This is a genomic window from Olleya sp. KJ81-1, assembly GCF_055808135.1.
This window is the reverse complement of record NZ_CM147854.1, coordinates 57672-115342: the sequence shown is the minus strand read 5'-3', so window position 1 is coordinate 115342 and position 57671 is coordinate 57672. Positions and strand designations below refer to the sequence as shown.

Below are 57671 nucleotides of genomic sequence, written 5' to 3'. Positions count from 1 at the left end.
AAACCATTATCGCATTAATTATTGGTACTATAGCTGCATTTTACATTACTAGTTTACCATCTTTAGCTAGTAATACCAACTCCTATTTTTTATTTATTGCTGGAGCCTTAGCGATTTGCGCTATGATTTTACCAGGTATTTCTGGTAGTTTTATATTAGTAATTTTAGGAGCATATAAAACATTAAGTGATGCTTTTCATGACTTTGATTTAAAAAAAATAGCACTATTTGCAACTGGAGCAATTGTTGGTTTGCTTAGTTTTAGCCACGTATTAAAATGGCTATTCAAAAATTACCATAATACAACTCTAGCCATTCTAACCGGTTTTATTCTAGGTTCGTTAAATAAAGTTTGGCCTTATAAAAAAACCATTTCGGTAATGGATGACGCTTCAGGATCTGTAGTTGATTTTATTGGACTTTCAGACTACCAAACGTTAAGTGTGTTTCAAAAAAACAGCTTAGATTTTGATAGCTACAAAACCGTTTTAGAGCAAAGTGTACTGCCATCAACCTATTCTCAAATTAACGCTAATACAGACGCTCAATTAGTTTTAGCAATTGGATTGATGATTGCAGGTTTTTTAACTATTTTTATTCTTGAAAAAGTAGGTAATAAAGCAAGCTAAATGCAAAACACACGCACATTTAAAGATAAACTATTCCTAATCTTAAAAGGTTTAGGCATGGGAGCAGCTAATAAAGTTCCTGGTGTATCTGGTGGTGTCGTGGCATTTGTTGCAGGTTTTTATGAAGAGTTTATACACTCCTTACAAAAGGTAAATGGGACCGCTTTTAAATTACTTTTAAAAGGACGCTTTAAAGCGTTTTATCATTATATAAATGGACGTTTTTTAAGCTTACTATTTTTTGGAATGATAGTAAGCTATTTTAGTATTTCAAAAATCCTAGACTACCTTATTACGCACTACCAACTCTATGTTTGGAGTGTCTTTTTCGGGATGATTATAGGTTCGATTTATTACATAAGTAAGGATTTTAAAGATTGGAAAACCACAACATATTTAGCTTTAATTATTGGTGCTGTTTTAGGAATAGGTATTAGTTTTCTAGATCCTGCTACAGAAAATGATAACCTGATATTTGTTTTTTTCTGTGGAATAATTAGTGTTTCAGGAATGACATTACCTGGCTTTTCAGGATCATTTATCTTAATATTATTAGGCAATTACGTCTTACTATTAGTGGACTCTGTGAATGCTTTATTTGATACTTTTTCTGAGGTAATAATTGGTGATTTTAGCTTTACTGCAAATATAGAACGTCTTAGGATGTTAAAAGTACTAGCAGTCTTTACATTAGGCTCTGTAGTTGGTTTGGTAACTTTTTCTCATGTATTAAATTACATTTTAAAACATTATAAAAATGTCACGTTAGCATCTATTATAGGTTTTATAATAGGATCTTTAGGTGTTGTATGGCCATTTAAACATACCATATTTAAAACAAAATCTACAGGCGAATTTTTAGTAGATTCTAGAGGTCAAAAAATAATTGAAAACTACGAACGTTACTTACCAGAACTTAATACCGAAACTATAATCGCATTATGCTATACTATAGTAGGAATAGCAATCGTATTAGCATTAGAAATATATGGACAAAAAACAAAGCAATCACATGCGTAACTATGGATTAATTGGTAAAGATATCTCCTACTCTTTCTCTCAAAACTATTTTTCAATAAAATTTAAAGACGAAAATATTACTGATGCTAAATACCAAAATTTTGACATTCAAAATATTGAGAATTTTAAATCAAACATACTAACAACCAAAGGATTATCTGGTCTTAATGTTACCATCCCTTATAAAGAAAGTATTATTCCCTTTTTAGATTCATTAGATAAAAAAGCAAAAAAAATTGGTGCAGTAAATACTATTAAATTCACTAAAAAAGGACATCTTAAAGGCTACAATACAGATATTTATGGTTTCAAAAAAAGCATCAAACCACACATAAAAAAACATCATAAAAAAGCTTTAATTTTAGGTACAGGTGGAGCCAGCAAAGCAATTGCTTATGTTTTAAAACAACTAAACATTCAATTTCATTTTGTATCAAGACAGCAGTCAAAAGCAGTTAGTTATACCTATGACACGTTAACGGAAGCTATTATTAATGACCATCAAATCATTATAAATTGCTCGCCTGTTGGGACGTTTCCTGATGTAAATGAAGCACCAAATATTCCATATGGTGGACTTTCTAAAAAACATATTTTATTCGACTTAATTTATAATCCATCACAAACGGTTTTTTTAAAACATGGCAAAAACCATGGTGCTACTACTATAAATGGCTATGACATGTTAGTGTTTCAGGCAGAAAAATCTTGGAAAATCTGGAATAAAAATCTTTAAACTAAGAGTTAATCAACAAATTATTGGTAGTTTTTCAACTTGTCACTATCTTTAAAAGCTAAATACATAAATATCAACTAAAAACATTTTAAAAATGTCAGAGCTAGATAACCTGCAAAATGCAGATGGAACGAAAGAAAACACTGAAAACGTACAACCAGAAACACCACAAGAAGTAACTTCTAAAGTAGAAGATAACGATGATGTTTTAAATGAAATTGAAGATTCTAATGCAGAAGATGCTGAAGATGAAGGTAACGTTGACAGGCACAACATTGAAGATAAAGATTACGAATCGCTTAATTTAGAGCAATTGGTTATCGAACTTGAGCGTTTGGTTAAAAACGAAAAAGTACAAGCTATTAAAAAACATGTAGATGCCATCAAAACAGAATTTGACAAGCAGTTTCATGAGCTTTTAGACGAGAAAAAAGAAGAGTTTTTAAGTAATGGTGGTAATGAGATTGACTTTAGATATCACACACCTATCCAACAAAGCTTTAAAGATAACTATAAAGATTACAGACAACGCTTAAGTGGTCACTACAAAAATATTGAACAAAACCACAAGCAAAATCTTACTAATCGATTAGACATCATAGAAGGTATTAAAGCATTAACAGAAGATGCTGAAGACTCTATGAACACTAAATACAAAAAGTTTAAAGAGTTACAAGACCAATGGAAAACTGCTGGTCCAATACCAAGAGATAAATATAACAACGCTTGGAATAGCTACCATTTTAATGTAGAACGTTTTTACGACCTACTACATTTAGACAGAGATTTGCGTGATAAAGATTTTGAACATAATTTAGAGCTTAAAACTAAAATTATCGAGCAAGCTGAAGCATTAGCTAATGATGAAAATACCAACAGAGCCTTTAGAGAACTTCAAAATTTACATAAGATTTGGAAAGAAGAACTTGGACCTGTAGCCAGAGAACATAGAGAACCAATTTGGGAACGCTTTAAAGAAGCGACTAAAAAAATTAACGCTAAGCGTCAAGATTACTTTAAAAATCTGGACACTGTTTATGAGCAAAACTTATTAAATAAACAGGCGATAATCACGCTTATTGAAGAAAAAGCAAGTGAAAAAATCACGAATCATAGTGGTTGGCAAAATAAAATTAAAGAAATTGAAGCCTTAAGAGAAGAGTTTTTTAAAGCAGGTAAAGTACCTGTTAAAGTTAACGAAGCAACTTGGGCTAAATTTAAAGAAGCTGTAAGAGGTTTTAACAGACGTAAAAACGAATTTTATAAAAGTTTAAAGAAAGACCAATACGATAATCTAGAGAAAAAACTAGAATTAATTAAAATTGCTGAAGACAATAAAGACAGTGAAGATTTTCAGGCAACAACGCAGTTGATGAAAAAAATTCAAGGCGATTGGAAACGTATTGGACATGTACCTAGAAAAGATAGTGATAAAATATGGAAGCAATTTAAAAGTGCTTGTAACCACTATTTTGATCGCATTAAAGAACAACGTAATGCAGCTAGTGCTGAAGAGGAAGAGGCTTTTACACAAAAAGAAGCCTTACTATCTGAAGTTAAAAACTTGACACTTTCTGGAGATCAAAAAACGGACTTAGCAACTATAAAAACACAAATTAATAGCTGGAAAACTTTAGGTCGCGTGCCACGTAATAAGAAACAAATAGAAAACGACTTTAATGATACACTTGATGGATTATTTAAATCTTTGGACTTAAATAAAACGGAAGCCGAGTTGATAAAATTTGAAAACAAGTTAGATCAATTATCTTCTGGTGATGACAGTCGCGCTATTGACAATGAGCGTTTTTACATCCAGAAAAAAGTAGATGAAATTAAAAGTGAAATTATTCAACTTGAAAATAATTTACAATTTTTCTCAAATGTAAAATCAGATAATCCATTAGTTAAAGAAGTGCATAAAAACATTAAAAAGCATAAGGATGATTTACAATTATGGGATACAAAACTTAAAAAAATTAAAGGATTGTACAATTAATAAAATCTAACTAATTTTAAAATTAAAGTTGCTATAAATATTACACATGTAATAGATTTAGCAACTTTTTTTGCTTTAGTTACACTTGCAAAAACTAAATAGAGTTTTATAAATAATAACCTTGTACGTACTAAAGTATATGGTTTTAAATTAGTAAATTACTATTATGAAAATAAACCTATTATCCTGCGACGCAATTAGACCTGATAAAAAAGGAATTGCTAATTGTATCGAAGCTATTGCAATAGATATTAATGCAGCAAAAGCCTTTCAATTTACAGAAATCTTATTAGAAGGAGATCCTATAGATTTTGATGTAGATGACAAAAACTCAGGATCTGCTTTAAGAGCCTTGCGCAAACTGGATATAGATTATCAAATATTAGAATAAAAACATTAGTAATAAAGTATACCAATTATGACCTACGGTATTAACGCTAAATCCTTTGCCAATAAGGACGCTTCAATCACTATAAAAGAGACTTCAATACAATTTGGTACTACACCACAATCTAACAATACACTTGCTAGTCCTGCTGATTTATTTTTAAGTGCTTTTGCTGCTTGTATTTTAAAAAATATACAACGTTTTTCTGTTTTAATGAAATTTGAATACACTTCCGCAGACATTACAGTACAAGGCGTACGTCTAGACAAACCACCAAGAATGGATCAAATAGACTATCAATTAATAATCGAGACTACAGATAAAAATCTAAACGTGAACTTGCTGAAAAAAATATTGAAAAATTTGGAACCATTTATAATACCGTTAAATTAAGCTGCGATATAAACGGAACCGTTACCACAAAAGCATAAATCCATTAACAGACAACAATTCTAAGATTAACTTTATGTAAACTAATACATAATTGATATATAATTTATTTGAATGTTTAAATATTAATCGTAACATTGCAATGAATTAATCAATAATAGAATTAATTTAAATATCAAAAAATATATTGTCATATAATACAAACTGTTTTTTAAAATCAACTTACAATGAAGTCTAATACACAGCCTATGCTATTTGAAGACATAGAAAAAACAATTAAGCAATTAAGACCTGATACCATTTCTGAAGCACGAAAAGAAGTATTACAACCTTTGGCAGATTATATACAATCAAAGGTGAATAATAACCAAGACATCCGTATTAATTTTATTTGTACACATAATTCTAGACGCAGTCATTTATCGCAAATTTGGGCACAAACAATAGCCAGCTACTTTGCTATTAAAAACGTATTTTGTTACTCTGGTGGTACGGAAGCAACAGCAGTTTACCCAATGGTTATTAAAACATTAAACCTATCTGGGTTTAAAATAAAGGCTCTATCAAACGATAAAAATCCAATTTATTCAATCAAATATTCTAATAACGAACATCCAATTATTGGTTTTTCAAAAACATTAGATGACGATTTTAATCCGCAATCACAATTTGCTGCAATTATGACTTGTAGTCAAGCAGATGGTGGTTGTCCATTTATTGCTGGTGCTGAGCAACGTATACCTATTACTTTTGAAGATCCAAAAGCATTTGATAACACACCACAACAAGAAGAAAAATACAACGAAAGAAGTTTGCAAATAGCAACTGAAATGTTTTTTGTTTTCTCTCAAATAAAATCATAAAAATGGCTACAAAAAAATTAAGTTTTCTAGATAAAAATCTAACGCTATGGATATTTGTAGCAATGATAATTGGTGTTGGACTTGGGTATTTTATACCAACCTTTCCAGATATTATAAATTCCTTTAGTAGTGGATCTACAAATTACCCAATTGCAATTGGTTTAATCTTAATGATGTATCCACCATTAGCAAAAGTTAATTACGCTTTATTACCAAAGGTTTTTAGAAACACTAAAATATTGTCAATTTCGCTTATTCTAAATTGGATTATTGGACCTGTTTTAATGTTTATTTTGGCTATTACGTTTTTAAAAGACTATCCAGAATATATGGTTGGGTTAATTTTAATTGGTTTAGCACGTTGTATTGCAATGGTATTGGTTTGGAATGATCTTGCAGAAGGCAGTAGCGAGTATGGAGCAGGTTTAGTCGCTTTAAATAGCATTTTTCAAGTATTTGCTTATAGTTTTTACGCTTGGCTTTTTATAACCATATTACCTCCTTATTTTGGATTTGAAGGTGCTATCGTAGATATTTCAATAGGTACCATTGCAGAAAGTGTCGCTATATATTTAGGAATCCCTTTTCTTTTAGGGATTTTAAGTAGACAAATTTTAGTAAAATTAAAAGGTGAAGATTGGTATACTAATACATTTATACCAACAATATCTCCTATGACTTTAATTGCACTATTATTTACAATAGTCATTATGTTTTCGCTAAAAGGTGAGTTAATTGTACAAATACCAATGGATGTTTTAATTATTGCAGTACCATTACTTATCTATTTTTTACTAATGTTTATTATCGGATTTTTCTTTACAAAAGCTTCTGGTGCAGAATATGATAAAACCGCTTCTGTTGCTTTTACTGCTGCTGGTAATAATTTTGAACTAGCTATTGCTGTTGCTATTGCTGTTTTTGGACTTAATTCTGGACAAGCTTTTGCTGGTGTTATTGGTCCTTTAGTTGAAGTTCCTGCGCTGATTTTATTAGTTAGAGTCTCTTTCTGGCTACGAAAAAAATATTATGGACACGCTACTTTGTAAAAAGACGTATAACGCAGTAAATAAATAATTACTTAACAGATAATTACAAGTAATAAAATAAAAAAGCACAATCTAAAGATTGTGCTTTTTCTATTTTATATAATACTACTTAATAAGATTACTTTTTAGGAATCTCCTTTAAAATCTCCAATACAAAATTCCAGTATTTTTTTAGCAAACACTATATGCGTGTATTAATCAAACTTACATTAACCTTTATTATGATACTGCATTAATTGCAAATTTGACTTTATCATTTTTTTCAACTAACTTCGTTTAACTTCGAATATAATTCATTGAAACGGAATCATATTCGCTATACTTTAGCCACAAACTAAAAAACACGAATAACAGATAATGAACTATTTACAACCTACATATTATTTTGATTTTGAAAATAATTCAGTTCAGAACCTTATATCAGAATTTAAAACAACACAATTAAATAATAAGGAAAAAGCAATCGGAATCTATAACAAAGTGCGCGATAAATGGAAATATGATCCATATAGCATAAGTCTTTTAAGAGAGAAATATAAGTCGAGCCTAATTGCCGAAAAACAATCGGGAAACTGTGTTGAGAAATCAATAATCTTAATTTCTTGCCTTCGTGCTTTGGGAATACCAGCAAGATTACATTTAGGAAAAGTTAAAAATCACATTGCTGTCGAAAGATTAACGGAAAAGTTTGGCTCAAATGAATTGACACCACACGGAATGGTTAACGTTTACCTCAATAATAAATGGCTAAAAATGTCACCTGCTTTTAACAAATCATTGTGTGAAAAATTAAATGTTGAACCGTTAGATTTTGACGGAGAAAACAATTCATTTTTACAACAATTTAATAGCGAAGGAAATAGGTTTATGGAATATATAGATGATTATGGTTATTTTGATGATGTTCCTGTTGATTTTATGATAAAAAATGTAAAAGAGCACTATCCTCATATATTTAACACCAATGAAAATACAACTGAATTTAAACTGTAAAAAAGTCTGTAGCTAATACCGCATATAGCTCATAGTTGAGTAGTTACTTAAATGAAGTTAACTCGTTTTTGGAAAGTCGCCAAATTTTTAAATTGGACAATTTTCAATAAATAGATAAATGGTAAAATTAAAAATCTGGCTTGTGCTAAATCCGAAAATAGTCGCTTATTTACACACAACTACTCATAGCCTAGAGCGTTTAACGAAGATGAAAAAAGCACAATCTAAGATTGTGCTTTTTCTATTTTATATAATACTACTTAATACGATTACTTTTTAGGAATCTCTTTTAAAATCTCTAATACAAAGTTCCAGTATTTTTTAGCAAACACTATTTGTGTGTATTAATCAACTTTATCTCAACCTTTACTCTGATACTGCATTAATTACAAATTTGACTTTGTCCTTTTTTTCAACTAACTTCGTTTAACTTCGAATATAATTCATTGAAACGGAATCATATTCGCTATACTTTGTGCCATACACGAAGAACATTAAGTAACAAAATGTCTGAAAGAAAAATAACATTCGAATTTATTACTGTCAAGTCTAACGAAGAAAAGCAGGATAAGAATGAAAAAATAATTCACCATAAAAATTCTCGAAAGAATAGAGTGAAATTCAGAAAAGAGAAGTATGAAGAAAAAGAGCTTATTTGGACTTTAAAAAAATATATAGGAGAAAGAGCAGATGACGGAATGAATTGGCAATATCAATCATCAGCAGATAAATTAAATGACGAATTGACCGCAGAAAAAATTGTCGGAATCATAAATTTGGGAATAGAATTTGACTTTGAATATATTCCAAAAGAAAATGATTTTTTGGTTTTGAGATTTGAATACACCAATCCAGAATTAAAAAACAAAAGGAGACCATTCATTAATTATTATACTTCGTTTTTATATAATAATGGAAAATGGAATATTAACGAAGACTTTGACCATATCCATTATGATTTTATAGAATTTAAAAGCGGAATTATAAAATATGTGCCACAAAACCGTATATAATTTATTGCTAGTTCTAGCCTACTTACGAAAATCCTCGCGGACTTTCTATTTGTGTTTTATTTGCTAGCTTTAATGCTTAAAATACGCAACAAAACATATACACAAACGTTTAAACGAACTTGAATAAATCACATAAAAAAGCACAATCTAAGATTGTGCTTTTTCTATTTTATATAATACTACTTATTACGATTACTTTTTAGGAATCTCTTTTAAAATCTCTAATACAAAGTTCCAGTATTTTTTAGCAGACGATATTTGCGCACGCTCGTCAGGACTATGTGCGCCTTTAATGTTTGGTCCAAAACTAATCATTTCCATATCTGGATAATTTTGACCTAAAATACCACATTCTAAACCAGCGTGACAAGCCGCAATATGTGCTTTTTCGCCATTTAATTTTTGGTATAAATTATCTAAAACTTTTAATATCGAGCTATCCATGTTTGGTGTCCATCCTGGATAATCTCCGGAAAGCTCAACCTCACAACCTGTAAGCTCAAATGCAGCACGCAACGTATTTGCTAAGTCCATTTTACTACTTTCTACAGAGCTACGTGTTAAACATCCTATTTTTACGTGACCATCCTTAACAATTACACGTGCAATATTATTTGATGTTTCTACCAATTCAGGAATATCTGCACTCATACGATACACACCATTTACTGCTGCATATATAGCACGTGTTAATCCTTCTTGTACACCAAGGTCCATAATTAATTCTGGAGTTTCTGTTTTAGAGACTTCAATCACCAAATCAGGCTCCATAGTTTTAAGTTCGGTTTTAATAGTGTTACCTAACTCTTCCATTTCGTTAATAAAAGCAGCTTCATGTATCGCATCTATTGCTACTACTGCTCTACTTTCTCTTGGAATAGCGTTACGTAAACTTCCACCATCAATTTCTGATATACGTAAACCAAAGTTTTCAAAACCATCAAATAATAAACGGTTCATTAATTTATTAGCATTACCTAAACCTTCGTGTATTTGCATACCTGAATGTCCACCTTGTAAGCCTTTTACTTTTACTTCAAATCCTATTTTAAATTCTGGAGTTTCTTCTTGCTCGTAAGTTCTTGTTGCAGTCACATCAATACCTCCTGCACAACCAACACCAATCTCGTCATCTTCTTCCGTATCTAGGTTTAATAAGATTCCGCCAGTTAATAAACCACCTTTTAATCCCATTGCTCCTGTCATACCAGTTTCTTCATCAATAGTAAATAACGCTTCAATTGCTGGATGTGGTATATCTGTACTTTCAAGAAGTGCCATAATTGTAGCTACTCCTAAACCGTTATCTGCACCAAGTGTTGTTCCTTTTGCTTTTACCCAGTCACCTTCCACTACCATTTGGATCCCTTGTGTATCAAAATCAAAATCGGTATCTGCATTTTTTTGGTGTACCATATCTAAATGCGATTGCATTACAATAGTCACACGATCTTCCATACCTGCAGTTGCTGGTTTTTTAATAATCACATTTCCAACCTCATCCTCTATAACTTCTAAACCTAAATTGGTACCAAAGTCTTTCATGAATTTAATCACACGCTCCTCCTTTTTTGAAGGTCTTGGTACTGCGTTTAAATCTGCGAATTTATTCCATAATGCTTTTGGCTCTAAAGCTCTAACGTCTTGACTCATTTGTATAGTTTTTATTGAATTACAAAAGTACAAATTGCAGATGCATTTAGAAACCTTTTTAAGTTAGAAATAACATTAGGTAGTATAACTGAATTAATAAAGCGAATTGTATTAACTCATAAAACTTGTAACCATATACATTACGAAACTTAGAAACATCAATACCAATAAAAGCAATATAAATAGGTTGATATTTTTAAGATAAAACAATACTTTTTTTGAAAGTTTGAATCTGTATTTAACTCATTTGTGAATAGCAATTCTGCATTTTTGTCCAAAGCCTGTTTTACGTCTTCATTAGCTTTATTATAAACACTCATGTTTCGAAAATAAAACGTTTTATTTTCTGGAAGTAAAAGCGTTAATTCTTTCATTTTTTCTAAATATGTGCTCATTGGTTTTGGTTTTAAATAGATTGAGGTATAAGGTCATCATCACTATAAGCAACAATTTTTTTACGCATTAATTGATTACTATTGAAATGACGAGAGATATCCATAGCATAAGCATCTTATCCTATTGGATTAATTTGGTTTTGAAACAGTAACTTTAATAACAATCTATTTATTTATACAATAAATGTATTGATATAATTTGGTTCCACTTTACGGTTTCCCTCAATAATAACTGATTTTCAGTTTTTTAAAACGTTTCTTATTCCTTTATAAAACAAAAAACAACCTCAGTCGCTACTCCTGATGGTAGTGGCATCCTTTTTTGCAAAAAAAGATATAACGGACAGCAGGTAGAAACCTTTTAAATAAACCTAAGTGATTGGTCCTAATTTTTAATTATTTTTGAGTCATGCTAAAAAACAAAAAACTGTGGATTGCGCTACTGATTATACCTATGTATATATTGGTGAAAGTTGTGGCTAAATTTCCGGACACAATCGAGGTTGTGTATAGTAATGGTTTATATCCTTTTATTTCTAAATTATTTAGGTATACTTTGGGTTGGTTACCTTTTAGTTTTGGCGATTTTTTATATGCTTTTAGTATTATTTTTATTTTCCGTTGGCTAATTTTAAATGTAAAACGCATCTGGAAAGATACTGTCCATTGGCTAATTGATGTGTTTGCTGCTGTAAGTATTATTTTTATAGCGTTTCATTTATTTTGGGGTTTTAATTATTACCGAAATCCTTTGCATAAAAATTTAAATTTAGAGGATGATTACACCACTGAGCAATTAGTTACTGTGACTAAAAACTTGATTGAAAAATCAAATTACATACATCTAAAGATTACTAAAAACGATAGTTTGAAGGTCGATTTACCATTTACTAAATCCGAAATTTTAGCATTAACGCCTAAAAGTAATGAAGCTTTAAAAACTGATTTTCCGCATTTGGAATACCATCCTAAAAGTTTAAAAAAGTCGTTATTTAGTTATCCTTTAACGTACATGGGTTTTAGTGGTTACCTTAATCCAATAACCAATGAGGCTCAGGTGGATGATATGATTCCTGTATACAAATTCCCAACCACTGCTGCGCATGAAGTAGCCCACCAATTGGGTTACGCCAAAGAAAACGAGGCTAATTTTATTGGCTTTTTAGCCACTATTAGCAATGATAATATATACTTTAAATATTCGGGATACACCTTTGGTTTAAGACATTGTCTTGGTGAAATTTTTAGACGTGATCCTGATTTATATTATAAATTATTACCTACTATTAACATAGGTATTATAAAAAACTATCAAGAGGTTAGAGATTTTTGGAATGATTACAAAAACCCGTTGGAACCAATTTTTAGATCTACTTACACGTCTTACCTAAAAGCTAACAACCAAGCCAAAGGTATGGATAGCTATAGCTATGTGGTGGCTTTATTGGTTAATTATTTGGAAGATAAAATCTTATAAAAACGTTAAAATCCTAATTGGGTGTTGTTTGGCATATTGGCTAATGCGTATCTTTAGTGTTTATCAACCTTAAACTATCAACCAATGATTAAAAAATGGGCAGCATTAAGCCTGCTGTTGTGCAGTTATTTTTCTTTTGCGCAAGAGTATGTTCCTAAAAACGATGGTGTAAAAACCAACACGTCTAATTACACAGCATTAACAAACGCTAAAATTTACGTCACTCCTAATCAAGTTATTGAAAACGGAACCTTACTTATTAAAGAGGGTAAAGTTGTCTCTTCTGGAGCTGCTGTTACTATCCCAAAAAACGCTGTTGTTATTGATGTAACAGGAAAATCTATTTACCCATCCTTTATAGATATTTATACAGATTTTGGTGTAAAAACACCTAGTAGCGCTTCTGGAAATAACAGAAGTCCGCAATATGACGCTAGTCGCGAAGGTTTTTATTGGAATGACCATATTAGACCTGACCAAAATGCAATAGACCATTTTGAATTTGATAGCAAAAAAGCTGAAGAATTACGTAAAGCTGGTTTTGGTGTTGTAACCTCACATATTGATGATGGTATAATCCAAGGTACTGGTGTTTTAGTAACACTAGCTAATTCTGGTAGTGATGCTACTAGATTATTGGATGACAAAGTTGGACAATTTTCTGGAACATCAAAAAGCAAAACTTCTAGACAGGCTTATCCAACATCATTAATGGGAACTATGGCGTTATTACGACAAGTAAACCATGATGCAGATTGGTATGCTAAAGGAAATATTAAAGAAAGAGATCGTGCTTTAGAAGCTTACATTGCTAACAAAAATCTGGTTCAGTTTTTTGATGCTGGCAAAAAAATAAATGCGCTACGTTTTGACAAACTAGGTGACCAATTTGGTATCCAATATGTATTTGTTGGAGGTGGTGATGAGTATGAGCTTATTAATGACATTAAAAACACCAATGCTAAATTTATTTTACCATTAGACTTTCCGGATGCATATGATATGGAAGATCCACTATTGGCACAATCTGTTAGTCTTGAAGATTTAAAAGCATGGAACCAAAGTCCTGCTAATCCTAAAATTTTAGCCGAAAACAATATTCAGTTTGCATTAACCACACATAAATTAAAAGAGGCTAAATCATTAATGCCTAATATTTTAAAGGCTATTGAATATGGTTTAGATAAAACAAAAGCTTTAGAAGCTTTAACAACTGTGCCTGCCGGAATTATTGGCAAATCAACAGAGCTTGGACATTTAAAATCAGGTGCTTATGCTAACTTTTTAATTACTTCTGGTGACGTTTTTGATAAAGAAACGACTATTTATGAAAACTGGGTAACTGGAATTAAAGATGAATTAGTAGCGATGAATACTACAGATTTACGTGGTAGTTATACCTTTAATTTTGATAATACGGATTACGAGTTAGAAATTTCTGGCGAAATTGAAAAACTAAAATCTAAGGTTAAAACCGAAACTAAAGACTATGGTTCAAAAATAAGCTTTAGCGATAATTGGATGCAATTAACCTTTGCTGCTGCAGATAGTACAAAAAAAGAATTTGTTAGAGTGGTAACAAACGTAACCAACCCAAACATGTTAAGCGGTAAATTATATTACCCTAATGGTAACGAAGGGACTTTTTTAGCCAATAAAAAAGTTAAAGAAGATGACAAAAAAGACAAGGATAAAACGGATGATAATAATGAAGTAACTCCTAAAATTTATCCTGTAACGTATCCAAATATGGCTTATGGTATGGAAAGTTTACCTAAGCAAGAAACATTATTATTTAAAAATGTAACGGTTTGGACTAATGAGGAAGATGGTATTGTTAAAAATACGGACGTTTTAATTAAAAACGGAAAAATTGCAAAAATTGGTACTGATTTAAGTGCTGGTAACGCAACTGTTATTGACGGAACTAATAAACATTTAACGTCTGGAATTATTGACGAGCACTCGCATATTGCAACAGAAAGTGTTAACGAAGCAGGACACAACAGTACTGCCGAAGTAACTATTGAAGATGTATTGGATGCTGAAGATGTAGACATTTACCGTAATCTTGCTGGAGGTGTTACTAGTATCCAGATTTTACATGGATCTGCCAATCCGATTGGAGGACGATCAGCAATCATTAAATTAAAATGGGGAGAAAAAGCCGATAATTTAGTCTACCAAAACAGTCCTAAATTTATCAAATTTGCTTTGGGAGAAAATGTAAAACAAGCTAATTGGGGAGACAATGCAAGAACCCGTTTTCCGCAAACCAGAATGGGTGTTGAGCAGGTATTTACAGACTACTTCCAACGTGCACAAGAGTATGATGCTTTAAAGAAAAGCGGTAAACCTTACCGTAAAGATTTAGAGCTAGAGACTATTGCCGAAATTTTAAACAAAGAGCGTTTTATATCATGTCACTCTTACGTGCAAAGTGAGATTAATATGCTAATGAAGGTTGCTGAAAAATTCAACTTCAGAATCAACACATTCACACATATTTTAGAAGGTTATAAAGTAGCCGACAAAATGGTAGAACATGGTGTTGGAGGATCAACATTCTCTGACTGGTGGGCTTACAAGTACGAGGTCAATGATGCTATCCCTTTTAACGCACCAATTATGCATAACGCTGGTGTTTTAGTAGCTATAAATAGTGATGATGCAGAGATGTCTAGACGTTTAAATCAAGAGGCTGCTAAATCTGTGAAATATGGAGATATTAGCGAGGAAGACGCTTGGAAATTTGTAACCTTAAATCCTGCTAAATTATTACATATCGACGATCGCGTTGGTAGTATTAAAGTTGGAAAAGATGCAGATGTTGTGCTATGGAGTGATAATCCGTTGTCTATTTACGCTAAAGCGGAAAAAACAATCATTGAAGGAAAAGTTTATTTTGATTTAGAGCGTGATGCTAAACTTAGAGAGACTATAAAAAAGGAGAAAAATGAACTAACAATGCTAATGCTTCAAGCTAAAAACAAAGGGTTAAAAACAAAACCTATTGAGAAAAAAGAAAAAGAGCTATTACATTGCGATTCTATTGACCACCAACACTAGTCAATACCTAAAGTAAAATATAAAATATACACTCATAAATTTTTCGCTTAAGCGGAAATAAAACGATAATAAATCATGAGAAAATTTAAAATATTAATCCTAACGTTATGTGTTTCGGTAATTAGTTTTGCCCAACAAACGCCTGGAGATAAACAAACTACAGCCATTACTATTGAAGGTGCAACTGCACATTTAGGAAATGGTGACGTTATTGAAAATGCTTTAATAATGTTTGAAAACGGTACACTTACTTTTGTTGGTAGTGCTAACACAAAAATTGCAAGAAAAGGAACAATCATTGATGCTAAAGGTAAGCATGTCTATCCTGGTTTTATTGCACCAAACTCAACTTTAGGTTTGGTCGAAGTAGACGCTGTACGTGCTACCAACGACGATGACGAAGTTGGTGCAATGAATCCACACATACGTAGTCTTATTGCTTATAATACCGAATCTAAAGTAGTAGAATCTATGCGACCAAATGGTGTTTTAATGGCTCAAATTACACCTCGTGGTGGACGCATTTCTGGAACATCAAGTGTTGTACAATTAGATGCTTGGAACTGGGAAGACGCAGCCATCAAAACTGATGATGGTATACATTTAAATTGGCCAAGCACCTACTCTAGAGGTCGCTGGTGGTTAGGAGAACCAAATGTTTTAAAAGAAAACAAAAATTACGCAAAAGAGATAGAAGAGCTAACCAATTACTTTGCCCAAAGTAAAGCCTATAATGCTAATAAAACATCTCCAAAAGATTTACCTTTTGAAGCTTTAGAAGGGTTAATGGATGGTAGCAAAAAACTTTTTGTACATGTCGATAACGAGAAAGGAATTACAGACGCTATTAATTTTGCTAAAGCAGAAAACATAAAACACTTAGTTATTGTTGGTGGATATGAAGCAAATAATGTTGTTGATTTATTAAAACAAAACAACATACCTGTATTAGTACAACGTACGCACTCTAGACCAAATGGAGATGATCATGATTATGACTTACCATACAAATTAGCATCGCAATTAGTAAATGCTGGTATTTTAGTTGGATTAGAAAATGCAGGAGATATGGAACGTATGAACACTAGAAACTTACCTTTTTTAGCAGGAACTACTGTTGCCTATGGCTTATCTAAAGCACAAGCTTTAAGTTTAATTACATTAAACACAGCAAAAATATTGGGAGTTGATGATAAAGTAGGCTCATTAGAGGTTGGAAAAGATGCTACATTATTTATTAGCCAAGGTGATGCTTTGGATATGAGAACAAACAAATTGGACCAAGCCTTTATCCAAGGTCGTAACATCAGTTTAGAAACACACCAAACAGAATTGTACAAGCGTTATTCTGAGAAGTATAAGAAATAAATAGAATTTAATAAAAAAAAGGCTTCGACTACGCTCTGTTTATCAACAATATTAGTAATTATCATTTTAGTACTAATGTCAGGCTGAGCGCAGTCGAAGACCTCTAAAATAAAAACCATAAAATTAAATAAGCACTTCGACTGCGCTCAGTGTGATAGTTTAATTAATAAACATAATTCTATCAACAATGTCAGGCTGAGCGCAGTCGAAGACCTTGCAAAACAAGAAACATAATACTAAATAAGCACTTCGACTGTGCTCAGTGTGACAGTTAAAGTACTAAACATAATTCTATCAACAATGTCAGGCTGAGCGCAGTCGAAGACCTTGCAAAACAAAAACCATAATACTAAATAAGCACTTCGACTGCGCTCAGTGTGACAGTTAAAGTACTAAACATAATTCTATCAACAATGTCAGGCTGAGCGCAGTCGAAGACCTTGTAAAACAAGAAACATAATACTAAATAAGCACTTCGACTGCGCTCATTGTGATAGTTTAATTAATAAACATAATTCTATCACCAATGTCAGGCTGAGCGCAGTCGAAGAACTTAAAACTAAACAAACACAAATGTATTTCTATTACGTTTACATCTTAAAATGTTCTGACAATTCGTTCTACACAGGCATTACAAATAACCTAGAAAAGCGACTTAAAGAACACCAATCAGGTAAAAACAGAAATAGTTATACATACAAAAGAAGACCAATCATTTGTCAATTTCACCAAGAATTTAATGATGTAGTCCAAGCCATTTATTTTGAAAAGAAAATTAAAGGTTGGACAAGATCTAAAAAAGAAGCTCTAATTAATAAGGACTTTGATTTACTTAAAATTTTATCTGAATGTAGAAATGCAACACATTATAAATATAGTGGAATATAAGTCAATAAACTAAGCACTTTGACTGCGATCAATGTAACAACAACACTAATTATTATTTTACCACCAATGTCAGGCTGAGCGCAGTCGAAGACCTTGCAAAACAAAAACCATAAAATTAAATAAGCACTTCGACTGCGCTCAGTGTGATAGTTTAATTAATAAACATAATTCTATCAACAATGTCAGGCTGAGCGCAGTCGAAGAACTTAAAACTAAACAAACACAAATGTATTTCTATTACGTTTACATCTTAAAATGTTCTGACAATTCGTTCTACACAGGAATTACAAATAACCTAGAAAAACGACTTAAAGAACACCAATCAGGTAAAAACAGAAATAGTTATACATACAAAAGAAGACCAATCATTTGTCAATTTCACCAAGAATTTAATGATGTAATCCAAGCCATTTATTTTGAAAAGAAAATTAAAGGTTGGACAAGATCTAAAAAAGAAGCTCTAATTAATAAGGACTTTGATTTACTTAAAATTTTATCTGAATGTAGAAATGCAACACATTATAAATATAGTGGAATATAAGTCAATAAACTAAGCACTTTGACTGCGATCAATGTAACAACAACACTAATTATTATTTTATCACCAATGTCAGGCTGAGCGCAGTCGAAGACCTTGTAAAACAAAAACCATAATACTAAATAAGCACTTCGACTGCGCTCAGTGTGACAGTTTAATTAACAAAATAACCATAAACAAAAAAGGCGACCCAAAGGGTCGCCTTTTTTGTTTTATAAAATTGTAAATACTACTCCACTACAACAGCAGTTTCTGGCTTTGCAAATGAACTTGCAGCTAATGATTGCTTAGATAAAGTAACATTTGTAAATTGTAAATCGTTTCGTTTTTTAACTGGTAAATTATCTTCAACAATATACCATGTTAAAATCTCTGGTAATACTATGCCTTCAATAGTATGCCAATCACTGTACTTGATAAACGACCATTGTTCGCTTTTAGCTTTACTATTAAATGTAACAGTGTAAGCTAACCATTCCATTTTAAATGTAGTCGGATTATAATATAATACATACTCATCGTCAGAAGATGCTCCTACACCATTATCATAACTAATTTTTATTCCTGGATATTCCACTCCTTCAAAGCTTAATGGTTTAGCTACTTCATAATTAATCCCATTATCAGCTAACACAAATGGCATTGTATGAAAATAAAACATCAAGTTATAATAAAACTTAGGGTTACCTTGATACTCCTCTTTATTTTTTGAATCCAACCACACGTCTTTACCATCAAAACCTAGCGTGTGATTTGGGGTAGTAATTACAGATTCTCTAGATTTTAAATTAACTGTGGTCACTTCTTTACCTGTTGGCTTTGTCATGGTAAAAGCTAAAGATTGCATTTGATTCCAGTTATCTAAACCTCCATGAGCTTCAAAAACTTTAGATATATTTTCTGGATAGATTGAAGTCGTTACATCCAATGTTTCTTTAGAATAATCAGTTTCAGATATAGTTTCTTTTTTAACTTCACTTTTACAAGAAAAAAGCATTAATCCTAAAAATAAGGTATACAGTAATTGTTTCATTTATAATATATTTTATTTATGAGTAGAAAGTTAAGTCGTAAATTATTACATTCTTTACAAAAAAAGCCTCAGTATTATACTGAAGCTTTTTAATATAATATATAACTTAAATTAGTCTACAAAATTAGCTTGTTCTGGCTTAACAAACATTGCTGCATCTGGTGCTGTTGTAGACAACTTTACATCTGTAAAAACATTAGGAGCTTTAGGTGTTGTTGGCCTATCATCTTTAAAACCATAACCTGTAATTGTATTTGGTAAAAGTAAACCGTTTACTTCTTGCCAATCACCATAACGTCTAAAATGTAACTCTTTAGTATCAATTCCTGGCACAAAGTTTACTGTGTAACCTAACCATTCCATTTTAAAAGTCTCGGCATTATAATATAGTATGTAAATATCTTCTGGTGTTGCGCCTACACCATTATCATAAGATATTTTAATTCCAGGATAAGTTATACCTTCAAAAGTAAGTGCTTCTGCTTCAGAAAATTTAATTCCGTCGTCAGACAAAATAAAAGGCATAGTATAAAAATAGAACATTAAGTTATAGCCAAATTTAGGATCATAACCTTTATATTCTTTATCTGTTTTATTTAATAACCATGGTTTTTGACCATCAAAACCAATAGCATAATTTTGAGATGTTAACAAGGCTTTTCTATTGTATAAATCTGTAGTTGTAACTTCTTTTCCATCAGGCTTCTCTTGCGTAAACTCTAAAGATCGCATAGATTTCCATAGCTCTAAACCACCATGTGCCTTAAATACTTTAGTTAAATTTTCCGGATATTTGTTAGTCTCTTTAACTGCTTTTTCTGTAGGTGCTTTTTCTGCTTCGTTTGTCACAGTTTGAGTTTCGGTTTTTGTTTCAGATTTGCATGAAAACAAAAATAAACCTAGTGATAATGTGTAAAGTATTTTTCTCATTTAAATAATGGTTTTTAGTATTCTTAAGTAAGTCGAAATTAATCACATTTCTTTACAAAAAAAAGGTAGCAATTTGATATTTTTTATAAGTCTTCAATTTTTAAAGTATCTGTTATTTTATAGCGTATTTATTATGTATTTACACCTAAATATCAAAATAAATTTTAGATAATGCATCAGTCTTGTAGACTGCAAGATTTAGCTTAAATTTGTGATGAAATATAATTAGGGTTTTAAACATTTAAAATGGCAAATAAAGAAATAAGTAGCACTCAAAATCCACTAATAAAACATATTGTTTTACTTAAAGAAAAATCCCGTGAACGCAAAAAAACAAATACGTTTGTTTTAGAAGGTGAACGCGAAATTCAGCTGGCTTTAAACGGACAGTATGCCATACAAACTATTTTAGTCTTACCCGAAATTTATGACATTACAAAACTTGAAGATTTACCTAAGACTATAGATATTATTGAAGTCTCAAAAGAAGTTTACCAAAAAATAGCCTATCGTGAAACTACGGAAGGTATAATCGCTATTGCCAAAAGCAAACCACATCAATTAGAATCTGTTGTTTTTAACAATAACAATCCTTTAATTTTAATCGCTGAAGCACCTGAAAAACCAGGCAATATTGGTGCCATTTTACGTACTGCAGATGCTGCAAATGTAGATGCTGTAATTATTGCAAATCCAAAAACAGACCTGTACAATCCAAACATCGTACGTTCTAGCGTTGGCTGTGTTTTTACTAACCAAATTGCGACAGGTAGCACTGAAGATATTATAACTTTTTTAAATAAAAATAATATTGCTATTTACAGTGCCATTTTACAAGATGCTGTGCATTATCACGAACAAGATTATAGCAAAGCAACTGCTATTGTTGTTGGTACTGAAGCTGATGGTTTAAGTGAGACTTGGCGACAAGCGTCTAAACAAAATATAAAAATACCAATGCAAGGTGCAATAGACTCCATGAATGTGTCTGTTGCTGCTGGAATATTAATTTTTGAAGCTAAACGTCAGCGTAATTTTAAATAAACAAATGACTGCAACCACTTTATTTTACATTTTAATAGCCATACTAATTATAAGTTTTATAATAGATAAAATTCTGGATGCGCTTAACGCAAAACACTATAATGATGTTTTGCCTAACGAGCTAATGGATGTTTATGACGACGCAGAATATAAAAAATCACAACGTTACAAAGCGACTAACTATACATTTGGATTGCTTACCTCAACGTTTTCTATACTACTAACTTTAGGGTTTTTCTTTTTTGATGGTTTTGCATATGTAGATCAATTGGCAAGACAGTTAACCAATAATTCTATTTTAGTAACACTTATTTTTTTTGGAATAATAATGTTAGGTAGCGATGTGTTGACTACACCTTTTTCTTATTATAAAACCTTTGTTATAGAAGAACGGTTTGGGTTTAATAAAACCACAAAAAAAACCTTTATCATAGACAAAATTAAAGGTTGGATGATGACTATTTTGGTTGGTGGTTTAATATTAGGTGCTTTAACCTGGTTTTATCAAACTACAGGCTCAAAATTCTGGTTATATGCTTGGATGCTAATAACCGTATTTACGGTCTTTGTAAATCTATTTTACTCAAGACTAATCGTGCCAATATTTAATAAACAAAGTCCATTGGAAAATGGCAGTTTGCGTACTGCCATCTCTGACTATGCTAATACTGTTGGTTTTAATTTAGATAAAATTTTTATTATAGATGGCTCTAAACGTAGCACAAAAGCAAACGCTTATTTTTCTGGTTTTGGAAGCGAAAAACGTGTCACACTTTATGACACATTGGTTAATGATTTAAATGAAGAAGAAATTGTTGCTGTTTTAGCCCATGAAGTTGGACATTACAAAAAGAAACACATAATTTTCAACTTAGTAACCTCTGTACTATTAACTGGATTTACCTTATTTGTTTTATCGCTTTTAATAGGAAACCCAATGTTGAGCGAAGCATTAGGTGTTACAACACCAAGTTTTCATATAGGCCTGATTGCTTTCGGAATTTTATATTCGCCATTATCTGAAATCACAGGATTATTAATGAACTGGTTTTCGCGCAAATTTGAATATCAAGCCGATAATTTCGCAAAAACAACCTACAAAGCAGAACCTTTAATTACGTCTTTAAAAAAATTATCTAAAAACAGTTTAAGCAATTTAACACCACATCCAGCGTATGTTTTTATGCATTATTCTCATCCTACTTTGCTAGAAAGAATTAAAAATTTAAGACAGTAATAATTTCACTTAAAACAATTAATACTCCTCTTGCAAAGCACTTTGCAAATTGTAATGCTCAAAACTAAATCCAGTATCTTCTATCTTTTTAGAACTTACACGTTGACTTTCAAATAACAAAATATGCATTTCGCCCAAAATTAGTTTCATTAAAGACTCTGGAATGTTAGGTAAAAACAAAGGTCTTTTTAACTGTTGTGCAATAGATTTTGTTAATTGCTTGTTAGTTTCTGGATTTGGTGCTACACCATTATATACACCTTCTAATTTGTTTTCTAGTACATGTAAAAACAGATTAGCCAAGTCCGTAATATGTATCCATGATTGCCACTGTTTACCAGATCCAAAAGCTGCTCCTGCTCCAAATTTAATTGGTTTAGCCATTTCAGGAAGCGCACCACCTTTTGCAGATAGTACCAATCCTATTCTAACTTTAGACACCATAATATTTAAAGTAGAAAAGGCATCTACAACCTGCTCCCACTGTTCTACCACTTGACCTAAAAACGAAGAACTTACTGTGTCAAAATCTTCTGAATAGTAATTAGTTAATGAACTTGGATAAATACCAATTGCGCTAGCAGACACAATTTGTTTAACCTGATTAGGATGATTTTTAAGCGTATCAAAAAGTAATTGTGATGTTTGGACACGACTTAACATAATTGTTTTTTTATAAGACGCTGTCCAGCGTTTTGAAATACTAGCTCCTACTAAATGTATTATAGCATCAACCTCATTTAGGCATGCTGTGTCTATTTCATTTTTTGAGGGATTCCAATAAAACCCTTTATAGTTTGGGTCTGTTTCTAATTTGGATTTACTTGTAGTAAGGTAATTAACAGCAATATTATTTAAACGACATTGTTTTACAATTTCGCTACCAATTAAACCTGTTGCTCCTGTAATTAATATGCGCATTCTTTTTTATATAAAAATACGAATAAGTCTGACTAATTGTAATTGCTTTAAGTAAGCTTTAACGTTTAGTAAAATAATATAAATTATACTAGTTAATTAGGCTTCTTTTACAGCTCTTAATATGTGTCGTTTACTTGGTGGACCAGGAAGACGGTCTACCTTAAAACCTACGCTTTGCATAGCACGTCTTGCAGCACCTTGAGCGCAATAGGTCATTAAAACACCATTGGGTTTAAGTGCTTCAAACATAATTTTAAAAATAGAGGCTGTCCATAATTCAGGTTGTTCGGTTGGTCCAAAAGCATCAAAATAAATAACATCAAATTGATTATTCGCTTTTAAATTAAAGATGTCTTGGTTTCTTTTTTCTAGTGTAAATCTTGGTGTTATTTTATGTGGTATGTCCCAAGAGACCTCATGCATTGTATTAAATATGTTTTGCTGTTCTGGAACCAATAATTCTTCTGGAAAATTTAATTGATTAATTATATCCATGGTAACCGGAAACGTCTCTACACCAACATAATTAATGGTTAGTGGTAGTGTTTCTGTTTTAACTAGCGTATTAAAGGCGTTAAGTCCAGATCCAAAACCTAGCTCTAAAATAGAACAGGATTGTGTTACTTCTTGACTTTTTAAAGAAGACAAAAAATAAAACAATCCTGATTTAAGATAGACAAAATCAGACTCTTCTATTGCTCCAGAAGTAGAATGATAATGTGCTTTGTATTTTGGGTGCAACAGCGTTGAAGAACCATCTTTTGTAATTTCGATTATTGGTTTCAACCTATTGTGAGATTAAAAGTTTTTTAATTTTAGGAATTGGTCCTGTACATTCTAAACTGTGACAAGAGATACATGTATTAATCGTATTATTAAACCTGTCTTTTAAACTTAAATCAGAACTACTGTTATAAATCTCCTTTTGAGCGGTTAAAAAGATATTAGAAAAACTTTTAAATCGTTCGGTTCTTGCTTTAAAGTCTGATAATTGGGCAGTATGAATATTTAAAAATTGTTCCGGAAAAGGTGTTAAATCCTCTTCTTTTACAACCTGTTTTTTAAGCTCAAGATTAAATGCATACAGCTCTTTCATTAAAACTGACATTTCTGAAGGTACATACATGTCGTAAATAACCTCTGCTTTGACAGCCTTATTAGCATTGTCTTTACATGATATAAAAAAGACTAGAATTATAAAACAAAAAACAGGTTTCATATTATTGTTTTTCTACTAATAATACACCATCAGCTAAAAATGAAAATGTACGTTTTGGCTCAGTAATAGCCTCAATTTCTGCTTTGTCTGCACCTTTATCTTCAGCGTAATGACGTTGCTCCTCTACTGACACTTCTTCAACAAAAGCCAACCCATTGACAATAACCTCCTGTTCTGCAATATTTTTTGGCATAAAAAAACCATAGTCTTTAAATTTTACCATAACGTCATTACCATCTCCTAAGTCTGCTGTCATCCAACAACCTTTATTTTGGCACACTTCTTTTACTTTTAAAGTTGCTTTAGTTGGGATACTGTCTCCTGCTTTCATGTCTGCGTAGTGACTAAGCATAGATGAAGAAGCAACAGCGTCATCAGCATTAATCTCTTTACCAAAAGATTTGTAACTCACCTCAACCGTTTCAGTAACAACTTCGTCTTTAACTGTGTCGTCTTGTTTTGTTTCATTTTTACAAGCTACTATTGTTAACAATAATGCAAATAAGATTAAATAATTTTTCATCGTGATTTCTATTATAATTTGTTACCCAAAGATAGTATTTTAAGCGTAATAGCATACTTTCTAATATATATTTCTGTATTTTTGTAACAGAAATTCAACCACAATATATGGCAACTTTAACCAAAAAAGACATAAAAATTACTAGAACTGAAACTTCAAAACTAAGCACTGTTGATTTTAACAATTTAGCTTTTGGACAAGTTTTTTCAGATCATATGCTAACTTGTGATTATAAAGATGGTAAATGGCAACTGCCAGAAATTGTACCATATAGCCCAATTACTTTAGATCCATCTGCCAAAATTTTTCATTATGGTCAGTCTATTTTTGAAGGTATGAAAGCCTATAAGGATACTACTGAGGATGTGTTTATGTTTAGACCTTTAGAGAACGTAAAGCGTTTAAATATTTCGGCTAAACGTTTATCAATTCCTGAAGTTCCGGAAGATTATTTTCTTGAGGGATTAAAAGCGCTTTTAGAAGTTGAAAAAGATTGGATTCCAACTAACGAAGGTAGCTCACTATATATTAGACCTTTTATTTTTGCCTCAGGAAAAGGGTTTCATGCCTCTCCTGCTGACGAATATAAATTTATCATTTGTACTGCACCTTCAGGTGCTTATTTTTCTGGAAAAGTAAATGTTTTAATTGAAGAAACTTACTCACGAAGTGCTAATGGTGGTGTAGGTTTTGCTAAAGCTGGTGGTAATTATGCTGGACAATTTTATCCAACACAATTAGCAAAAGCTAAAGGATACCAACAGGTTATTTGGACAGATGATACTACACATGAATATATCGAGGAAGCTGGTGCAATGAACGTGTTTATACGTATCAACGACACTTTACTAACCTCTCCAGTTAGTGATAGGATTTTAGATGGAATTACAAGAAAAAGTATCCTACAATTAGCTGAAGCTGAAGGTATAAAAACTGAAGTAAGAAAAGTAAAAGTTAGCGAGTTAGTTGATGCTGCTAAAAACGGTAGCTTAAAAGAAATGTTTGGTGCTGGAACTGCTGCAGTAATTTCGCCAATTTCCGGCTTTGGTTTTAGAGGTGAAGACTTTGAAATACCAGAGCAAGACCAATCATTTGCGTCACAATTAAAACAACGTATTATAAATATACAAACTAATAAAACTGAAGATCCTTTTGGATGGCGAGTTAAACTTTAATTTTAATAAATAGTTTTATCTAATTTTAGATAACTAAAAAAGCAACCATTTGGTTGCTTTTTTTTGTTGTAATTATTATATATTACTTGTCTAATATTGCTTTAATATTAGGCTTAAAATAGTTTGGACCTTTTAGTACTTTACCGTCCTCTCTGTAAATAGGTTCTCCATCTTCTCCTAATTTACTCATATTACTACGTTGTATTTCTGCAAAGACTTCTTCTATCTTATCTTGCATACCATGTTCTATTATCGTACCACACAATATGTATAGCATGTCTCCTAAAGCATCTGCTACTTCCACTAGGTCGTTATTTTTTGCTGCTTCTAAATATTCTTCATTTTCCTCTCGCATTAACTCGTAACGCAGTAGGTTTTTATCTAGACCTAAATCTGCTTTAGGTGTTTCTCTGTGTCCTATTTTAAAAGCGGTATGAAATGCTTTTACAGCCTGTATTTTATCTTGCATGTAATTGTTGTTTTATTCCTTGAAGTTAGTACTTAGTTTTACTAATTTTGCTTAAAAATAAATTATGTTTAGTAAAGGACAAATCGTTTTTGGAATTTTATTCGCTATCGCATTTATTATTGTACTGATTAGAATGTACCGTAAGGATCTAAACTTGCACAAAGTCCATTATAAAGGTGTCCTATGGATACTATTAGCTTTTCTTGCTTTTGTTGGTATGATTGTCGCTATTAAAGTAATTTTTAAGTAAAAAACATCTTATAATTATAATATAAAAAAAGCCTTAATCTAAATTAGATTAAGGCTTTTTAATTTCCGCGAAAGCGTTATAATTTTAATTTTCTTCTGGTAAAAAGTTGTAGTTTTTACTATAAAATAACATTTGACCATCAAAACTTTCTGGTTGTGTTACGTTAATAGCAGTAATCTCTCCAGCGTCATTAGTTTCTGGTACTAAAACTGGGTTTACAAATCCACTATAAGGAGGTGATGTAAATTGTTTGTTACGTTCCAAAACTTCTGCATGTATTGCTTGATCTACCTTTACACCATAACCTTCTACTAAATCCTCAACCGCTTTATAATCTCCTTCAGATTTAATACGTTGTGTTTCGCGCAGTAATTGCCCAAATAAGTCATGTAGCTTATCGTAGTCATTAATATTAAAATAGGTTTTTCCGTCTCTTGTTATTTTTTCAATAACATTGTCTGCTTGACCTTTTTCAAATACCCAAGCACTTACCCATTGTCTGTTACGCATGTGTGCTTCTTCTACATCATCTCCTAAATTAAGTCTTATTAATTGAGACATTAAACCATTACGTATGTAACCATCATAAGCAGCCATACCAACACTTTTCCAGTCGTCAACTAATCCTAATTCTTGTAATTTAGGATTGTATAAATAGTATAATCCTACTAAATCTGCACGACCTTCTTCCAAAGTTGAAGCATAGTTTTTAAGTGTTTCTTTAGTTTCTCCAACACCTGGATTTAATTGTCCTGACGCGTGTCCAATAACTTCATGTAAAGCAGTGTGTAATTTATCTGCTATTTGACCATATTTTTCTTCTAACTCATACTCTTGATCATCGTTTACAAACTCTTTTAAACGACCTGTACTTCCTGCATTATTATAGGCATGAATGATGTTACCTAAGGACACTGACTTACTTCCAACTGCTGCACGAATCCAGTTTGCATTTGGTAAGTTTACACCAATTGGTGTGCTTGGTGAAGCGTCTCCAGCTTCTCCTGCAACGTTTACAACTTTATACGTTACACCAACCACGTTCTCTTTTTTATGTTCTTGCATTAAAGGAGAATTATCTTCAAACCATTGTGCGTTTTCAGATAAAACTGCCATTTTTTGAGACATATCAAAATCGTTGATTTGTACTATAGTTTCATAAGACCCTCTATAACCTAATGGGTCATTATAAACTTCAATAAAACTATTAATATAATCTACATTACCAGCTGTTGCTGCTGTCCAAGCCACATTATAATTATCCCAAGTTTGTAAATCTCCTGTGTTATAATATCTAATTAAAAGTCCTAAGGCTGTAGCTTGCTCTTGGTTTTCAGCTACTCCTTTTGCTAATTCTAACCAATTTACAATTTGATCAATTGCCGAACCGTATAAACCACCTGATTTATAAACACGCTCTTTTAAAACACCATCTTCTTTTACTAACTGCGAGTTTAATCCGTATGATAATGGTTTGTCTGGATTTGGAGATTTCATTTTTTTGTAAAACGCTTCTACATCTGCATTAGTCACATTTGGTCCATAAAAATTAACTGCACTTTCTAAGACATTATCAACTCCTTTAGCTTGATTAACTTTTTTAGCATCTTGGTCGTTAAAAATTACATCAAAAGCTTCACCTGCTAATGTTGTGTTTGTTTCTGACATAATTTCCTTTAGATACTCTTGAGAAAATTCTGGTTTAAGTTTATCGTTAGAATAATGATGATGTATACCATTACTAAACCACACACGCTTAAGGTAAGCGTCAAAAGCCTTCCAATTATCTGATGTTTTATCACCTTTATAATTGCTATACACGTTTTCTAATGCTTTTCTAATTTTTAAATTGTGTCTGTAATTTTGATCCCACATTATATCACGACCTGCCAAACCAGCTTGTGTTAAATAGTACACTAATTTTTGTTCCTTTAAGGTTAGTTTTTCCCAACCCGGAATTTGATAGCGTAGTATTTTAATATCTGCAAATTCTTCTACATTAAAGTTAAAAGCAGTTTCTACTTTAGGTTCCTCTTGGGTCGTTGGCTTTTCTGCTTTGTCATTACCACAAGACCATAATAGTGTCGCAACAAATGCAGCACTTAATATTGATTTTAATTTCATAATTAAATAGTTTTTTAAAAGTCTTTAAAGATAAGAATTTAACAAATTGTAAATTGATTATCTTTGAAATAACAACCATTTAATTTTTAAGAATGAAATACTTAAAATACCTTTTATTTTTATTGCTTATTGCAATCATAGCTATAGCTATTTATATTGCAGTACAACCTAATGATTTTAGTGTATCAAGAACTAGAACTATTCAAGCACCTGCTAGTTTAATATATAATGAAGTGATAGATTTTAAAAACTGGGAAGATTGGAATGCTTGGACAGAAGAAAAACCAGAAATGACTATTAATTATCCAGAACAAACAAAAGGTATTGATGGTTCTTACTCTTGGATTGATAATGGTGAAACAGGTACCATGCGCACTATAGATACCAATCCTAATAAGTCCATTACACAAACCATGCAGTTTGCTGATTACCCAAGTTCTGACGTTGTTTGGACTTTTATACCAAATGCAGATGGTAGTACTGATGTAAAATGGACAATTTCTGGTAAAGATTTACCTTTTGGTTTTAAAGCTTATGCTGCTTTTACAGGTGGCATGGATAGTAAAATTGGACCATACTACGACAGAGGCTTAGAGCTTTTAGACCAAAAGGTAGTAAAAAGCATGACAGTTTATAATGTCAAAGTAAATGGTGTAACTAAACATGGTGGTGGTTTTTACTTGTACAATACAACATCAAGTAAAATTGAAAATTTTAAAGTTAAAATGCAGCAAATGCTACCTGAAGTCAAACAATACCTTACAGACAACAATATAAAACCAGCAGGAGCTCCTTTTGTTATATATCATAAATGGGATTTAGAGAACAATGCAGTCATTTTTTCTTGTGCTATGCCAACTAGCGATAGGGTTATTACAACCGATAGCGAAATTTTAACTGGACAACTAGCTCCTTTTGACGCTTTAAAAACAACCTTAAAGGGAAATTATACACATCTAGAAGAAGCATGGAATACAGCCATGAAATATCAAACAGATATTAATTTGGTACCTGATGAAACTGGTGTTGCATTAGAAGTATACGTCACTGACCCAAGCGACACACCTAACCCAGCTGATTGGATTACAGAAATTTATTTACCTATAATATTAGATAATAACACAACTTTAAGTCATTAAATGAAACAACTTGTTTTAGTTTTTGTAGGTGGTGGTTTAGGAAGTGTCCTACGCTATATTATTGGCAAAGCACTTAATAATACAGAAAACGGAATCCCATACGGAACCTTTTTAGCCAATGTTTTAGGGAGTTTACTTATAGGTATAATATTAGGTTTTGCTCTAAAAAATAATACACTTAGTAACAACCAAACATTGTTACTAGCTACTGGTTTTTGTGGTGGATTTACAACCTTTTCTACATTTGCTTATGAAAACCATGTATTTTTAAAAGCTGGAGATTTTACTAGTTTTGCTTTATACACAATCGCTAGTTTTATTCTTGGTTTTTTAGCAGTCTTTTTGGGAATGTGGTTAGCTAAACAATTTTAGTTAAGCTTTTGTGTATTTTTTTACACCTGCTTCAATACGTACATATAAAATATTTTCAGAAGGAACTATCGGACAAGAGTACTTTTTATTATAAGCGCAATAGGGATTATAAGCTTTATTAAAATCTATATATATTTTGTCATCTTTAGGCAATTTAACCTCTATGTAGCGTCCACCTTTATAGCTTTCAACACCATTAGTATTATCCATAAAGGGTAAAAACAAAGCTTCCTCTTGACCTACTTCCTTAGCCATGTCTAAATCTTGATAGACATTCAATTTTAATATTTTATCTTTAATAGTAAAAGTAGCTTCGCCATATTTAATATAATCTACTTCTCTATCTGTGGTGGTTTTCATTTTAAAAGGCGTCTCATCAGGTGTGCGTTTAAAATCTGCATTAACCATATAAATGCTATCAAATTTAAAAAAATCTAGACTTCTAAATATTTTACGATCTCTATCTGTTAAAGGTGACTTGGCTGCATCTTTAAAATCTGCATTCATCTGTCGTTGGTAATCTGTATCTCCTAATAATGGTAATTTATCTTGCGCACAACTTAAATTTGTGATTATTACAAATAACAATATAATATATCTCATGCGTTACTCTATTAAATATGAATACTTTAAAAATTCAACTCAAAAATACAACTTATTCAAAATTTTGTTTAGCTTTGGTCTAATAATTTATTAAAAATGAAATTAGTCATTACATATTTATCTAAACAAACCTCTTGTAGAAACACAGGTAGTTGGCGCTGTAATATGTTATGATGATGTAAATATCAATTTATACAATACAAAAAAGTCCAACCTAACCGTTGGACTTTTTACATTTATAACAACAACCAAACCATGAAAAAACTATTTAACAACTACATAAACACTTTTGATGGACTATCAAAAGAAGTATGGTGGCTATCGTTAATTACGCTAATTAACAGAGCAGGTACAATGGTAATCCCATTTTTATCTTTATACCTAACAGAAGATTTAGGATTTACCTTATCAAACGTTGGTACAGTAATGACTGCTTTTGGGCTTGGATCTGTTTTAGGATCTTGGTTAGGAGGTAAACTAACAGACAAGATTGGTTACTACAAAATTATGGTATTTAGCCTATTTATATCAGGCTTTATGTTTATTGGTTTGCAATATCTTAAAACCATTTACACATTATCATTGGGTATTTTTGCGTTAATGATAGTGGCAGACATGTTTAGACCTGCTATGTTTGTTGCTTTAAGCGCTTACAGTAAACCAGAAAACAAAACACGAAGCGTTACTTTAATTAGATTAGCAATTAATCTAGGGTTTTCAGCAGGACCTGCAATTGGTGGTTTAATTATTGTTGGATTGGGTTATGGAGGATTATTTTGGGTTGATGGCATCACTTGTATTGCGGCTACATTTGTTTTAATTAATGTATTAAATCCTAAAAAGGCAAGAATACAAGACGAAATTAATGTAGACAACCCATACTCTGCTTATAAAGACAAACCCTTTATAATATTTTTGTTTGCTTTGTTTTTATTTGGATTTATCTTCTTGCAATACTTTTCTACAATGCCTTTATACTATAGATCAGAACATCATTTAAGCGAGCTGCAAATTGGATTATTACTTGGTGCCAATGGTTTTTTTATATTTTTATTAGAAATGCCATTAATTAAGTATTTAGAAAACACACGCTTTGCAAAAACGTCTTTAATTTTATTTGGCGCGTTTTTAACTGCTGCTAGCTTTTTAATACTTAACTTTTCAAGTTGGTCAGGCATTTTAATTTTTGGTATGTTTTTAATGACTGTTGGTGAGATGATAGCATTTCCGTTTGCTAATGCTTTTGCTTTGCAACAAGCTAAAAAAGGAAATCAAGGTGAATATATGGCATTATACTCGATAGCATTTTCGTTTGCACATATCTTTGGTCACAAAACAGGTATGGAACTTGTTGAAGGTGTTGGTTTTGATAACACTTGGTATATCATGACCTTATTAGGAGGTTTATGCATGTTTTTATTATACCTATTAAAACAGTTTATGAAAGGAAAAAAATTAGCTAAATGAATTTAAATCAAGTAACCATATCCTCTAAAAATTTAGACAAATCCGTCACATTTTATAAACGTTTAGGACTGCAACTTATCGTTGACGCACTACCAAGATATGCTAGATTTACTTGTCCCGATGGTGACGCTACTTTTTCTATACACCAAAATATAAATATGCGACCTAGTGATAATACAACGCTATATTTTGAGGATGAAAATTTAAAAGATTTAGTTTTTAAACTGAAACAAAAAGGAATAGTTTTTACATCTGATATTGAAGACAAGTCATGGCTTTGGACAGAAGCGCATTTAAAAGATCCTGACGGAAATAACATTATATTATTTAAAGCAGGAAAACATAGAAAAAATCCACCTTGGCGAATTTAAACTGGCTTTATAGCATTGTTTTTAACTACATGAGATAAAATTATTTGCGTTTTACATTCGCCATAAATAATTAATTGATCAATAAAAGCCTCTAAATGCTTGTGGTTTTTTAAAACCACTTCCATAACTATGTTTTCATTTCCGGTAATCCTGTAGCAATTAACCACCTCATCAAGGGTTTTTACTTTTTCTAAAAACGGTTTTAATTTACCCATAAACGCCTGTAAAGTAATTAAAGCTTTTAATTGATAACCGACTTCAAAAGGAGAAATCAATGTGATATGATTTTGAATAATTCCTAAATCCTCCATTTTTTTTATCCGCTCTGATACAGCAGGTGAGCTTATTCCCACCTGACGACCAATAGCAGCATTGGATTGCCTAGCGTTTTGCTGTAAACATTTCAAAATTTTCCAATTCAATTTATCTATACTCATTTTTAAATAATATTTTAAAAATATATTAAATTTTAAAGTAAATATACACTAATACTTTAAAATCGAAAGTTAAAAATACTGGTAAGTCGTTATTTTTGATAAAAATTAAAACTTAAAATGTCGGCTCCAATTCCTTCTCATCTGTCAGAACTGCCTATATATAAGCAGGCTATGCAAATTTTTGTTTTATCTAGAAGCATTTCCAGCTATTTAAATCAGGATTTAGCATACTTATACGATGATGGTAAAGAAGATGCCAATATTTATGTATCAGGTGATATTGTACAACAGTCGGTATCCTTAGCTCCAGAAATTATTAATGCAGAGTTAGAGCATTGTCGTGACAAAAAACACAGACATATAGCATCCGTAAACCGTCTAACTAATAGGCTGTATAAAAACTGTAGTCGTCTAGAGTCTTGTAACAGCAATGGTAAAGACTACTTACCAATTTTAAAAAGAGAGATTAGAAAATTTAGAAAATTGCAAACAACTTGGATGTTGACACTTTAATTATTTAAGAAAAATCAACTACTCTTGCATTATACATAAATGAGTCTTGAAAGGCTTTAATTTTAGGATTAAAGGTTTCAGAAAAAATCACAAACTTAGCTTTAGGTGCGCTTTCGCTTAATCTTAAAATGTAATTGTGATAATTATTTCTAGTAATAAAATCGGCATCGTGTAAAACAAATAGCTTCAATTCTCCTAAATGCAGACTATTTAAATGATACAATTTACTTAAACGTTTTGGTGTTGCAATCAAAATATCCACACCATAATAAACCTCTTCACGTTGTTTTTCTAAATCATGCTCTTCATAAGCACAGTAAATACGTAAATCTGTTCTTTTAGTAAAAGCTTCAAAACGTTCTTTTAATTCTAAGGTCGTTTTTTTGTCTTTAGCTATAATTACTGCTCTTGGCGAATCCTCAAAAGCCTCGGCTCCTAATTTTTGAATGGTACTAATTATCATAGCAGTAGTCTTACCGCATCCTTTTGGTCCTATTGCGTAAAGATCTGTTCCTGCCTTAATTAAAGGCATCACTTCTTTTTGAAACTTGTTAGTGGTTTCAAAACCTGCTTTTTCAATATTTTCTTTTAATGAAGGATGGTATTTTTTGAAAGACATTTATGTAATTATGATATGTAAATATTAGTGTAAACTGTAGATTACAAAGGTAGTAATTAATGGCACATTTTACAGTCTGCTTTGTCTTTAACTTCACCAACCAAAAATCCTTGGTCATTAATTACAAAATCACAACAATCTACAAAACCTTGAGCAATCATTTTTCGACCTCGTTGGATTTGTGACTTAATAGTAGGTAAGGCTAAATTTAATTGGTCTGCAATTTGTTGTTGCTTTAAGCCTTTTACATCACTTAAAAGTAGAGGTTCTCTGTACTTTTCAGGTAAACTTTTAATAATACCATGTAAGCAATCAGCTTCAGTATGTTCTAGTTTTTGTTCTTCAAAAATAAAATCTTCATCTGTTGTTTCATACACCAATTTTTTACTTCTAAAGTAGTCCAAAACGGTATACCTAGCAATAGAGAAAAGCCACGATTTAAGCTTATCTTCATCTTTTAAAGTATTTAATTTAGTATGTACTTTTATAAATGTTTCTTGCAATAAATCGTCCGCAATTACCTCATCTTTTACTTTACTTAAAATAAAATATTTGATATCGTCTGCATGTAATTTCCAAATGTCTTTAGTATCCATATCGATTGTAATGTAAAAACGCTAATCTTGGTATAAAGTTACCTAAACTAGCGTTATTAATACTGTTTTTAAGTCATACTTAACAGTTGCAGTTATTGCAAGTACACGTATTACATGTGCAGTTAAAACAATTTCCTTTAGAGCAACCGTCACAGTCACAAGTACAATTTATATTTTTCATAATATCTATTTTTATGGGCTCATATAATAGACGTGACTACCTAAAAAAAGATGCAAATTTGAAGTCTTTTTTTAAAATGAAATTATTTTACTACAATTTTAGCGTAATGTGTTATTGGAAAATTACATGAGTTTGCTATAAAACATAATTGATTTGCTTTACTATGAAGGTTTTCCGCTAACTCTTTTTGAGTTTCATTTTTTATAGTTACAACAGGTTTTAATCTTACTGTTTTAAAACTTCCACCTCCTGAAGCATTCACTTCCAAATCGCCTTCTGCATCATCTGTATAACTTATTACCTCTATATTGTTTTGCGCGCAAACGTATAAATAAGACATCATGTGGCAGGATGCTAAAGCTGATAATAATAAATCTTCTGGGTTGTATAACGTGTCATCTCCTCTAAATGGTTTTGCTGCAGACACGGATAAATCCGAAACTTTATTAGCAATGGTTACTTTATGATTTCTACTAAAAGCTCTTGGATTACTTGTACTTTCACCATCATTAATTGTCCATTTTACTTGTGCTTTGAAGGTGTGTTTCATCTACATTTTTTTATTGAAATTTTAAAATAATAATAATTTTATAAACAAACTTTACTTTTAAATTGAATGTGAGTTATTTATTTAGGTTATTTTTAATTATAAAACTTCAAATTAATAATTTTTATATGAAAACTGAAGAAGCAAGAGGTTATACCATCCAAAAACTAAACACAATAGAAATCACTATTGATCAGATAATTACAAATTATTTTAGTCCAAAAAATCTGAATAATTTCAACAACATTTTATTGAACAGCTCAATTCTTGAGTTTGGAAAAAAAGTCAAATTAATTAGTAGTCTTGATTTAATAGATAAAACAACATTCAGTGATTTACTAAAACTAGCATCTATTAGAAATAGTTTTGCTCATGCAGAAATAAGAAATGTAACTCATTATACTACAGGAGAAAAAAACACATTAGCAGAAATAAAAAAAATGATTGTAGTAATGAATTCAAATGGAAAAATATCAAAAAAATATATTTCTGAATTCTTAATTGAATTTGACAACTTATTCAATAAATTAACAATTAAATTAGATGAAGTTTCAAAAGCTATAGCAAACATGAATTTTTAAAACTTTATTTACTTGAAAAAAATAAGGACAACTAAAACAGTTGCCCTTATTATATATATTCTTTAAATAAAATTACATGTTTCTGCGATACTGACCACCAACTTCAAACAACGCTGAAGTAATTTCTCCTAAACTACAGACTTTACAAACATCCATTAACGCTTCAAATATATTTTCGTTGTTAATCGCTCGCTCTTGTAAATCTTTAAGCAATGCTTTTGTGTCATTTGCCTCATGAAGATTAGATAACGTTTTAATCTGGAATTGCTTTTCTTCTTCTGTTGCTCTAATGACTTCCGCAGGAACAACCGTTGGTGACCCTTTACTACTTAAGAAGGTATTTACACCAACAATTGGGAACTTCCCGTTATGCTTTAACGTTTCGTAATACAAACTTTCTTCTTGTATTTTACTACGTTGGTACATGGTTTCCATTGCTCCTAAAACACCACCTCTTTCTGTAATTCTGTCGAATTCTAAAAGCACAGCTTCTTCAACTAAATCAGTTAATTCTTCAATAATAAAAGACCCTTGTATTGGGTTTTCGTTTTTATTTAATCCTAATTCTTTATTGATGATTAATTGAATAGCCATCGCACGTCTAACTGATTCTTCAGTTGGCGTTGTAATAGCCTCATCATAGGCATTAGTGTGTAATGAGTTACAGTTATCATAAATAGCGTATAAAGCTTGAAGCGTTGTACGAATATCATTAAAGTCAATTTCTTGAGCATGTAAACTACGTCCAGACGTTTGAATATGATATTTCAACATTTGTGCTCTTGCATTTGCACCATATTTGTGCTTCATTGCTTTTGCCCAAATTTTACGTGCTACACGACCAATTACAGCATATTCTGGATCGATTCCGTTTGAGAAAAAGAATGATAAGTTTGGACCAAATTTGTTGATGTCCATACCACGACTTAAATAATATTCTACGTAAGTGAAACCATTAGATAATGTCAATGCTAATTGCGTAATTGGGTTTGCACCTGCTTCTGCAATATGATATCCAGAAATTGATACTGAATAGAAGTTACGAACGTTATTCTCTATAAAATACTCCTGCACATCTCCCATTAAACGTAATGCAAATTCTGTTGAGAAAATACACGTGTTTTGTGCTTGGTCTTCTTTTAAAATATCTGCTTGAACTGTACCTCTAACTTGAGCAATGGTATTTGTTTTAATCTCTGCATATACATCTGCTGGTAATACTTGATCACCTGTAACACCTAAAAGCATTAATCCTAAACCATTGTTTCCTTCTGGTAAGTCGCCATTATAAGTAGGACGTTCTTTACCTTTATAAATCTTAGCTATTTTAGCTTCTACTTCTTTTTCTAAACCGTTTTCTTTAATGTAAAACTCACATTGTTGGTCTATGGCAGCATTCATAAAAAATCCTAATAACATTGGTGCAGGACCATTAATGGTCATACTTACCGACGTCATTACGTTTGCTAAATCAAAACCTGAATACAGTTTTTTAGCATCGTCTAAACAACAAATACTAACTCCTGCATTACCAATTTTACCGTAAATATCTGGTCTTAAATCTGGATCGTTTCCGTAAAGCGTTACACTATCAAAAGCGGTTGACAAACGTTTTGCTGGCAATCCTGCACTTACATAATGAAAACGTCTGTTGGTGCGTTCTGGTCCACCTTCTCCTGCAAACATACGTGCTGGATCTTCTCCAGTACGTTTAAATGGATATAATCCTGAGGTGTATGGAAACTCTCCTGGTACATTTTCTTGCAACGTCCAACGTAATAAATCACCCCAAGCTTGATACTTTGGTAAAGCTATTCTTGGAATTTGTAAATGTGATAACGACTCAGAATGTGTTTCTATTTTAATTTCTTTATCTCTTACTTTAAAGCTATAAATCGGATTTTTGTACTTATTAACTTTCTCATCCCAACCTGTAATTACTTCCCAATTATAAGGATCTAAGTTTAATTTTACACGGTCAAATTCTGCAATAAGCATTTTAATTAAATCCTTTTTGTCATCCTGAACTTGCTTCAGGATTTCATCTTGATCAAGACCTTGCTTACTAATAAGAGACATCTCGACTGCGCTCGATGTGACATCCATTACTGAACAAATAGTCTTATAAATTCCGTAAAGTTTTTGAGCAACTTCAACTTGCGTGTTTGCTGTTTTGTCATAACCACGATTACTTTCTGCAATTTCAGACAAGTAACGTGTACGTGATGGTGGAATAACAAAAATCTTCTCGCTCATTTCCTGAGAAATTTCAAATGTCGATTTTAAAACCGAATCCGTCTTTTCTACTAACTTATCCATAATGGCTTTGTAAAGCGTGTTCATCCCTGGATCATTAAATTGCGACGCAATAGTACCATAAACTGGCAATTGATCTTGTGGTATATCCCAAAGATTATTGTTACGCATATATTGTTTTTTAACATCACGAAGCGCATCTAATGAGCCACGTTTGTCAAATTTATTAATGGCAACCAAATCTGCAAAATCAAGCATGTCGATTTTTTCTAATTGTGTAGCTGCACCAAATTCTGGAGTCATAACGTATAAAGCCACGTCAGAATGTTCCATAATCTCTGTATCAGATTGTCCAATTCCAGAGGTTTCTAATATAATTAAATCGTATTCCGCAGCTTTTAAAACCTGAACTGCTTCGTTTACATATTTGGATAAAGCTAAATTGGACTGACGTGTAGCCAAACTACGCATGTATACTCTTGGAGAGTTGATTGCATTCATCCTAATCCTATCACCTAAAAGTGCTCCTCCAGTTTTACGTTTTGATGGGTCAACAGACACTAAACCAATAGTTTTTTCTGGAAAATCGATTAAAAAACGACGCACTAATTCATCTACTAAAGATGATTTACCTGCACCACCTGTTCCTGTAATTCCTAAAACTGGTGTTTTAGAATCTTTATTTTTAATATGAATTTTATCTAAAGTCGCTTTAGCTACATCAGGAAAGTTTTCGGCAGAAGAAATCACTCTGGCAATTGCCTTAGGATTTTTAGTAGGCAAAATGTCCAACTCATTACTTAAAGTATCACCTATTGCAAAATCCGATTGTTCAACCAAATCATTAATCATCCCTTGTAATCCCATAGCACGACCATCATCCGGAGAGTAGATTCTGGCAATACCATAATCCATAAGTTCCTTAATTTCTGAAGGTAAGATTACACCTCCACCACCACCAAAAATCTTGATGTGCTCTGCGCCTCTTTCTTTTAAAAGGTCATACATGTATTTAAAATACTCGTTATGACCACCTTGGTAAGAGGTTAAACAAATAGCATTAGCATCTTCTTGAATTGCGGTATTTACAACTTCATCCACACTTCTATCGTGTCCTAAATGAATTACCTCAACTCCTGTAGATTGAATAATACGACGCATAATATTTATGGACGCATCATGACCATCAAATAAGGCTGCTGCTGTTACAATTCTAACTTTATATTTTGGTTTATATGGTGTTGCTTGTGTCATTCTTAAAATATAATGGGTTTTGAGGTTGCAATTTACGGAATATTCAAAAATATTGCTCTATAATCTGTAATTATCTAAAAGTTAAAAACAAATAATTATCCCGATAAATTTACAGTAAATTTAGTTGCTAATACCAACTGAAAATGAACAAATTAACGATCTTAATCCATTGTAATGACCAATCAGGAATTATTGCAAGTGTTACAAATTTTATTGCCAATAATAATGGTAACATTGTTTACATAGACCAATATGTTGATAGAGAACAAAACATTTTTTTTATGCGTTTGGAAAGCGAATTTGAACAAAACACATTTAATACCGAAGCTTTTAAGGCTACTTTTAAACACGAGTTAGCCGATCGTTTTAAAATGAAATGGCGTATTTACTCTGCCAAAACAAAACCAAAAATGGCACTATTTGTATCCAAATATGACCATTGTTTATATGATATATTAGGACGTTACAATTCTGGAGAATTAGACGTAGACATTCCGTTTATAATTAGTAACCACAACTCTTTAAAACCCATTGCAGACAGTTTTAATATACCGTTTTATCATATTCCAGTTACTAAAGAGACTAAAGCCAAAGCTGAAGACCAGCAATTAGAACTTTGTAAAAAACATGGTATTAATTTTATTGTTTTGGCTCGCTATATGCAAATTGTATCTAATAAAATAATAAGTCAATATCCCAATAAGGTTATTAATATACACCACTCTTTTTTACCTGCTTTTGTTGGTGCAAAACCCTACCATTCTGCCTACAAACGTGGTGTGAAAATTATTGGTGCGACTAGTCACTATGTGACAGAGGATTTAGATGCTGGTCCGATTATTGAACAAGATGTTGCAAGAGTATCACATACACACGCAATTGAAGATTTAATTTCCAAGGGACGTGATTTAGAAAAAATTGTACTGGCAAATGCTATAAAGCTTCATCTTAAACGAAAAGTAATGGTGTTTAATAATAAGACTGTTATTTTTTCGTAAAAATCATTTATCTCGTTCTTTTAAGCCTTGTGTTTATTCATAAAAAAAGAAAATTAAAATAAAACGCAGTTTTTGTATTAAAAACGCATCCTATTAATAGGTATATTTGTGCCTTAAATTATATAACATGAAAAAAATATTAGCCTTACTAATTGTTTTAAATTTTACTGCTTGCGCAGAATTACAGCAAGTTGTTAACCAATTACCGCAAGCTGGTGGTGTTAGCGACTTAGATATTGCTGGAGGATTAAGACAAGCTTTAGACTTAGGTATTGACAAACAGGTTTCTAAATTGACACAAACAGATGGTTTTTTTAAAAACGAATTAGTTAAAATTTTACTTCCAGAGGAATTACAAAAAGTTGATAAAGCTTTACGAGATATTGGCTTAAGTAATCTTGCTGATGAAGGTTTAAAAGTATTAAACAGAGCTGCAGAAGATGCTGTTGGAGAGGCTACACCAATTTTTATTAATGCAGTTAAAGAGATTACTTTTACTGATGCTAAAAACATCCTATTAGGAAGTAATGATGCTGCAACGCAATACTTAAGTAACAAAACACAAACTGCTTTATATGACAAGTTTAACCCAGTTATTAAGGCCTCATTTGATAAAGTTGGTGCTGACCAAATTTGGGCTAACTTAATTAATAAATATAATGCTATCCCTTTTACAAATAATGTTAATCCTGATTTAACAGATTATGTTACTGGAGAAGCTTTAAAAGGTGTTTACACTATGATCGCTGTTGAAGAGCAAGAAATTAGAACCAAAGTTGGCTCTAGAACAACTGCTTTATTACAAAAAGTATTTGCTTTACAAGATTAACCCTTTTATTAAACTTAGAATAATACTAAGTTAACATTGAAACAAAATATAAGCTAGATATTTGCATCGTATTAGAAAGCACACTTTCGTTTTTGATGCAGAGTTAGTTTAGTTAGTAATTAGAGTCTATTTTTAGGGTTAAGAATGGGCTCTTTTTTTGTGCCAAAAAATCGCTAATTATTTTGTTTATATCAATAAAAAAAGTAATTTAAATGTCTAATTACCAACCCCTAAGACCATGGACAGACTAAATTTACTAAAACAACATCAAAATAAGCTTAATAAGCGATACAAACAGCTTATAGAACAGTCTTATAATTTAAAGCAAACAGATCACGAACAAAGTGACGTATCTGCATTTAAAGCTATTAAGATTTTAAATAAGCTAAATAGGTTAAAATTTTTAGCAAGAGAACAATCACAAACGGTCTCTTAATTTTTTAAAATAATCAAACGCTTTTAGTAATCTAGAACCATACCACGAAAAATACTCGCCATCCACAAAAATAACTTTTGCATTATTTGATGCATGACTAACTTCTAAAGCGTGTGCCTTTTTAAAAGGATAAGGCTCACTAGATAATAATATAACCTCAGGATTGCCTTCTAGCTGCATTGCTTTTATATTAACCTCTGGATAACGATCTAGGTTAGCGTATATATTCTCAAATTTATTTAATTGTAACAAATGATTTATAAATGTTCTGTTAGCAGCGACCATCCAAGGATCTTTCCAAATAAAATAGGCTACTTTTAAACTGGCTTTTTCTTTTATAAAAATTTGAAATTCTTTTAAGTTAGTTTCAATAGTTTCGCAAATCTTTTTAGCATTATCACGTTTGTTAAAAAGCTGACCATATTGCTTTATTAAATCTAAGCAATCTAATACAGTTACAATATCTGAAACATGTACAGGACAAATAGCTTGACAATCTGACACGATATCATGCGTATTTTCTTCTTTATTACAAAGTATAATATCAGGTTTTAATGCCTTAATTTTTTCAAGATTAATTTGCTTTGTTCCTCCCACAATTTGCTTATCTCCTTTTAAATGTACGGGATGTACACAAAATTTAGTAAGTCCAACAATACTATCTTCTAGACCTAAATCATAGAGCAATTCGGTTTGAGAAGGCACTAACGAGATGATGCGTATTGGTGTTGCATCTATGTTAAGTGAATTACCTATTTGGTCTGTAAGTGTCATTTAGTTATGGCTTAAAATTGTCGTGATGTTTTTAATAATGAGATGCTGAAACACGTTCAGCATGACGTTACAAGGCGATATTATTTTTATTAAATAAGTCCAGCATTATGATTGACGGTACGACATAACATTACTATTATTACTTAAATAATGTGATACTGAAATAAATTCAGCATGACGACACGTTTAATTGTTTATTTAGTATTTAAAATAACTTCCATTTGTTGCTGTAAATCTTTTGCTTTTGTAGCTGCTGCCTGTGCAAAATCTTCGTTTGTTGAAGCATATATAATTCCTCTTGACGAGTTTATTAATAAGCCAACATTATCGCTCATACCATATTTACAAACATCCTGTAAGTTTCCGCCTTGAGCGCCAACACCAGGAACTAGTAAAAAACTATTTGGAACTATTTTTCTAATTTCTGCAAAATACTCAGCCTTAGTTGCACCAACTACGTACATTAGGTTTTCAGCATTTACCCACGATTTAGAGGTTTCTAGTACTTGTTTGTACAGCTCTTTACCATCTACTGTTTTAGTTTGAAAATCAAAAGCACCTTGATTAGAGGTTAGCGCTAACATAATAGTGTGTTTGTCTTTAAAAGCCAGAAATGGTTCTACCGAATCTTTTCCCATGTAAGGAGCAACAGTAACACTGTCAAACGCTAAGTCTTCAAAAAAAGCTTTTGCATACATTGTACTAGTATTACCAATATCACCACGTTTAGCGTCTGCTATTGTAAAAATCTCTGGATGCTTATCGTTAAGATAGTTTATCGTTTTTTGTAATGCTTTCCAGCCTTTTAAACCGTAAGCTTCGTAAAATGCAGTGTTAGGCTTATAAGATACACATAAGTGATGTGTTGCATCAATAATAGCTTTATTAAACTCGAAAATAGGATCTTCGGTTTGTAATAAGTGTTTAGGAATTTTGTTTAAATCGACATCTAATCCAATACATAAAAAGGATTTTTTGATGTGTATTTGTTCTAGTAGTTGTTGTGTTGTCATGTTATAAAAAAAGCCTCAATAAAGAGGCTTGTTATTAAATATGTTGGTCACTAGCTTTTAATTTTTCTGTATTATCAGCTAATTGTAATTCGTCAATAATTTTTTGAATATCTCCATTTACAATGTTTTGTAAATCGTATAATGTTAAACCAATTCTGTGGTCCGTAACACGTCCTTGCGAGTAGTTGTAAGTTCTAATCTTAGCACTTCTATCTCCAGAGGTTACCATCGTACCACGTAAGGCTGCATCTTCTTCGTTTTTCTTAGCCAACTCCATATCATATAAACGCGAGCGTAATACTTTAAAAGCTTTCTCTTTGTTTTTATGTTGTGATTTTTGATCCTGACATTGCGCTACTAATCCTGTTGGAATGTGCGTTAAACGTACTGCAGAATATGTTGTATTTACGGATTGTCCACCTGGTCCAGAAGAACAGAAAAAATCTACACGAACTTCTTTAGGGTTGATTTCTACATCAAACTCTTCAGCTTCTGGAAAAACCATTACAGTTGCTGCACTTGTATGCACACGTCCTTGAGTTTCGGTTTGTGGTACACGTTGTACACGATGCACACCAGCTTCAAACTTTAAAGTTCCGTAAACATCGTCTCCTGTGACTTCAAATTGGATTTCTTTAAAACCTCCATTTGTACCTTCGCTATAATCTACAGTATCTACTTTCCATCCTCTGCTTTCGCAATATTTGGTGTACATTCTAAATAAATCTCCTGCAAAAATACTAGCTTCATCTCCACCTGTTCCAGCACGAAGCTCAACCACTGCATTTTTAGAATCTTGAGGATCTTTAGGTATTAATAACACTCTGATCTCGTCTTCTAGTTTTGGTATTGCCTCTTTAGCTTCGTCGTATTGCATTTTAGCCATGTCTACCATTTCGGCATCACTACCATCTGCAATAATTTCTTCAGCTTCTTTTAAATTTTCAGTAAATTCGATATATATCTCACGCTTATCCATTAATAAACGTAAATCCTTATACTCTTTATTTAGTTCTACATAACGCTTTTGATCTGTGATAACATCAGGTTGAATGATTAAATCACTAACCTCATCAAAACGTTGCTTAACTATTTGTAACTTCTCTAACATCTTCTTCTAAAATTGTGAAACAAAAATACGATAATTTATGAATTTGCAATACTTTAATATTGTTTGCTTACAATAAAGCATTTATTTAAAATTTCCTTTTTTAAAATGCTAAACATTTGGTCTTATAAAATCAAAAATTAAGGCTTTTCAATATTTATGTCAGAAGCAAAAAACAAATAATACCCTAAGCACATAAAGGCTAAATAGTACAAGAGTCTTTCAATAAAAAAGAAAGCATAGGCTTCAAAAAAATTAGCTATAAAACCACTTAAATCTGTGAAAATGAATAAAAATGTAAACCCAACAAAATAAACCGCTTTATTGGAGTCGTCACAAAAATAATATTTAGCTGCTAAAGCACCAGAAATAACGCATACAATCCAATATAATTGAATGGACAACAACTGACTATAATCTAATAATGTTGATGTTTCGGATACTGCTTTATAACCAATTAATAGGTTAATAATGATAACAACTACAAATAAGCCAGTAATAGTTTTACCTAGCTTTTGGTGTTTAAATTTTTTATATAAATTGACACATAATAAAGAGAATGCCAACATTTTAATTACCGAATAGGTTTCAATTATAAATGGTTGAAGATAGTACAAATCAAAAGCATCTGCGACAATCAACAAACAGATAAAACCAATTAGATTTTTATCTTTTATTTTATAAAAAACAAATAACAATAAAAAGAGACAACTTGAAACGAGTCTAACAATTTGGCTATTAAAAAAGTCCAAAAAGACTATCGATGCTATGTTTAAAATAACAACAATTAAAGTGAAAATTTTTATAGCTTGTTTAGTTTTCAATAAGTCTTTATAATTTTAAAAATCAACTATCACTCCAATACCTAAAAGTTGCTTCCATTGTATTGAGGCTCCTTTTTCTGCAAATTCGTCTTCTATCTCTGTTTCTTCAATAATCTTAACATCATTATCATATCTTAAGTGTGATCCTAAGGTTGCTTTTACAAAATCATTAACCTTAAAATCAAAGACGACTTCCCAGTCTACATCTATATTACCAAAACTATTTAAATAATCAGTATATAAACTTACTCTATTTTTAAGATAAATATTTTCTAAAACCTGAGTCTCATAAGAATTTGTAACTAAAACACCCATTTCTGTCCTTACATTTTCACCATCTACTATTTTATTACCCAGTGTATCAAAAATTGCAGGACTGACACCAAAAGTACCTTTATCCGCTAATTCCTGATCTAACACAAAGGTTGCTTTAAAGGTTAATGGAGACATATAAAATGATAATTTTTCGATGTTTTTACCGTATTCCACTCCGCCTCCAACAAACAAGTAACCAGGTGCCATAAATCTAGAAATAGCATTATCCCTATTTGGATAGTTATATCCATTAGCATACTGAGTTTTAAAATTAAAACGTCCAGAATAATACCAATTAGTAATAGTGTCTTTTCTAAAACCTAAGGTAGAAATTAGCTCTAACTCGTCTTCAGTTTTTCTTAAACGTTGGTTTTCTTGTTTATTTACACCATAACGCGTTCTAACTTCATTAAACCAAATTAGGTTGTTTTTTTTATATCTTAAACTAGATTTTATGGCTAATAATGCTGATATTGAATTTGCTCCTCCAGCATTCCAATTAACAAAGGTGACTTCATTTATGTCTAACCCAAGTTTATTTAATTGTCTCCATTTTACTGTATCCAAAACTTTTACTGGTTGTTCTGGGTTTTGTGGATTTACTGGTTGTTCTGTTTGGGCAAATACACTATTTACACAAACCATTAAGCATATTAAGATAAAGCCTTTCATATCTTTTAATTTTTCATTTGTAATTAATAAACAAACGTTCCGTATTGACTTTCTATTGTAAGCTTTTTAGCATCTGAAGCCTCTACCCTTCCAATCACCTGAGCATTAACATTATATGATTTTGAAATTTCGATAATAGACTGTGCAATTTCTGGTGATACGTATAGCTCCATCCTATGTCCACAGTTAAACACTTGGTACATCTCTTTCCAATCTGTCTTAGATTGTTCTTGAATTAATTTAAACAATGGTGGTACAGGAAACAAATTATCCTTTACAATGTGAAGATTATCTATAAAATGAAGGATTTTTGTTTGCGCTCCTCCACTACAATGCACCATACCATGCACTTCTTTATTATTATATTTTGATAATATTTCTTTTATAATAGGTGCATATGTTCTAGTTGGCGAAAGCACTAATTGACCTGCATCTATTGGAGAATCTTCAACCTTATCTGTCAGCTTTACTTGACCAGAGTAAACTAAATCTTCTGGTACAGACGCGTCAAAACTTTCAGGATATTTATCTGCCAAATACTTACTAAAAACATCATGTCTAGCAGAGGTCAGACCATTACTTCCCATACCTCCATTATAACTTTTCTCGTAAGTTGCTTGACCAAAACTTTCTAGACCAACTATGACATCTCCTGCTTTAATATTAGCATTATCTATAACATCAGTTCGTTTTATTCTTGCTGTTACGGTAGAGTCTACTATAATAGTTCGGACTAAGTCTCCAACATCTGCAGTCTCACCTCCTGTACTATGGATGGTTACTCCAAAAGATTTTAAATCCTCTATTAGCTCTTCTGTCCCATTTATTATTGCTGAAATAACGTCGCCTGGAATTAAGTTTTTATTTCTTCCTATGGTAGATGACAGCATGATATTATCCGTTGCACCAACACATAACAAATCATCAATATTCATGATTAATGCGTCTTGTGCAATACCTTTCCAAACCGAAAGATCACCTGTTTCTTTCCAATACATATAGGCTAAAGACGATTTTGTGCCAGCTCCATCTGCATGCATAATTAAGCAATACTCTGAATCGTTGGTTAAATAATCAGGCACTATTTTACAGAAAGCTTTAGGAAATAAACCTTTATCAATATTTTTAATTGCGTTGTGTACATCTTCTTTTGAAGCAGATACACCTCTTTGGCTGTAGCGTTTAGAAATTTCGGAACTCATTGTGTTGTGTTAGGCTACAAAGATATTTATAAATAAAAAGCACACAAGTAATATGTGTGCTTTTCTATTTAAAATGATGTAAAGTAAGTATTTACTTCCAATCTGGCATTTTTGCATTTTCTAAAAATAAGGTTCTATCATTAGTAGTTAATACATCAATTACAACTATGTCTTTTTGTGATATTCCATCATTTGACGTATTAACAAAAATTACCTGAGCTTCATTTGGTGAAAATTTAGGATCTAAATCATTAGTACCAGCAGGTTTATTTAATGATATATCATCAATAGCAGAAGTCGCTATTTCATAAATAAACATATGGTTATTTAATTGTCTGTAATCTGTATTTTGATTACCAGACACATCATATGTATATAATAACTTTGTTCCATCAAAAGAATAGTCTAATCCTCCAGCAGCACCATTAACGCCTTGTAATACATAGTCCAAGATTGTACCAGAATTATTTATCGTGTAAATCTCTACGTTATAACCAGAAGCATTATTTGTTTTAATCGCTAAACGTTGTGTAAATTGATTCCAATCAACCTCTGTTATAAAATTAGCGTTTAATGTCTGATGGATTTGAGTTAACCCTGAACCATCTACATTTATTTGATATAGCTTATCAAAATTTGGATATACAAATTTTGTATTATCATCTTTCCATTCAAAATCTAGTTCTTCTAAATTAAAGCCATTAACTGAAATACTATTAGTTACCTGAGCCACATTGGATCCGTTAAGATCCATAGTATAAATTTGTGTTTGACCTCCATTTGATCTTAAAAATGCTAACTTATCAATATTGCTTGCTTTTCTTGGCCTCCAACTATTACTACCTGATGATGTTAATTGGTACTCATTACCATCAGAATCCGCAGAAAATATAACATTATTACCATTTATTTTTCTAGTAAAAAAGACTCTGTTGGTAGGAAACTCAATGGTTTTAAAGTTAAACGTTTCACTTAAAACCGGATCATTAATATTGTCTGAAGCAGAAACTTGCCAAAAATATTTGATTCCGTAGTCTAATCCTGTAACCGTCAATGTGGTATCTACTAGGTCTGTATAATTTAAAACATCTGAATTTTGGTCGTTTAATATCTGAACTTGATAAACTAAATCATCATCTTCAGGATCTGTCCCAACCCAAGTTAGATCTACAGTTAAGGTCTGATTAATCGCATTATTAGCAGGTGTCACTAAAATTGGTGCATTTGGCGCGTCATTATTAGCGGTTTCTACTTCTAGCTCAAAAATCACGTTTACACTATTATCCTCAGTAACAGTCGCTGACTCAAACTTTGATAAATAGCCATCTTTTTGTGCTTGTACAGAATAAGTGCCAATTGCAACATTATTAATTACAAAATCTCCAGAAGCATCTGTAAAAACGATACTAGAACTAGGGTTTGTTGACACTCTTGTATTTTCTAGTGGTACATTATCTCCTTTAGAAACCACTTTTCCTGTTATTGAACCAGTACCACTAAAGGATACTTTGTCTTCACTACAACCAACGACTAGTAAGATTATGACTAATAAACTTATATATTTTGAAAATGTTTTCATCTGTTTCACTTTTTTAAATGTTAAACTAAAATTTAACAGATTAATTATCTTTTTTGATTGGACGTGCTAACTTGTTTTTTTCTTGCATTTGTCTACGATTTTCTTTTTTCAAGGCTCTAAATTCTGCCTTTTTAAGACGCTCTAACTCTTTACGTTGATTAAATTTAGTATTTGGTGTAGATAAATAAATATTAACACCTAACCCAAAACGATAAAACATATCGTCAATGGATCCAGACACTACACCATCCAATTTATCGGAAAATACTAAGTTATGCTCTCCAAACACGTATATTCCTATGTTATCTTTTACTAAATACTCTATTCCTAAACCTGCCTGTAATTTAGGGTCTAAGGTGTTAAAATAGTCCAAAGCATTTGTACCAATACCGCCAAACAAGTAAGGTGTTAGGTTGTCAAATGGTAAGATTTTATATTCTAAATTTAAATCAAAGGACATAAATCCTTCATTAAACATTTCTTTATTTTCTAAATTAAATTTATTAAAAGAAAAATCTAATCCTAAATATGGATTTAATTTACGTTTAAATCCTAATTTACCATTAAAAGCTAGCTGAGGATTAGCCAAATCACCATTCATTAATGTACCTCCTAATGCTGCTGTAATTGCGTAATCGCCTCTTCTTTCTGTTAAAAAACGATCGTATAACTCTGTAGTTATAGCTTCATCTTTTTCAGCATCATAGTCTTCTACAAGTTTAGCTGTAGCTTCCTCACTTAATCTTGGCAACCATAATTCGTCTTTTATTCCTTCAATAATCAAAGCCTCTACCGCTTTTTCAATAGCCTCTTTCATGGCTAATTGGACAGGTTCATTTTTAGTAAAACCTATTTCAGTCTCCAGTAGTCTTTGAAATTTAACGTACTTAAACAGATTTGCAGATACTGCCTGAGATAAGATTGTTTTTGAAATATAAACTGTTTTTAAAATGCGTCCTGTTTGCGTAGATACAGCTCTTAAATACACTGTAATCCTATCTTGTCTATATTGTGTAGAAGTACCTACTCCTAAATATCTTGCTCCTGCACCACCTGTTAGAATATTAGTATCATAGGATATAACACCACCTTCCAATAATATCCCTGCGTATAATAATGGTTCAATATTTGGCTCGTTTGGGTTTTGGTTTTTCCTATACTCGTCTCGAGTAGATCTAATTATATTTCTTTCGTTTAAAAGATTACCCAAGTTTTCTCTTTCAATAACTGTAAACCATTTAGAGTCCTCTAAAGCCTTATTTAACATCGTTGTACCTCCTTGAGAGACTGCTGTACTAAAAGTACTTCCATTTTCTACAGCTTTGTACTGACCTGTTTGATCTTTAAAGTTATATACTCCAGCTACAACCGGATTTTGAGGTAATGGAAACTCTTTTAACTTTTGCGCAACTGGAGAGGTTTCACCAATCCTCGCTCGTTCTTGCTTATAAGGTTGGTTAAAAAAAGCACCACAACTGGTTAATAATAAAAATAATATGACTGCAAATGCAGATCTATAGTTAAGCATGATAGATAATTAAGTGGTTAATTAGGGACTATAATTTGTGTCTGCTCTCCAGTAGTTGTATCTAAAATATTAATGACTAAGCCTTCTGCAGAGTCATATACTTCTAATGCTAAACTACCAAAACTAAAATTTCCTTCTTGTAGACCTTCTCCTAATTGGGTTTGAAATAAAGATCTAGATAACTGACTTAATATTTGCCTGTTAAGGTTTTCTGAAAATGCTGCTAATGAGCTATCATCATCTGATTGGTTTGCTTTTGGGTCTGTAAAGGAATTTTGAGCATTAGCTGAACTTAATAACCATTGATAGTTGAAAGTATCTCCTCCAAATGCTGGATTTATAGGTTTATAAGATAACTGTTGACCAACACAGAAGTAGCTAGCCGAGAAAATTAAAATTATTAGTAATTTTTTCATGTCTAAAAAGTTAATGGCGTTTAATTGTTTTAGATTCGTTTTCAAGTTTTTTAAAATGTTTATACACGTTAATTATCGCGTAATCATTCATTTTAGTTAAATACTCAAGACTAGGTCTTACAAAAAACGAAAAAATCTCATCATCTCCAACAATAACCTCTATTTTCGTGTTTCTACCTAATGCTAATACCTCCTTGATTGTCACTACTTTATTCCCGTTAATATTATTTTGAGTGTATAAAGCATAAAATAACTTGTAAAAGTCCCTACCTGGTTTTGTTTTTGTGTCTTCAACTACGATTCCTTTTAACTCTAAACCATCTCTTTTACCTTTATTGACGTCTTGAGAGTTTGCCTGTTCCTCTTTTAATTTATCTAATAATTTTTGTTTATTTTCTATATCTAAATTTGACTTATCATTGTAAACTACTCTATCTTGACCTATCAAATTATTATCTAAGTCATAAATAAGCATGACGCAAATAACTGGCTGATCTCCAATAATATTAAATGAAGCCTCAGCAAGTTCTATTTTTTGGTTGGCAGATATAATAAAGCGTTGCTTTTTGTCTTCAAGAAGGTTATCTACACTTTCTTCTTTATCAAAAACCATTAATTTAAAGATTAAACTTTTTGTAATTTCGGTTTTATTGAAAGCTGTAGCTTTTATGGTTGTAAAGTCATTTTGTTGAGCTGTTTCTATTTTAGCCTCAACTTCATTGTTTACTAATTGCGCAGAAATTTTGAGACTAATATCATCAATTTTTTCTGCAATATTTTTTTTAACATTAAGATTATTGTCTTCATTATCGTTATAAACGATTCTATCCATACCAATAATATTATCTGTTGAATCAAAAATTAAAAGTAGAATTATCACCTTTGTCTCTTGATCAAAATTAATGGATGTTGTTGACAAATCTTTTTGTTGATCTGCATTTAAATCTAATTGTCCGCTTTGCTCGTTTTTAGATTTGTTTTGATTTTTATCTGTTTTAAAAACAGATAATTTATAAGATATACTTTTAGACAATTGCATTTTATTAATAGCAACGCCCTTTATATTAATAATATCATTGTCTTGGGTAACTATCAGCTTTGCCTCAACTTGCGTGTTATACGATTGCGAGTGAGCGTTAATAGCATAAAAAAAGACAACAATTAATACCATTGTTTTTTTGAATTCACATAAAAACATAATGGTTTATTTTTTAAAAATTTCTAATTATGATTGATTGGTCTTGTCCTTGCATAGAAATTTTAATTTTTTCTGATAAAGAATTTGATCCAAACATGGTCAAATTTTGGTTATTCCCAGTTTGATTAATCGTTGTGTTTTTTATATCTGTTTTAAAAGGACTATAATCAAAAACTGTATTATTATCTCCATTTTGTATTACCGTTTCAACAAGTTTAGTACTATTAATATCTAATACAGTAAGGTTATCGTTACCGTTTTGGATTATATTAATATTACTTTGTGTAGATCTTGTGACACTTACCGCTTCATTATTATCTCCAATCTGAGCAATAAAGATTGCATTATTTGTTGATGCTGAATTTAAGTTTGAAGCACTTTGATTAAGTAAAAAGTTTTCTTGTGACGCCTGTGTATCAAAACCCGACAACTGACTCTCTTCTTGAGCTTCAAAAGTTTGAGCAGTAAGAGTATTACTAGATATAAGAATTAAGGCAACTATTAAAATTTTAAATATTGTTTTCATAGTCTTATGTTTTAACTGTGTTACTACATGTAAGTTATAAAATAAATCTGTTATAAAAAGTATAAGAGCAAATTAATGCTCTTATACCTTATAATTATTTTAGTAAATAATCTATTTTATAAAAGACAACTAATTAGTCCATTTGAGTTACAGTAGACGAATTGTTGTTACCAATTTGATCAACATCACTTACGTGTGTATTACCAGTTTGAATAACTGTACTTGTATTAAAATCACCTAATTGGTTAACATCACTTATGTGTTGTGTTCCACCTTGTGCAACTCCACTTGTATTATTGTTACCATTTTGAGTAACAGTTGATAAGTGTAGCGTTCCTATTTGAGCAACACCACTAGTGTTAAAAGTACCATCCTGATCCACATTAGAAGTATTTGAATCACCTAATTGCATTACTAAAGAACCATTATTACTACCATCTTGTGCAACAACTGAAGCATTACTATCTCCCATTTGCATAACAGTACTGTTATTCAGCATTCCATTTTGGTCAACATCAGAATCATTTAAATCTCCAACTTGAGATACAAAAGAAGCGTTATTAGTCCCTATTTGGTCAACGTAAGACTCATTAGTATTTCCTGTTTGAATAGTTGTAGATCCGTTTGCATCACCCGATTGGAATGTATCCGACATGTTATCATTTCCTGTTTGAGAAACTCCAGATCCATTAAAATTACCTTGTTGATCAACTTCAGAGAAGTTATCATTTCCAATTTGATCTACACTAGAAGTATTGAAAGTTCCTTGTTGTGCTGTATCTGCAAAGTTATCATCTCCTTGAGAGAAAATTGTACTATCATTATCAGAACCACCTTGGTAAGTACGTGCAACGTTAGAGTTACCTTGTTGGTCAACTTCAGAATCATTATCATCTCCTATTTGATCTACAGAAGAATCATTTAAAGTTCCTTGTTGTGCTGTATCAGCGAAGTTACCATTTCCATCAGAGTCGATAGTACTTAAGTTATCTGTACCACCTTGGTAAGTACGTGCAATGTTAGAATCTCCTAATTGAAATACATCAGATGTATTAGTATCTCCTATTTGGTCTACTGAGCTATCGTTAGAATTACCCCATTGTTCAACTTCAGAGTCATTACCATCTCCATCTTGATCTACTGATGAGATATTTGAATCTCCCCATTGGTCAACATAAGACATGTTTCCAACTCCATCTTGTATAACCTCTGAATCATTATCATTACCATCTTGCCATACAAATGAATCATTTGCAGTTCCATCTTGATCTACTTCAGATGTATTATCATCACCATCTTGATCTACATCAGAAACATTTAAATCACCATTTTGATTAACATCAGAGTCGTTACCATCTCCAATTTGGTCAACTTGAGAACCATTAGCATCACCATTTTGGAAAGTATAAGATGTGTTGTCGTCTCCTTGTTGATTTACAGCACTGTTGTGATTTGTACCTAAATAACCTTGAAATAAATCAGCTTCATTATTGTCTCCATTTTGTGTAACAGCACTAGTACTTCCTGTACCGTATTGGTCTACGTAAGATGAGTTAGAAGTTCCATCTTGATCTACAGTCGACGTTTGGTCATCACCATCTTGCCATACAAATGAGTCATTTGAAGTTCCGTCTTGCTCTACAGTACTATCATTGTCATTAGCTGTTGCTTGCCAAGTAGCGTCTTGTAAAACTTGTGAAGTGTTTGAAGTTCCGTCTTGATCTACAGAAGATACGTTATTATCTCCAACTGAATCAACGTCAGAATCATTTGTCATTCCAGCTTGTGTAACCGTTGAACCATTGTTGTTTCCAATTTGGTCTACATCACTGTTGTTCGATTGTGCAAACATCATTGTTCCACACATTAGCGCAGCTGCGCTGAAAAATACTTTTTTCATGTTTAAATATATATTGATTAATAGCAATTCAAAGATAAAGAATTTATTCACTCCTAAAATTTGATAACCAAAAAAACATGCGTTTTTAACTATATATTCGTTAATAATTGAGATTTACACGTTAAAACGCATGTTTTAAAGAGAATTTTCCTACAATATTTTTAGATTCAAAATAACACCTAAACCCCTAATACACTTGAATATACGTACAACTACGTATAAAAAAAGAGCAAAAAACCGTAGTAAGACAGCACACCTTAACCTAAGTAGTCTTCCTAAGATAATTTTAAAGAAATTTAAAGATAATAAATAACTCAAATTACATGTTGAAGAATTTTATATAGACCTTACATTAATTACATCAATAAAAATTTATAGACATAAAAAAAAGAGGATTCTTTAAAGAACCCTCTTTTTTTAAAATAATACTTTTTAATATTAATCGTTTTGAGTAACAATAGATATATTAGAATCACCTATTTGATCTACATCACTAATATGTGTATTACCAACCTGATCAACTGTACTTGCATTAAAATTACCGGATTGATAAACATCACTTAAATGAGAAAGACCAATTTGGCTTACCATACTACTATTAGAGTTACCTAATTGCAACGTTGCAGAATCGTTTAGATCACCATCTTGTATAGTAGAGGCTATATTATTATTTCCTGTTTGACTTGTCGTTTCAACATTATCATCTCCATCTTGTGATACATAAGAATCGTTTAAATTACCTATTTGATCAACTAAAGAAGAATTATTAATCCCTACCTGAAAAACTCTAGATTCATTATTGTTACCAATTTGATCTACATCACTAAAGTTATCTCCTCCTGTTTGTTTTTGGTTAGAAAAGTTTCTGTTTCCTACTTGGGTCAAGTAAGCTGTATTTCCTGCCGACTGATTAGGTACTGCATTTTGATTTTGTCGTCCTACATTTCTGTTTCCATCTTGATCAATATCTCCAAAGTTATTGTCAAAACGTTGGATTTGAACTGATTTGTTTCGGTTACCAAATTGGTTTGTGTAAGCTATATTATCTTCTGCTGCACTTGTACCTTGATCAATACGAGCGTTGTTTCTGTTTCCTTCTTGATACACATCACCAAGGTTTCTATCTCCTGCTTGCTTAACTTTAGACTTGTTTAAATTTCCTAATTGAAATACATCAGAATCGTTTGCTTCACCACTGTTTGGGTTACCTGGAACAGATCCATATTGATCTACGTCAGAGTCATTATTTGCTCCTTGTTGGAATACGTCAGAATCGTTAGAAACACCAGTTTGATCGACATCACTAACGTTTGATTGTGCGAGCATGACTGACCCACACATTAGCGCAGATGCGCATAGAATGATTTTTTTCATTTTGAATATATATTGATTAATAGCATCTCAAAGATATATATTATATGTATCAAAAAATGATAATACCATATAAATCAGCATATTTAAAGCAACTTTTCGATAATCTCATAATTTTCTCGGACTAACAGAATTATGGAGCATAAAAAAAGCCTCAATAAATATTGAGACTTTTTTTATAAATATTTATACATTTATTTAGTAAACAACAACTCTCTATATTTTGTTAAAGGCCACAACTCGTCATCAACTAACAATTCAAGTTTATCACAATGGTATCTAATATCATCAAATAATGGTTTAACTTTATTACAGTAAGCTAATGCTTTAGTTTCTATGTTTTCATCTTTATTAGACTTCTTTCGAGCTTCTGTCATTTTTGTGACGTTAGAATTTATAGAAGCTATGTGTTCAGAAATTTCTTCAATTAAATTAAGTTGTTCTTTTGCTAACTTTTTAAAATCTGCACCATATATTTCTTTTAACCCTTTTACATTTTTAATTAGTATATTTTGATATCTAACAGCTGTAGGTACAACATGGTTACGAGCAATATCACCTATAACACGACTTTCAATTTGCACACGAAGCACATACTCTTCCATTTCAATTTCATAACGCGCTTCAGATTCAATCTTATTCATGACACCTAA

Annotated in this window: 56 protein-coding genes and 1 pseudogene (2 of these 57 cut by a window edge); 27 read left to right on the top strand and 30 right to left on the bottom strand. The window is 31.5% G+C overall.

Annotated elements, in window-relative coordinates:
• The 10 genes from AC0L3M_RS00535 to AC0L3M_RS00490 all read left to right on the top strand — a co-directional run.
• Positions 1-629: the 3' portion of a DUF368 domain-containing protein gene (locus tag AC0L3M_RS00535; protein ID WP_292943754.1), read on the top strand. The gene continues 382 nt to the left of window position 1, outside the view; only the last 629 of its 1011 coding nucleotides appear in the window; its start codon lies beyond the left edge, outside the window; the stop codon is at positions 627-629.
• The gene (locus tag AC0L3M_RS00530) at positions 630-1649 is read left to right on the top strand and encodes a DUF368 domain-containing protein (protein ID WP_473431447.1); all 1020 of its coding nucleotides are present in this window, start codon (positions 630-632) and stop codon (positions 1647-1649) included.
• Positions 1618-2385 (top strand): shikimate dehydrogenase family protein, encoded by a 768-nt coding sequence (locus AC0L3M_RS00525; RefSeq protein ID WP_473431446.1) that lies wholly within the window; start codon positions 1618-1620, stop codon positions 2383-2385. The genes AC0L3M_RS00530 and AC0L3M_RS00525 overlap by 32 nt, the downstream gene beginning before the upstream one ends.
• A gap of 94 nt (positions 2386-2479) precedes the next feature.
• Positions 2480-4384 carry a DUF349 domain-containing protein gene (locus AC0L3M_RS00520; protein WP_473431445.1) on the top strand — a complete coding sequence of 635 codons (1905 nt, stop codon included), beginning with the start codon at positions 2480-2482 and terminating at the stop codon, positions 4382-4384.
• A gap of 166 nt (positions 4385-4550) precedes the next feature.
• Entirely contained in the window at positions 4551-4775 is a 225-nt protein-coding gene (locus tag AC0L3M_RS00515) for a hypothetical protein (RefSeq protein ID WP_473431444.1), read from the top strand.
• A gap of 27 nt (positions 4776-4802) precedes the next feature.
• Positions 4803-5165 (top strand): OsmC family protein, encoded by a 363-nt coding sequence (locus AC0L3M_RS00510; RefSeq protein WP_473431443.1) that lies wholly within the window; start codon positions 4803-4805, stop codon positions 5163-5165.
• Positions 5166-5389: 224 nt separating this feature from the next.
• Positions 5390-6025, top strand: coding sequence for a low molecular weight phosphatase family protein (locus tag AC0L3M_RS00505; RefSeq protein WP_473431442.1), 636 nt, complete (start codon positions 5390-5392; stop codon positions 6023-6025).
• Between the two features lie 2 nt (positions 6026-6027).
• Positions 6028-7074 (top strand): ACR3 family arsenite efflux transporter, encoded by a 1047-nt coding sequence (arsB, locus tag AC0L3M_RS00500; RefSeq protein ID WP_292943735.1) that lies wholly within the window; start codon positions 6028-6030, stop codon positions 7072-7074.
• A 357-nt stretch (positions 7075-7431) separates the two neighbouring features.
• Complete coding sequence (locus AC0L3M_RS00495) at positions 7432-8067, top strand: transglutaminase-like domain-containing protein (protein ID WP_473431441.1); 636 nt, start codon at positions 7432-7434, stop codon at positions 8065-8067.
• Between the two features lie 614 nt (positions 8068-8681).
• Positions 8682-9080: a hypothetical protein gene (locus AC0L3M_RS00490; protein ID WP_473431440.1), complete on the top strand. Its 399-nt coding sequence runs from the start codon at positions 8682-8684 to the stop codon at positions 9078-9080.
• A 192-nt stretch (positions 9081-9272) separates the two neighbouring features.
• On the opposite strand, the gene AC0L3M_RS00485 is transcribed toward AC0L3M_RS00490, so the two are convergent.
• Positions 9273-10733 carry an aminoacyl-histidine dipeptidase gene (locus tag AC0L3M_RS00485; RefSeq protein WP_473431439.1) on the bottom strand — a complete coding sequence of 487 codons (1461 nt, stop codon included), beginning with the start codon at positions 10731-10733 and terminating at the stop codon, positions 9273-9275.
• A 158-nt stretch (positions 10734-10891) separates the two neighbouring features.
• Entirely contained in the window at positions 10892-11128 is a 237-nt protein-coding gene (locus tag AC0L3M_RS00480) for a hypothetical protein (RefSeq protein WP_473431438.1), read from the bottom strand.
• Positions 11129-11537: 409 nt separating this feature from the next.
• Here AC0L3M_RS00480 and AC0L3M_RS00475 point away from each other — a divergent pair, with 409 nt between their 5' ends.
• The 5 genes from AC0L3M_RS00475 to AC0L3M_RS00455 all read left to right on the top strand — a co-directional run bounded on the left by AC0L3M_RS00475 (position 11538) and on the right by AC0L3M_RS00455 (position 18471).
• The gene (locus AC0L3M_RS00475; protein ID WP_473431437.1) at positions 11538-12605 is read left to right on the top strand and encodes a DUF3810 domain-containing protein; all 1068 of its coding nucleotides are present in this window, start codon (positions 11538-11540) and stop codon (positions 12603-12605) included.
• Positions 12606-12689: 84 nt separating this feature from the next.
• Entirely contained in the window at positions 12690-15674 is a 2985-nt protein-coding gene (locus AC0L3M_RS00470; RefSeq protein WP_473431436.1) for an amidohydrolase family protein, read from the top strand.
• 75 nt (positions 15675-15749) lie between these two features.
• Entirely contained in the window at positions 15750-17042 is a 1293-nt protein-coding gene (locus AC0L3M_RS00465) for an amidohydrolase family protein (protein ID WP_473431435.1), read from the top strand.
• Between the two features lie 573 nt (positions 17043-17615).
• Positions 17616-17930 (top strand): GIY-YIG nuclease family protein, encoded by a 315-nt coding sequence (locus AC0L3M_RS00460; RefSeq protein ID WP_473431434.1) that lies wholly within the window; start codon positions 17616-17618, stop codon positions 17928-17930.
• 226 nt (positions 17931-18156) lie between these two features.
• Positions 18157-18471 carry a GIY-YIG nuclease family protein gene (locus AC0L3M_RS00455; RefSeq protein WP_473431433.1) on the top strand — a complete coding sequence of 105 codons (315 nt, stop codon included), beginning with the start codon at positions 18157-18159 and terminating at the stop codon, positions 18469-18471.
• 226 nt (positions 18472-18697) lie between these two features.
• On the opposite strand, the gene AC0L3M_RS00450 is transcribed toward AC0L3M_RS00455, so the two are convergent.
• On the bottom strand, positions 18698-19501 hold the full coding sequence (locus AC0L3M_RS00450) for a DUF6503 family protein (RefSeq protein ID WP_473431432.1): 804 nt from the start codon (positions 19499-19501) through the stop codon (positions 18698-18700).
• 111 nt (positions 19502-19612) lie between these two features.
• Positions 19613-20431 carry a DUF6503 family protein gene (locus tag AC0L3M_RS00445; protein ID WP_473431431.1) on the bottom strand — a complete coding sequence of 273 codons (819 nt, stop codon included), beginning with the start codon at positions 20429-20431 and terminating at the stop codon, positions 19613-19615.
• A gap of 246 nt (positions 20432-20677) precedes the next feature.
• Between AC0L3M_RS00445 and AC0L3M_RS00440 the strand changes: the two genes are divergently transcribed.
• Together AC0L3M_RS00440 and AC0L3M_RS00435 are read left to right on the top strand one after the other, a co-directional pair.
• Positions 20678-21475 carry a TrmH family RNA methyltransferase gene (locus AC0L3M_RS00440; protein WP_473431430.1) on the top strand — a complete coding sequence of 266 codons (798 nt, stop codon included), beginning with the start codon at positions 20678-20680 and terminating at the stop codon, positions 21473-21475.
• A gap of 4 nt (positions 21476-21479) precedes the next feature.
• Positions 21480-22712 carry a M48 family metallopeptidase gene (locus AC0L3M_RS00435; protein WP_473431429.1) on the top strand — a complete coding sequence of 411 codons (1233 nt, stop codon included), beginning with the start codon at positions 21480-21482 and terminating at the stop codon, positions 22710-22712.
• Positions 22713-22730: 18 nt separating this feature from the next.
• Here the strand turns inward: AC0L3M_RS00435 and AC0L3M_RS00430 are convergent, their stop codons facing one another.
• From AC0L3M_RS00430 to AC0L3M_RS00415, 4 genes are all read right to left on the bottom strand, one after another.
• Positions 22731-23633, bottom strand: a complete 903-nt coding sequence (locus tag AC0L3M_RS00430; RefSeq protein ID WP_473431428.1) for a TIGR01777 family oxidoreductase — start codon at positions 23631-23633, stop codon at positions 22731-22733.
• A 96-nt stretch (positions 23634-23729) separates the two neighbouring features.
• Positions 23730-24419: a tRNA (5-methylaminomethyl-2-thiouridine)(34)-methyltransferase MnmC2 gene (mnmC2, locus tag AC0L3M_RS00425; RefSeq protein ID WP_473431427.1), complete on the bottom strand. Its 690-nt coding sequence runs from the start codon at positions 24417-24419 to the stop codon at positions 23730-23732.
• 1 nt (position 24420) lies between these two features.
• Positions 24421-24852, bottom strand: coding sequence for a hypothetical protein (locus tag AC0L3M_RS00420; protein WP_473431426.1), 432 nt, complete (start codon positions 24850-24852; stop codon positions 24421-24423).
• 1 nt (position 24853) lies between these two features.
• The gene (locus tag AC0L3M_RS00415; protein WP_473431425.1) at positions 24854-25375 is read right to left on the bottom strand and encodes a DUF4920 domain-containing protein; all 522 of its coding nucleotides are present in this window, start codon (positions 25373-25375) and stop codon (positions 24854-24856) included.
• Positions 25376-25482: 107 nt separating this feature from the next.
• Here AC0L3M_RS00415 and AC0L3M_RS00410 point away from each other — a divergent pair, with 107 nt between their 5' ends.
• Positions 25483-26550 carry a branched-chain amino acid aminotransferase gene (locus AC0L3M_RS00410; protein ID WP_145000490.1) on the top strand — a complete coding sequence of 356 codons (1068 nt, stop codon included), beginning with the start codon at positions 25483-25485 and terminating at the stop codon, positions 26548-26550.
• Between the two features lie 82 nt (positions 26551-26632).
• Here AC0L3M_RS00410 and AC0L3M_RS00405 read toward each other — a convergent pair whose 3' ends face one another.
• Complete coding sequence (locus tag AC0L3M_RS00405) at positions 26633-27019, bottom strand: pyrophosphohydrolase domain-containing protein (protein WP_145000492.1); 387 nt, start codon at positions 27017-27019, stop codon at positions 26633-26635.
• Positions 27020-27353: 334 nt separating this feature from the next.
• Positions 27354-29393, bottom strand: a complete 2040-nt coding sequence (locus AC0L3M_RS00400) for a dipeptidyl-peptidase 3 family protein (protein WP_473431424.1) — start codon at positions 29391-29393, stop codon at positions 27354-27356.
• A 92-nt stretch (positions 29394-29485) separates the two neighbouring features.
• On the opposite strand from AC0L3M_RS00400, the gene AC0L3M_RS00395 reads away from it, so the two are divergent.
• Both AC0L3M_RS00395 and crcB read left to right on the top strand, forming a co-directional pair.
• On the top strand, positions 29486-30532 hold the full coding sequence (locus AC0L3M_RS00395) for an SRPBCC family protein (RefSeq protein WP_473431423.1): 1047 nt from the start codon (positions 29486-29488) through the stop codon (positions 30530-30532).
• On the top strand, positions 30533-30904 hold the full coding sequence (gene crcB / locus AC0L3M_RS00390; protein WP_473431422.1) for a fluoride efflux transporter CrcB: 372 nt from the start codon (positions 30533-30535) through the stop codon (positions 30902-30904). It abuts the gene before it with no gap.
• Here the strand turns inward: crcB and AC0L3M_RS00385 are convergent, their stop codons facing one another.
• Positions 30905-31507, bottom strand: a complete 603-nt coding sequence (locus tag AC0L3M_RS00385) for a DUF1684 domain-containing protein (RefSeq protein WP_473431421.1) — start codon at positions 31505-31507, stop codon at positions 30905-30907. It lies immediately after the preceding gene.
• 255 nt (positions 31508-31762) lie between these two features.
• Between AC0L3M_RS00385 and AC0L3M_RS00380 the strand changes: the two genes are divergently transcribed.
• Positions 31763-32974 (top strand): MFS transporter, encoded by a 1212-nt coding sequence (locus tag AC0L3M_RS00380; RefSeq protein ID WP_473431420.1) that lies wholly within the window; start codon positions 31763-31765, stop codon positions 32972-32974.
• On the top strand, positions 32971-33345 hold the full coding sequence (locus tag AC0L3M_RS00375) for a VOC family protein (RefSeq protein WP_473431419.1): 375 nt from the start codon (positions 32971-32973) through the stop codon (positions 33343-33345). The genes AC0L3M_RS00380 and AC0L3M_RS00375 overlap by 4 nt, the downstream gene beginning before the upstream one ends.
• On the opposite strand, the gene AC0L3M_RS00370 is transcribed toward AC0L3M_RS00375, so the two are convergent.
• The gene (locus AC0L3M_RS00370) at positions 33342-33782 is read right to left on the bottom strand and encodes an Lrp/AsnC family transcriptional regulator (RefSeq protein ID WP_099570378.1); all 441 of its coding nucleotides are present in this window, start codon (positions 33780-33782) and stop codon (positions 33342-33344) included. The genes AC0L3M_RS00375 and AC0L3M_RS00370 overlap by 4 nt on opposite strands.
• Before the next feature lie 171 nt (positions 33783-33953).
• On the opposite strand from AC0L3M_RS00370, the gene AC0L3M_RS00365 reads away from it, so the two are divergent.
• The gene (locus tag AC0L3M_RS00365) at positions 33954-34295 is read left to right on the top strand and encodes a hypothetical protein (protein ID WP_224740658.1); all 342 of its coding nucleotides are present in this window, start codon (positions 33954-33956) and stop codon (positions 34293-34295) included.
• A 4-nt stretch (positions 34296-34299) separates the two neighbouring features.
• Here AC0L3M_RS00365 and AC0L3M_RS00360 read toward each other — a convergent pair whose 3' ends face one another.
• The 3 genes from AC0L3M_RS00360 to AC0L3M_RS00350 form a co-directional block, all read right to left on the bottom strand.
• Positions 34300-34914, bottom strand: a complete 615-nt coding sequence (locus AC0L3M_RS00360) for a DEAD/DEAH box helicase (protein ID WP_145000507.1) — start codon at positions 34912-34914, stop codon at positions 34300-34302.
• Between the two features lie 56 nt (positions 34915-34970).
• Entirely contained in the window at positions 34971-35510 is a 540-nt protein-coding gene (locus AC0L3M_RS00355; RefSeq protein ID WP_473431418.1) for a sigma-70 family RNA polymerase sigma factor, read from the bottom strand.
• Positions 35511-35773: 263 nt separating this feature from the next.
• Entirely contained in the window at positions 35774-36241 is a 468-nt protein-coding gene (locus tag AC0L3M_RS00350; RefSeq protein ID WP_473431417.1) for an OsmC family protein, read from the bottom strand.
• Between the two features lie 125 nt (positions 36242-36366).
• Here AC0L3M_RS00350 and AC0L3M_RS00345 point away from each other — a divergent pair, with 125 nt between their 5' ends.
• Positions 36367-36819 carry a hypothetical protein gene (locus AC0L3M_RS00345; RefSeq protein WP_473431416.1) on the top strand — a complete coding sequence of 151 codons (453 nt, stop codon included), beginning with the start codon at positions 36367-36369 and terminating at the stop codon, positions 36817-36819.
• Between the two features lie 72 nt (positions 36820-36891).
• Here AC0L3M_RS00345 and AC0L3M_RS00340 read toward each other — a convergent pair whose 3' ends face one another.
• Positions 36892-40329 (bottom strand): methylmalonyl-CoA mutase family protein, encoded by a 3438-nt coding sequence (locus AC0L3M_RS00340; RefSeq protein ID WP_473431415.1) that lies wholly within the window; start codon positions 40327-40329, stop codon positions 36892-36894.
• Positions 40330-40472: 143 nt separating this feature from the next.
• On the opposite strand from AC0L3M_RS00340, the gene purU reads away from it, so the two are divergent.
• From purU to AC0L3M_RS00325, 3 genes are all read left to right on the top strand, one after another.
• Positions 40473-41327: a formyltetrahydrofolate deformylase gene (gene purU / locus AC0L3M_RS00335; protein ID WP_473431414.1), complete on the top strand. Its 855-nt coding sequence runs from the start codon at positions 40473-40475 to the stop codon at positions 41325-41327.
• Between the two features lie 127 nt (positions 41328-41454).
• Positions 41455-42156 (top strand): DUF4197 domain-containing protein, encoded by a 702-nt coding sequence (locus AC0L3M_RS00330; RefSeq protein ID WP_473431413.1) that lies wholly within the window; start codon positions 41455-41457, stop codon positions 42154-42156.
• A 238-nt stretch (positions 42157-42394) separates the two neighbouring features.
• On the top strand, positions 42395-42592 hold the full coding sequence (locus AC0L3M_RS00325; RefSeq protein ID WP_473431412.1) for a Lacal_2735 family protein: 198 nt from the start codon (positions 42395-42397) through the stop codon (positions 42590-42592).
• Here the strand turns inward: AC0L3M_RS00325 and AC0L3M_RS00320 are convergent.
• From AC0L3M_RS00320 to AC0L3M_RS00255, 14 genes and pseudogenes are all read right to left on the bottom strand, one after another.
• Complete coding sequence (locus AC0L3M_RS00320; RefSeq protein WP_473431411.1) at positions 42575-43366, bottom strand: ABC transporter substrate-binding protein; 792 nt, start codon at positions 43364-43366, stop codon at positions 42575-42577. The genes AC0L3M_RS00325 and AC0L3M_RS00320 overlap by 18 nt on opposite strands.
• Before the next feature lie 194 nt (positions 43367-43560).
• Positions 43561-44379 carry an orotidine-5'-phosphate decarboxylase gene (gene pyrF, locus AC0L3M_RS00315; RefSeq protein WP_473431410.1) on the bottom strand — a complete coding sequence of 273 codons (819 nt, stop codon included), beginning with the start codon at positions 44377-44379 and terminating at the stop codon, positions 43561-43563.
• A 34-nt stretch (positions 44380-44413) separates the two neighbouring features.
• Positions 44414-45490 carry a peptide chain release factor 1 gene (prfA, locus tag AC0L3M_RS00310; RefSeq protein WP_145000524.1) on the bottom strand — a complete coding sequence of 359 codons (1077 nt, stop codon included), beginning with the start codon at positions 45488-45490 and terminating at the stop codon, positions 44414-44416.
• A gap of 137 nt (positions 45491-45627) precedes the next feature.
• A complete protein-coding gene (locus AC0L3M_RS00305) occupies positions 45628-46131 on the bottom strand; it encodes a hypothetical protein (protein ID WP_473431409.1) in 504 nt (167 codons plus the stop codon).
• A gap of 195 nt (positions 46132-46326) precedes the next feature.
• Entirely contained in the window at positions 46327-47298 is a 972-nt protein-coding gene (locus AC0L3M_RS00300; protein WP_145000528.1) for a DUF3078 domain-containing protein, read from the bottom strand.
• A gap of 23 nt (positions 47299-47321) precedes the next feature.
• On the bottom strand, positions 47322-48500 hold the full coding sequence (locus AC0L3M_RS00295) for an AIR synthase related protein (protein ID WP_342862704.1): 1179 nt from the start codon (positions 48498-48500) through the stop codon (positions 47322-47324).
• Positions 48501-48591: 91 nt separating this feature from the next.
• On the bottom strand, positions 48592-50079 hold the full coding sequence (locus AC0L3M_RS00290; protein WP_473431408.1) for a carboxypeptidase regulatory-like domain-containing protein: 1488 nt from the start codon (positions 50077-50079) through the stop codon (positions 48592-48594).
• A gap of 40 nt (positions 50080-50119) precedes the next feature.
• Complete coding sequence (locus AC0L3M_RS00285) at positions 50120-51607, bottom strand: CsgG/HfaB family protein (protein ID WP_473431407.1); 1488 nt, start codon at positions 51605-51607, stop codon at positions 50120-50122.
• A gap of 17 nt (positions 51608-51624) precedes the next feature.
• The gene (locus tag AC0L3M_RS00280; RefSeq protein WP_145000536.1) at positions 51625-52023 is read right to left on the bottom strand and encodes a curli production assembly/transport component CsgF; all 399 of its coding nucleotides are present in this window, start codon (positions 52021-52023) and stop codon (positions 51625-51627) included.
• 10 nt (positions 52024-52033) lie between these two features.
• Positions 52034-53194 (bottom strand): CsgE family curli-type amyloid fiber assembly protein, encoded by a 1161-nt coding sequence (locus tag AC0L3M_RS00275; RefSeq protein ID WP_473431406.1) that lies wholly within the window; start codon positions 53192-53194, stop codon positions 52034-52036.
• A gap of 40 nt (positions 53195-53234) precedes the next feature.
• Positions 53235-53747, bottom strand: a complete 513-nt coding sequence (locus AC0L3M_RS00270; protein ID WP_292943604.1) for a hypothetical protein — start codon at positions 53745-53747, stop codon at positions 53235-53237.
• 133 nt (positions 53748-53880) lie between these two features.
• Positions 53881-55647, bottom strand: coding sequence for a beta strand repeat-containing protein (locus tag AC0L3M_RS00265; protein ID WP_473431405.1), 1767 nt, complete (start codon positions 55645-55647; stop codon positions 53881-53883).
• 438 nt (positions 55648-56085) lie between these two features.
• Positions 56086-57021, bottom strand: a complete 936-nt coding sequence (locus tag AC0L3M_RS00260; RefSeq protein ID WP_473431404.1) for a hypothetical protein — start codon at positions 57019-57021, stop codon at positions 56086-56088.
• A 191-nt stretch (positions 57022-57212) separates the two neighbouring features.
• Positions 57213-57671 (bottom strand): annotated as a pseudogene (locus AC0L3M_RS00255) (glutamine synthetase III family protein) (it continues 1727 nt past the right edge of the window).

Coding starts and splice junctions, on each gene's coding strand:
- AC0L3M_RS00530 (WP_473431447.1), top strand. CDS start 630: ATGCAAAACACACGCACATTTAAAGATAAACTATTCCTAATCTTAAAA.
- AC0L3M_RS00525 (WP_473431446.1), top strand. CDS start 1,618: ATGGACAAAAAACAAAGCAATCACATGCGTAACTATGGATTAATTGGT.
- AC0L3M_RS00520 (WP_473431445.1), top strand. CDS start 2,480: ATGTCAGAGCTAGATAACCTGCAAAATGCAGATGGAACGAAAGAAAAC.
- AC0L3M_RS00515 (WP_473431444.1), top strand. CDS start 4,551: ATGAAAATAAACCTATTATCCTGCGACGCAATTAGACCTGATAAAAAA.
- AC0L3M_RS00510 (WP_473431443.1), top strand. CDS start 4,803: ATGACCTACGGTATTAACGCTAAATCCTTTGCCAATAAGGACGCTTCA.
- AC0L3M_RS00505 (WP_473431442.1), top strand. CDS start 5,390: ATGAAGTCTAATACACAGCCTATGCTATTTGAAGACATAGAAAAAACA.
- arsB (WP_292943735.1), top strand. CDS start 6,028: ATGGCTACAAAAAAATTAAGTTTTCTAGATAAAAATCTAACGCTATGG.
- AC0L3M_RS00495 (WP_473431441.1), top strand. CDS start 7,432: ATGAACTATTTACAACCTACATATTATTTTGATTTTGAAAATAATTCA.
- AC0L3M_RS00485 (WP_473431439.1), bottom strand. CDS start 10,733: ATGAGTCAAGACGTTAGAGCTTTAGAGCCAAAAGCATTATGGAATAAA.
- AC0L3M_RS00480 (WP_473431438.1), bottom strand. CDS start 11,128: ATGAGCACATATTTAGAAAAAATGAAAGAATTAACGCTTTTACTTCCA.
- AC0L3M_RS00475 (WP_473431437.1), top strand. CDS start 11,538: ATGCTAAAAAACAAAAAACTGTGGATTGCGCTACTGATTATACCTATG.
- AC0L3M_RS00470 (WP_473431436.1), top strand. CDS start 12,690: ATGATTAAAAAATGGGCAGCATTAAGCCTGCTGTTGTGCAGTTATTTT.
- AC0L3M_RS00465 (WP_473431435.1), top strand. CDS start 15,750: ATGAGAAAATTTAAAATATTAATCCTAACGTTATGTGTTTCGGTAATT.
- AC0L3M_RS00460 (WP_473431434.1), top strand. CDS start 17,616: ATGTATTTCTATTACGTTTACATCTTAAAATGTTCTGACAATTCGTTC.
- AC0L3M_RS00455 (WP_473431433.1), top strand. CDS start 18,157: ATGTATTTCTATTACGTTTACATCTTAAAATGTTCTGACAATTCGTTC.
- AC0L3M_RS00450 (WP_473431432.1), bottom strand. CDS start 19,501: ATGAAACAATTACTGTATACCTTATTTTTAGGATTAATGCTTTTTTCT.
- AC0L3M_RS00445 (WP_473431431.1), bottom strand. CDS start 20,431: ATGAGAAAAATACTTTACACATTATCACTAGGTTTATTTTTGTTTTCA.
- AC0L3M_RS00440 (WP_473431430.1), top strand. CDS start 20,678: ATGGCAAATAAAGAAATAAGTAGCACTCAAAATCCACTAATAAAACAT.
- AC0L3M_RS00435 (WP_473431429.1), top strand. CDS start 21,480: ATGACTGCAACCACTTTATTTTACATTTTAATAGCCATACTAATTATA.
- AC0L3M_RS00430 (WP_473431428.1), bottom strand. CDS start 23,633: ATGCGCATATTAATTACAGGAGCAACAGGTTTAATTGGTAGCGAAATT.
- AC0L3M_RS00420 (WP_473431426.1), bottom strand. CDS start 24,852: ATGAAACCTGTTTTTTGTTTTATAATTCTAGTCTTTTTTATATCATGT.
- AC0L3M_RS00415 (WP_473431425.1), bottom strand. CDS start 25,375: ATGAAAAATTATTTAATCTTATTTGCATTATTGTTAACAATAGTAGCT.
- AC0L3M_RS00410 (WP_145000490.1), top strand. CDS start 25,483: ATGGCAACTTTAACCAAAAAAGACATAAAAATTACTAGAACTGAAACT.
- AC0L3M_RS00405 (WP_145000492.1), bottom strand. CDS start 27,019: ATGCAAGATAAAATACAGGCTGTAAAAGCATTTCATACCGCTTTTAAA.
- AC0L3M_RS00400 (WP_473431424.1), bottom strand. CDS start 29,393: ATGAAATTAAAATCAATATTAAGTGCTGCATTTGTTGCGACACTATTA.
- AC0L3M_RS00395 (WP_473431423.1), top strand. CDS start 29,486: ATGAAATACTTAAAATACCTTTTATTTTTATTGCTTATTGCAATCATA.
- crcB (WP_473431422.1), top strand. CDS start 30,533: ATGAAACAACTTGTTTTAGTTTTTGTAGGTGGTGGTTTAGGAAGTGTC.
- AC0L3M_RS00385 (WP_473431421.1), bottom strand. CDS start 31,507: ATGAGATATATTATATTGTTATTTGTAATAATCACAAATTTAAGTTGT.
- AC0L3M_RS00380 (WP_473431420.1), top strand. CDS start 31,763: ATGAAAAAACTATTTAACAACTACATAAACACTTTTGATGGACTATCA.
- AC0L3M_RS00375 (WP_473431419.1), top strand. CDS start 32,971: ATGAATTTAAATCAAGTAACCATATCCTCTAAAAATTTAGACAAATCC.
- AC0L3M_RS00370 (WP_099570378.1), bottom strand. CDS start 33,782: ATGAGTATAGATAAATTGAATTGGAAAATTTTGAAATGTTTACAGCAA.
- AC0L3M_RS00365 (WP_224740658.1), top strand. CDS start 33,954: ATGCAAATTTTTGTTTTATCTAGAAGCATTTCCAGCTATTTAAATCAG.
- AC0L3M_RS00360 (WP_145000507.1), bottom strand. CDS start 34,914: ATGTCTTTCAAAAAATACCATCCTTCATTAAAAGAAAATATTGAAAAA.
- AC0L3M_RS00355 (WP_473431418.1), bottom strand. CDS start 35,510: ATGGATACTAAAGACATTTGGAAATTACATGCAGACGATATCAAATAT.
- AC0L3M_RS00350 (WP_473431417.1), bottom strand. CDS start 36,241: ATGAAACACACCTTCAAAGCACAAGTAAAATGGACAATTAATGATGGT.
- AC0L3M_RS00345 (WP_473431416.1), top strand. CDS start 36,367: ATGAAAACTGAAGAAGCAAGAGGTTATACCATCCAAAAACTAAACACA.
- AC0L3M_RS00340 (WP_473431415.1), bottom strand. CDS start 40,329: ATGACACAAGCAACACCATATAAACCAAAATATAAAGTTAGAATTGTA.
- purU (WP_473431414.1), top strand. CDS start 40,473: ATGAACAAATTAACGATCTTAATCCATTGTAATGACCAATCAGGAATT.
- AC0L3M_RS00330 (WP_473431413.1), top strand. CDS start 41,455: ATGAAAAAAATATTAGCCTTACTAATTGTTTTAAATTTTACTGCTTGC.
- AC0L3M_RS00325 (WP_473431412.1), top strand. CDS start 42,395: ATGGACAGACTAAATTTACTAAAACAACATCAAAATAAGCTTAATAAG.
- AC0L3M_RS00320 (WP_473431411.1), bottom strand. CDS start 43,366: ATGACACTTACAGACCAAATAGGTAATTCACTTAACATAGATGCAACA.
- pyrF (WP_473431410.1), bottom strand. CDS start 44,379: ATGACAACACAACAACTACTAGAACAAATACACATCAAAAAATCCTTT.
- prfA (WP_145000524.1), bottom strand. CDS start 45,490: ATGTTAGAGAAGTTACAAATAGTTAAGCAACGTTTTGATGAGGTTAGT.
- AC0L3M_RS00300 (WP_145000528.1), bottom strand. CDS start 47,298: ATGAAAGGCTTTATCTTAATATGCTTAATGGTTTGTGTAAATAGTGTA.
- AC0L3M_RS00295 (WP_342862704.1), bottom strand. CDS start 48,500: ATGAGTTCCGAAATTTCTAAACGCTACAGCCAAAGAGGTGTATCTGCT.
- AC0L3M_RS00290 (WP_473431408.1), bottom strand. CDS start 50,079: ATGAAAACATTTTCAAAATATATAAGTTTATTAGTCATAATCTTACTA.
- AC0L3M_RS00285 (WP_473431407.1), bottom strand. CDS start 51,607: ATGCTTAACTATAGATCTGCATTTGCAGTCATATTATTTTTATTATTA.
- AC0L3M_RS00280 (WP_145000536.1), bottom strand. CDS start 52,023: ATGAAAAAATTACTAATAATTTTAATTTTCTCGGCTAGCTACTTCTGT.
- AC0L3M_RS00275 (WP_473431406.1), bottom strand. CDS start 53,194: ATGGTATTAATTGTTGTCTTTTTTTATGCTATTAACGCTCACTCGCAA.
- AC0L3M_RS00270 (WP_292943604.1), bottom strand. CDS start 53,747: ATGAAAACAATATTTAAAATTTTAATAGTTGCCTTAATTCTTATATCT.
- AC0L3M_RS00265 (WP_473431405.1), bottom strand. CDS start 55,647: ATGAAAAAAGTATTTTTCAGCGCAGCTGCGCTAATGTGTGGAACAATG.
- AC0L3M_RS00260 (WP_473431404.1), bottom strand. CDS start 57,021: ATGAAAAAAATCATTCTATGCGCATCTGCGCTAATGTGTGGGTCAGTC.